Origin of the sequence: Micromonospora sp. RTP1Z1 (assembly GCF_033804685.1) — a bacterium.
GTDB lineage: Bacteria > Actinomycetota > Actinomycetes > Mycobacteriales > Micromonosporaceae > Micromonospora.
Genome location: NZ_JAPFQV010000038.1, coordinates 1 through 54,358 on the forward strand (window position 1 = coordinate 1; position 54,358 = coordinate 54,358).

Genomic DNA, 54,358 nt, shown 5'->3' on the forward strand with positions numbered 1-54,358 from the left:
CCCGCGCCCGCAGGCCCATCAATGTTGCGGAATGTTGACTACCCCGATTCGCTTGCGGAACACCCAGTACGTCCAGCCCTGGTAGGCCAGCACGATCGGGGTGAACACCACCGCCACCCAGGTCATGATCTTCAGGGTGTACGGGGTCGAGGAGGCGTTGCTCGCCGTCAGGGTTCCGGCGGCGTCCAGGGTCGACGGCAGCACGTTCGGGAACAACGCCGCGAACAGGGTCGCCACCGCCAGGGCGATGGCCACCGCGGTGCCGGTGAACGCCCAGCCCTCCCGGCGTACCCGGGCGGCGGCGAGACCACCGACCAGGGCGAGGGCCGCGCCGACGGCGAGCACGACGGCGGCCGTGCTGGAGCGGATGGTCAGCGTCCAGGCGAGGAACGCCACCGCGACCACGGCGGTGCCGACGCCGAGCTTCACGGCCAGGGCGCCGGCCCGCTCGCGGATCTCGCCGGTGGTCTTGAGGGCGATGAACACCGCGCCGTGGGTGAGGAACAGTGCCAGGGTGGTCAGGCCGCCGAGCAGGGCGTACGGGTTGAGCAGGTTTAGCAGGCCGCCGGCGTACTCGTGGTCGGCGGACAGCGGCACGCCGCGCAGGATGTTGGCGAAGACGACGCCCCACAGGATGGCCGGCAGCAGCGAGCCGAAGAAGATCGCCGCGTCCCAGCGGCGCTTCCAGGACGCCTCGGGGCGCTTGTGCCGGTACTCGAAGGCGACCCCGCGGGCGATCAGGGCGAGCAGGATCAGCAGCAGTGGCAGGTAGAAGCCGGAGAAGAGGGTGGCGTACCACTCGGGGAAGGCGGCGAACATCGCGCCGCCGGCGGTGATCAGCCAGACCTCGTTGCCGTCCCAGACCGGGCCGATGGTGTTGATCAGGACGCGGCGTTCCCGGTCGTCGCGGCCCAGCACGGGCAGCAGCATGCCGACGCCGAAGTCGAAGCCTTCGAGGATGAAGTAGCCGGTGAAGAGCACGGCGACGAGGAGAAACCAGATGGTGGTCAGTTCCACGATGGGCTCCGGGGATCAGTAGGCGAACGCCAGCGGGCGCTCGGCGTCGTCGGTGTCGTCGGACTCGGGCGCCGGGGTGACGTCGGCTACGCCGGCCTTGGCGTAGCCGACCAGCAGCTTGAACTCCACCACGGCGAGGGTGGCGTAGATCAGGGTGAAGGCGGTGAACGAGGTGAGCACCTCGGTCAGCGAGACGCTGCGGGACACGCCGTTGCGGGTGAGCATCTCGCCGAAGACGATCCACGGCTGCCGGCCCATCTCGGTGAAGATCCAGCCGAAGGAGTTGGCCAGCAGCGGCAGCACCGGCATGACCAGCCCGGCGCGCAGCAGCCACCTGCTGGTGGGGGTGCGGCCCTTGCGCTGGCTCCAGAGCACCAGCAGGGCGATCGCGGCGGCGGCCATCCCGAAGGCGATCATGAAGCGGAAGCTCCAGTAGGTGACCGGGATGATCGGGGTGTAGCTGCCGGCGCCGTACTGGCTGGCGTACTGGGCCTGCAGGTCGTTGATGCCCTGGACGGTGCCGTTGGGGTCGCCGGTGCCGAGGAACGACAGCAGGTACGGGATCTTGATGGCGAAGACCTCGCGGCTGCCGTCGAGGCTGCCGACGGTGAGCACGGAGAACGAGGCGGGGCTCTCGGTGGTGTAGAGGCCCTCGGCGGCGGCCATCTTCATCGGCTGCACGTCGGTCATGATCTTGCCCTGGATGTCGCCGGTGAACAGCACCAGCGCCGAGGAGATCAGCACGACCCAGGAGCCGAACCTGGTGGCGAACCGGTACGCGGCGGTATCGGCGCTGTCGCGGTTGCCGATGACGTGGAACAGGCCGACCGCGACGATCAGCGAGCCGGCGACCAGGAACGACCCGGACAGCGTGTGCGGGAAGGTGATCAGCGCGACCTTGTTGGTGAGCACGGCGACGAAGTCGGTGAGCTCGGCCCGGCCGGTGGTCGGGTTGATCCGGTAGCCGACCGGGTTCTGCATGAACGAGTTCGCGGCGAGGATGAAGTACGCGCTGAGGTTGGTGCCGATCGCGGCGGCCCAGATGCTGGCCAGGTGCGCCCGCTTGGGCAGCCGGTCCCAGCCGAAGATCCACAGTCCGATGAAGGTCGACTCGAGGAAGAACGCGACGAGGGCCTCGATGGCCAGGGGCGCGCCGAAGATGTCGCCGACGAAGCGGGAGTAGTCGCTCCAGTTCATGCCGAACTGGAACTCCTGCACGATGCCGGTCACCACGCCCATCGCGAAGTTGATCAGGAACAGCTTGCCGTAGAACTTGGTGAGCTTCAGGTACCGCTCGTTGCCGGTGCGGTGCCACATGGTCTGCAGGATGGCCACCAGGACGGAGAGCCCGATGGTCAGCGGCACGAACAGAAAGTGGTAGACGGTGGTGACACCGAACTGCCAGCGGGCGACGTCCAACGCGTCCACCTGAAACCCCCAGCTGTTGCGTACTACAAGACGTAGTAAATACTACCGGGCGTCGTAGAGAAGTCTCCAGGGCCGGGGGTCCCGAACCGGCCCGGGACCAATGACCCTGATCACCTCTGCCGCCCGACCCGGGATCGGGTCCCCCGCTCACCCCGACGCGTGCGACCATCCAGCACTGATGAACACCCCGACCGGCTGGCGAACGCCGTTGCTGTGGCGCGCCGCCCAACTGCTCGCCCGCGGCATCGTCGGCGCCTTCGGCCACCTCGCGGTCACCGGCGACGTGCCGGCCGAGCTGCGCCGCGGACCGCTGATCCTGGCCGTCAACCACATCGGCCCGTTCGACCCGGTGGTCCTCGCGGCCGCCTGCCGCGCCCAAGGCATCGCCCCGCGGTTCATGGCCACCGCGGGGTTGTTCCGCACCCCCGTGATCGGGCCGCTGATGCGCCGGGCCGGGCACATCCGCGTCGACCGGGGCACCACCTCGGTCCACCAGGCCCTCGACGCCGCCGCCGCGGCCGTCGCCGGCGGCTCGGTGATCCTGCTCTACCCCGAGGGCCGGATCGGGCTGGACCCCGGCATGTGGCCCGAACGCGGCAAGACCGGCGCCGCCCGGCTCGCCCTCGTCAGCAGCGCCCCCGTCATCCCCGTCGCCCAGTGGGGCTCCCACGAGGTGCTGCCGTACCGGGCGCCGAAGGGAGCGCTGCGCGGCCTCGCCCGGGCCCTGCTGCGCCGGCCGGCGATCCGGGTGCACTTCGGCGCCCCGGTGGCGCTGCGCGACCTGCACCCCGGCACCCCCGGGGCGGCCCGACGGGCCACCGCCCGGATCATCGACGCGATCACCGACGACCTGAGGCCGCTGCGCCCCGAAGAGCCGGACCGCCCCCGGCACGTCGACCCCGGCCGCCCCAGCGAGACCACCCGGTCGCACCGGCGGCGCCCGCCGGCCTGATTCGCCTTCGAGCGCACTCGAGGGGTGGGAGTCTCGGCCGGGACGCCCTCGTGTCCTGAAGAGGAGGGACCCCGACATGAGCGCACCGACCGTCCTGATCACCGGCACGTCCACCGGCATCGGCCTGGAGATCGCCGTCGGCGCGGCCCGCGCCGGCTGGCGGACCGTGGCCACCATGCGCGACGTGTCGCGCGCCGACGCGCTGCGCCGCGCCGCCGACGCCGCCGGGGTCGCCGACCTGGTCGAGGTACGCCGGCTCGACGTCGTCGACCCGGCCTCGGTGGACGCCTGCGTCGCCGAGGTGATCGCCGCCCACGGGCGACTCGACGCGGTGGTCAACAACGCCGGCGCCGGGCACGTGGGCACCCTGGAGCAGGAGACCGTCGACGACGTGCGGGCCGTCATGGAGGTCAACTTCTTCGGCGTCCTGCACGTCAGCCGGGCCGCGCTGCCCCACCTGCGGGCCAGTCAGGGCCGGCTGATCACCGTCACCAGCGTCGGCGGGGTGGTCGGGCAGCCGTTCAACGAGGCGTACTGCGCGGCGAAGTTCGCCGTCGAGGGCTTCATGGAGTCGCTCGCCCCGGTCGCCGCCACCGTCGGGGTCACCGTCACCGTGGTCGAGCCCGGCGCGGTGGCCAGCGAATTCGTCGCCAACGCCGGCGTCGATCGGGACGCCGCCATCGCGCAGGCCGGGGTGTACGCGCCGGCGCTGCGGGCGTACCTGCAGCGCAGCGCCGGCGCGTTCGCGGCCGCCCAGTCCCCGGTGGACGCGGCCGCGGCGGTCGTCGCGACCCTGACCGACCCGGAGCCGGCGCCGCGCGTGCAGACCTCGACCACCGCCCGGCAGTTCGTCGGGGCGAAACTCGCCGACCTCGACGGCCTCGCGGTCGCCACGATCACCGCCGGCTGGCTGGCCTGATCAGCGGCCGGCCCGGGTGGCCCGGCCGCCCAGTCGGGCGTCCAGCGCGTCGAGGTCGGCGACGAACCACACGTGGTCGGCGCGGTTCGACTCGTGGACCAGGGCGCGCAGGGCCGCGCTGGCCGCGAGGTGCCGGGAGATGTCGCCGACGACGGCCAGGCGCAGCCGGTAGTTGACGAACTTCTGCATGATCTCCCCGGCGAAGCGGGTGCCCAGCGAGAAGAAGTCGTCGCCCAGCCGGCTCGCGGGCACGGCCACCACCTCCGCGCCGAGGAAGGCCGCACCGATCAGGTCCAGCGCGTCCCGCACGGTCGCCACCGGCGGGCCGGCCGGGTCGCACACCAGCACCGGCACCCCCATCCGCTGCTGCACCACGTCAGGCATCGTCGGCCTCCCCGGCGAGCAGTCCGTTTCCGCCGTCGAGGACGGCGTCGAGCAGGTGCAGCACGTCGGCGGTGGCGGCGGCGCCACCCAGGATGACGATCTTCATACGCTGTCGTTCCTCGTCGTGGACGGTCTGGACGCGCAGCGGGTGCGCGGGGTCGCGGACGGTGTTCACCCCCGCCAGCACGAGGGTGCCCAGTCGGTCCGCGGCGGCCCGGTCCACGCCGTCGACCTGCACGATGCTCGACACCTCCACGGACGGGCCGGCGGCGGGCCGGGTCGGCGGGGTCCGCGGCCGGCCGGTCAGCGCGTCGAGGTCGCCACGGGCGATCCGGTACTGCTTGCCGATCCGCACCGCCCGGAGCCGGCCGGCCCGGATGTAGCCGCGCACGGTGCGCGGGTGCAGGCCGAGCCGGTCGGCCACCTGCTCCACGGAGAACATATCTTCACTCATCGGGTCCCATGTTAGACAGGATAGGGAGCGATAGGGAAGCTTGAACCGAGGGTGCTCCGGTGCGCGATGATCGCCGGCCCGTCACCCGTACGCCACCGGAGGCGGGCATACTGCCGGGCGTGCAGCCCCGCTCCGGCTATCTCGACTCCCCCGCGCCACTCGCGTTCGCCCACCGCGGCGGCGCGTCCGACGGCGACGAGAACACCGCCGCCGCGTTCGCCCGCGCCATCGCCCTGGGCTACCGGTACGTGGAGACCGACGTGCACGCCACCGCCGACGGCGTGCCGGTGATCTTCCACGACGCCACTCTGCGCCGGGTCACCGGCGAGCCGGGACGCATCGCCGACCTGCGCTGGGCCGACCTGGCCTCGGTACGCGTCGGCGGCGCCGCCGTGGTGCCCCGCCTCGACGAGGTCCTCGCCGCCTGGCCGGAGGTCCGCTTCAACATCGACGTCAAGGCCGACGGCGGCGTCGAACCGACCATCGCCACGGTCACCCGGGCCGGCGCCGGCGGCCGAGTGCTGCTCGCCTCGTTCAGCGACGCCCGGCTGACCCGGCTGCGCGCGCTGGCCGGCCCGAAGGTCGCCACCAGCCTCGGCATGCGCGGCGTGGCCCGGCTGCGGATGGCCTCCCTGCACGGGCGGTCGCTGCGGCTGCCGCCGTCCGTCGTCGCCGCCCAGGTCCCCGTCCGCTACGGGCGCATCCCCGTGGTGGACCGGCGGTTCCTCGCGTACTGCCACCGGATCGGGTTGCAGGTGCATGTCTGGACGATCGACGAACCTGCCGACATGCACGACTTACTTGATCTTGGTGTGGATGGCATCATGACCGATCACGTCGGCGTGCTGCGCGACGTCTACCGCAGCCGCGGCCACTGGGCCGCCTGAACCCCTGGCGGAGGAACCGATGGCCGAGACGGTCAGCCCGACCCTGCACGAGCCCCCGTCGAGCACCCGCCGCGAGCGGCGCGGCTGGTACCTCTACGACTGGGCCAACTCGGCCTTCCAGACCACCGTCATCACAGTCTTCCTCGGCCCGTTCCTCACCACCGTCACCGAACTGGCCGCCGGCTGCGAACTGGGCGCGGACAGCTGCGACGGGTACGTGCACCCGCTGGGCATCCGGGTCGCCGCCGGCTCCTACTACCCGTACCTGATCTCGCTGTCGGTCTTCCTCACCGTCTTCGTGCTGCCGGTGATGGGTGCGATCGCCGACCGGTCGGTGCACAAGAAGCGGCTGCTGGCCGCCGCCGCGTTCATCGGCGCCGGCGCGACCATCGCCTTCGCCTTCGTCACCGGCGAGCGCTACCTGCTCGGCGGGGCGCTGTTCCTGATTGCCAACATCTCCTTCGGCGCGGCCGTGGTGGTCTACAACTCGTTCCTGCCGCAGCTCGGCGGCCCCGACGAACGCGACGCCATCTCCAGCCGCGGCTGGGCCATCGGCTACCTCGGGGGCGGCCTGCTGCTCGCGCTCAACCTGGTCGCGATCACCGTGCTCAGCGAGGATGGCAACCCGCAGCGCACCCTCGACCTGGCCCGCTGGTCGATCGTGTCCGCGGGCGTGTGGTGGGCGGCGTTCACCCTGGTGCCGCTGCGCTGGCTGCGCGAGCATCCCGCCGCCGCCGCGGCGGCCCGGGTCGGCGGCGGCAACCTGCTCACCGACGGGTTCCGGCAGCTCGGCCGTACCCTGCGGAATATCAAGGCGTACCCGCTGACGCTGTTCTTCCTGCTCGCCTTCCTGGTCTACAACGACGGCATCCAGACCGTCATCACCCTGGCCAGCCAGTACGGCACCAAGGAGCTGCGGCTGGGGCAGAGCACGCTGATCGTGACGATCCTGCTGGTGCAGTTCCTCGCCTTCGGCGGCGCCCTCGCCCTCGGCGCGCTCGCCGGGCGCATCGGCGCGTGGAAGACCGTGCTGATCAGTCTGGTGCTCTGGACCGGTGTGATCATCGCCGCGTTCCGGCTGCCCGCCGAGGCGCCGCTGCCGTTCATGATTCTCGGCGGGGCGATCGGCCTGGTCCTCGGCGGCAGCCAGGCGCTGAGCCGGTCGCTGTTCAGCCAGCTCATCCCCGCCGGCAAGGAGGGCGAGTACTACGGCTTCTACGAGATCAGCGACAAGGGCACCAGCTGGCTCGGGCCGCTCGCCTTCGGCCTGGTGTTCCAGCTCACCGCCTCCTACCGGGTGGGCCTGGTCTCACTGCTGATCTTCTTCGTGGTCGGGTTCGCGCTGCTGGCCGCCGTGCCGATGCGGCGGGCCATCGTCGCCGCGGGCAACACCCCGCCCCGGGTGCTGTAGAGCCGCGCCACGCACCGTCCTGATCGGCGAGGGTCAATGGACTAGGCTGCCCCGACGTGACCGACGACGCCGCTGCCGCCCCGACCTGCCTGGCCCGGCCCCTCCCCGGCCCGGACCACACCCGCACCGGCTGCGCCGCGGCCCGCGGCCTCGACGGGCGGCCGCTGCACGCCGCCGCGCTGAAGTTCTTCTGGGGGCCGATGGACTGTGGCAAGTCCACGATGGCTCTGCAGATGAACTACAACCACGCCCGCCAGGGCCGCCGCGGCCTGGTCACCACCCGCATCGACCGGTCGCTGGGCCCGCAGGTCACCACCCGCATCGGCCTGGCCCACTCCGCCATCGAGGTCACCGACTCCCTCGACCTGCGCGACCTGGTCCGCGACGCCTGGGCCGAGGGGGTACGCGTCGACTACCTGATCTGCGACGAGGCCTCCTTCTACGACCTGGAGCACGTCGAGCAGATGGCCGATCTGGTCGACAACTACGACGTCGACGTCTACGCCTTCGGCCTTGCCACCGACTTCCGCTCCTGCCTGTTCCCGGCCGCGCAGCGGCTGTTCGAACTCGCCGACGAGGTGGCCCGCATCCAGATCGAAGTGCTCTGCTGGTGCGGCCGGGAGGGGCTGCTCAACGCCCGGGTGGTCGACGGGCGGGTGGTCCGCGAGGGCGCGCAGGTCGTCATCGGCGACACCATGGACACCGCCGATGTGCGCTACCAGGTGCTCTGCCGCCGCCACTACCGCTCGGGCGACCTCGGCCCGCGCGCCTGAGGGTCAGAACGGGTCCCCGCAGACCCGCCACTTCCCCTTCTCCTGGATCACCGGGAGTTTGCGTTCCTCGCTGGCCCCGCCGTCACGGGTGACCCGCACCGTCACCGTGCCGCGCGGCCGGCCGCTCAGGGTCGCCACCGACACGTCCGTGATCTCGTACCCGGTGACCTGCGGCGGGGTCCGCACCCAACTGCCGAAGCCGACCGCGCTCCACCGGCTGCGGGCGTCGGAGCACAGCCGCTTGTAGGCGGCGTCGGTGTCTCCGGCCGACACCTCGTGGAAGAACCCGTCGGCGGTGTCCCGCACCGGGCCGTTGGCCTGCATCACCACCTGAACGTTCCACACGGCGAGACCGGCCACCCCGATCAGGCACAGGCCCACCCCGAAGCCACCCAGCAGCAGGCCGGTACGCACCGGCCGGTGCCGCCGGGCCGGCCTGCTCCACGCCTGCTCACGGCCCATCACCGTCGACCGTATGCGTCCGGTACGTCCCCGCGCAGGCACATCACCCCTGTCGCGCCGCCCGCGGCGTCGTCTACGGTCGGCGCACACCCTCTAAGGAGCCGTGGATGACCCGTTACGTGCAGCCGGTGCCGACCCCCGACGACCCGTACAGCGGGGATCCGCTCCTGCGGTCCTGGCTGGAGCGGCAGCTCGGCCCCGCCGGGCACGCCGCCGCGAAGGGCCGGCTGGCCGACCTGGCCGCCGACGTCGCCGGGCCCCTGCGCGCCGCGCACGCCGACGCCGAGGCGCACCCGCCCACCCTGGTCCGCTACGACCCGTGGGGGGCCCGCGTCGACCGGGTCGACACCTCCGCCGGCTGGCAGGCCCAGCGGGCCGCCGCCGCCCGGCACGCGGTCGTCGCCCTGCCCTACCTGGAGGCCGCGTGCGGCACCTGGGGGGCCGCGGCCCGGGTCGTCCAGCACGCCCTGCTGCACCTGTACGGGCCGGAGTCGGCCACCTTCTCCTGCCCGGTGGCGATGGCCGACGGCGCCGCCGCGCTGCTCAGCCTCCCCGAGGTCGCCCCCGAGGTGCGCGACGCCTGGCTGCCCCGGCTGATCTCCACCGACCCGGGCACCGCGATCGTCAGCGGCCAGTGGATGACCGAGTCGCAGGGCGGCTCCGACCTGTCCCACTCCAGCACCATCGGCCGGCCCGCCGCGGACGGCTCGTGGCGGCTGACCGGGGAGAAGTGGTTCTGCTCCGCCGCCGACGCGCCGATGGCGGTGGCCCTGGCCCGCCCGGAGGGCGCCGGACGCGGCAGCCGGGTGCTGGCGCCGTTTCTGGTGCCCCGCTACGCCGCCGACTCGCCGCTGGCCGGGGCCACCGTCGCGCCGGACTCCCCCGCGCCCGGGGTGACCGTGCGCCGGCTCAAGGACAAGCTCGGCACCCGGGCGCTGCCCACCGCCGAGATCGGGCTGCACGACGCGTACGCGCTGCCGCTCGGCGACCCGGCCGTGCCCGGCCTGGTGCGGGCGATGACCCTGGTGGTGGTGACCCGGGTGCACAACGCGTCCGCCGCCGCCTCCGGCATGCGCCGCGGCCTGGCCTACGCCCGGGCGTACGCCGAGGCCCGGCAGGTCGCCGGCGGCCGGCTCGCCGAGTCACCCCTGCACCGCGGCACCCTCGGCACCCTGGCGGTCGACGCGGCCGGCGCGTTCGTCCTGGCCGGGCACGCCTTCGCCCTGCTGGGCCGGGTGGAGGTGGGCGCCGACCCGGAGGCCGCCGCCGAGCTGAGGGTGGTGGCGCCGCTGGCCAAGCTCGCCACCGGCCGGCTCGCCGTCTCCTCCGCCAGCGAGTACGTCGAGGCGTTCGGCGGCGCCGGGTACGTCGAGGACACCGGGGTGCCGCGGCTGCTGCGCGACGCGCAGGTGCTGCCCATCTGGGAGGGCACCACCAACGTGCTCGCCCTGGACGTGCTGCGCGCGGTGGCCCGCGAGGACGCGGCCGGGCCGCTGCTGGGCCGGCTGGCCGCCGCGGTCGACCTGGCCCGCCCGCTGTCTCCCGCCCTCGCCGACACCCTCGCCGCGGTCACCGACGAGCTGCGCGGCAGGCTCGCCGAGGTCACCGCCGACCCGACCGGCGTCGACGTGGTGGCGGGAGCACGCGGGCTGGCACTGCGGATGGCGTACGCGTTGACCACCGCGCTGCTGGTGGAGCACGCGACCTGGGGCGACGAGCAGGCCGAGGCGGCCGCCCGGCTGTGGGCGCGGCGCTGGCTGCGGCACGAGGACATCGCCGCCGATGCGCACCGGCACCTGGCGCTGCTCTGCTGAAATCCGTCCGCCGTACCTGCCACAGGGTGTCAGGTACGGCGGCGAGACTGGCGGCATGACAGTGAACGCCGACCTCGCCATGGTCAACCTCGACAGCTCCGACCCGGTCGCGCACGCCGGGTTCTACCACCGGGTCCTTGGCTGGGAGATCACCCACAGCCAGGCCGAGTACGCGATGATCAGCAAGGACGGGGTCTCGATCGGGTTCGGGCTGGTGCCCGGCTACACGCCGCCCGCCTGGCCCGACGAGACCGCCGGCAAGCGCTACCACCTCGACCTCTACGTCGACAACCTCACAATGGCGGAGAAGGAGTTCGTGGCGGCGGGCGCGGCGAAGCCGGAGTTCCAGCCCGGCGGCGAGCGCTGGGTGGTGCTGATCGACCCGATCGGCCAGCCGTTCTGCATCTGCCCGCGCCCGCAGGGCTGAGCCCACTGCGGCTCGCCGGGCGACTCCGCGCCGCCCGGCGAGCCGGTGGTCGGTCCGTCAGCAGAAGGCGTCGACGGTGCGCCGCGCCCAGTCGGCGAACGCGCGCGGCGGCCGGCCGAGGACCCGTGCGACGTCGGGGCTGACCCGCTGCTCGGCCGGCGAGGGTGCACCCAGGATGTCGAGGGTGGCCTCGACGACGGGCTCCGGCATGACGCGCAGCAGCCGCGCCCGGGCCTGGGCGGCGCTCTGCTCGACGAAGCGCACCGGCTCGCCCAGCGCCTGCCCGATCGCCGCCGCCTGCTGCCGCGGTGAGATGGGCTCCGGCCCGGTCAGCTCGTACGTCCGGCCGGCGTGGCCGGGATCGCGCAGCGCGACGGCGGCGACCTCGGCGATGTCGTCCGGGTCGACGGTCGGCAGCGCGACGTCGCCGAACGGCGCGCCGACCAGCCGCTGCTGCCGTACTGTTTCGGCCCACTGGAGCGCGTTGGAATGGAAGCCGCCGGGACGCAGCACCGTCCAGTCCAGCCCGGACGCCGCGACGACCTGCTCCAGCTGGGCGGGGTGCCGCCCGGTCGCGACACCCTGCGAGGACAGGAAGACCACCCGCCGCACGCCGGCGGTGCGGGCGGCGTCGAGGATGCCGCTCGGATCGGCGCCGCCGGCCAGCAGGTCGCCGGGCAGCAGCAGGAACAGCGCCGCCGCGCCGTCGAGCGCCACCTTCAGGCCGGCCGGCTCGGCCAGGTCGGCCGGTATCGGGCGGACGCCCGCGGGCACGTCCGCCGCCGACACCTGCCGCGACACGGCCGTCACCTGCTCGCCGGCCGCCGCCAGCGCCCGCACCAGCGGCCGCCCCACGTTTCCCGTCGCTCCGATCACCACGATCATGACAATTCCTCTCGGTTCCCCTGTGGACTGAGAGGACGCTACCGCCCTCGGTATAGTAGGTACCTAGAGGAAAGTATTGGCCCGAGGGAGTGATTGTGACCGGTGCCACCGCCCCCGCATCCCGGATGGACGCCGATCCGGAGCAGGCCTGCCCGATCGCCCCGGTGGTCGACATCGTGTTCAGCCGCTGGACCACACCGATCCTCTGGGCCCTGCACGAGTACGGGCGGCACCGCTTCGTCGAGCTCGAACGCCGCCTCCTCACCATCACCCCGAAGGTGCTCACCCAACGGCTGCGGCAACTGGAACGCGACGGCCTCGTCGTACGCACCTACCACCCGGAAGTCCCGCCCCGGGTGGAGTACGAGATCAGCGACCTGGGGCGCAGCCTCGCGCCGCTGTTCGCCACACTCGCCGACTGGTCCACCGCCAACCTGGACAAGGTCGACGAGGCCCGGCTGGCCTACGACGTCCGCGACCGGCCCCGCACCCGCCGGCCCTGACCCCCGACCGACGCCGTACGTCACGGTCAGCGCAGCGGGCCGCGGGCGACCGCCGCCCGCATCGTCTTCGGATCGCCGGCCTTGACGAACTCCAGCCACCAGGTGGCCCCGGCCGCCGCCAGCTCGCCCACGTACGCCCGCTCGGCGCGCTCGTCCGGCCGGCGCCGCCGGCCACCGATCGCCACGTCGAACGGCTCCCCGTCGGCGCGGGTCGCCGGCAGGGTTGCCACCAGGTCGTGCACCTCATCCGGGGTGAAGTCGGCCCAGCCGTCGGTGTCGGTCAGCTTGTACGGCACGATCCCGTCGGCGCGGCGCAGCACCGCCTTCGCCTGGGTGCTGCCGCCCACCCAGACCGGCACCCGCGGCGACTGCACCGGCGCCGGCCGCATCGTCACCCCGTCGGCCCGGTAGTGGTTGCCCTCGTGCGCGACCCGGTCGCCGAGCAGCCCGACCAGCAGGTCGAGCCCCTCGTCGAGCATCGCCGCCCGGGTCTTCAGGTCGGTCCGCTCGCCAAACGCGGCGCCGCCGCGGTCCTTCGAGTCAGCCGCGACGGCGGGCCCGGGCGGCCCAGATGACGTACGCCGGGTCGCGGTCCAGGTTGTGCCGGTCCCGGTCGTAGCGGCGGGTGGTGCGCGGGTCCGCGTGACCCATCGCGTCCTGCACGTCCTCCAGCGGCACCCCCTCCGCTCGGGCGGTGGTGGCGAACGCGTGCCGCAGCGAGTGCGGGGACAGCCTGGCCCACGCCGGGATCCCGGCCGCCCGGGCGAGCCGGCGCACCAGCCGGAACACCGAGTGCCGGTCCAGCCGGGCGCCGGTCGCGGTGACCAGCAGCGGACCGGTCAGCTCCGGCACGGTCACCCCCTGCGCGGCGGCGCGGGCGGCCAGGTAGGCGTCCACCGCGTACGCGGTGCCCGGGGTGAGCGCGCGCCGGCGGACCTTGCCGCCCTTGCCGACGAACCGGATGCTGCGGTGGCCCCGCTCCGCGCCGAGATCGGACAGGTCGAGCGAGATCAGCTCGCCGACCCGCAGCCCCAGGTCGGCCAGGAGCGCGATGGCGGCGCGGTTGCGGGCGGCGGTCGGCCCGGTGTCCGCGTCGACGGCGGCGAGCAGGGCGTCGACCTCCTCCGGGGTGAGGCCGACCGTGGCCGAATGGTCCCGGTCGATGCGCGGACGGTCGGCCCCGGAGACCGGGTTGGCGTCGATCGCGCGCAGCTTGATGAGGAAGTCGTACCAGCTGGACAGGGCGGACAGGCGGCGCGCGACGGTGGCCGGGGTGAGCGGCCGGCCACTGCGGACACCGAGCGTGGACTCCAGCTCGCGGCCGTAGGCGTTGACGTCGAGGAAGTTGGCCCGCAGCGGGTCGAGGGCGCGCCCCGCGCACCAGGTCAGCCAGCCGGCGACGTCCCGCCGGTACGCGTCGCGGGTGTGCTCCGACAGCCGCCGGTTGCGCAGCCACGCCTCGGTGAAGTCGGTCGGCCCGCCGGGCAGGGCGGGCCGGGCCGACGCGCGGGGCAGCATCGGGACGTCGGGACGCAACATGTGAGAAAGACTCTCAGCACCGGCGGTGAATGGCGACGAGGCGCGCCCGACGAGAATCCGACAGCGTCCCGGGACCCGGACGACAATCGCGGAATGGACGGATTCCGGCAGGTCATGCGTGGTGCGATCGGACTGTGACCGTCATTCCCGACGCACGATGCGCCCGTCGCGCTGCGTGGCCAGCTCCGGGCGAAGCGGCGGAGCAGTCGCGTGCCGGGCGAAGTTCCTTCCCGGTGTCGGCGCCCGTCGGGTCCGGCGTTACGGTCGCCCGGTGCGCGCCAGCCGGCTGGTCTCCCTGCTGCTGCTCCTGCAGACCCGGGGGAGGATGACCGCCCAGGAACTCGCCGACGCCCTGGAGGTGTCGGTCCGGACCGTCTACCGGGACGTCGAGTCGCTCGGCGCCGCCGGGGTGCCGGTGTACGCCGACCGCGGCCCGGCCGGCGGGTACCGGCTGCTGGAGGGGTACCGGACCCGGCTGACCGGGATGACCGCACCGGAGGCCGAGGCGCTCTTCCTGGCCGGCATGCCCGGCCCGGCCGCCGAGCTCGGGCTCGGCCCGGTGCTCGCGGCGGCGGAGTTGAAGCTGCTCGCCGCGCTCCCCGACGAGCTGGCCGACCGGGGCGGCCGGGCGCGGCAGCGGTTCCACCTGGATGCGCCGGGCTGGTTCCGGAATCCGGAGCCCACCCCGCACCTGGCCGCGCTGGCCCGCGCGGTGTGGGAGGACCGGCTGGTCGAGGTCCGCTACCGGCGGTGGAAGACCCCGCGGGAGGTTACCCGGGTGCTCGCCCCGCTGGCCGTGGTGCTCAAGGCTGGCCGCTGGTACCTGGTGGCCCGCTCCGGCGATCAGGTCCGCACCTACCGGGTCGGCGCGGTGCTCGACCTGGTGGTGCGGGACGAACGGTTCGACCGGCCGGCCGACTTCGACCTGGTCGGCTTCTGGCAGGAGTGGACCGACCGGTACGAGCGCGGCGTCTACCGTGACGAGGCCCGGGTGCGGATGACGGTGGCCGCCCTGGAGTTCATGCCGTACGTCTTCCCGCCGGCGATGAGCCGGGCGGCCCGGGCCGCCGCGGGTGAGCCCGACGAGTCCGGCTGGCTGGAGACCACCGTGCCGATCGAGTCGGTCAGGCACGGGCACGTGGAGCTGCTCAAGCTGGGCGCCGAGGTGGAGGTGCTCGCCCCGGCGGAGCTGCGGGAGCGCTTCACCGCCACCGCGCACGCGCTCGCCGGGCTGTATCCCCGGCCCGCCGAGGCGGCGGGGGCTGCATGACGGCCGGCGGGGCGTTGGTGTCTTTATTTGCCGCGCCGGTCCGGCGTCGTCAACTCCGCCGGCAGCGCCTTCTCGAACCAGTGCTCGGCGTACCTGCCGTCGTTGTAGGGGGCGATCTCGACGTAGCCGTGGCGCGCGTACAGGGCGCGGGCCTCGACCAGGTCGTCACGGGTGTCCAACCGGATCCGGTCGGCACCCGCCTCGCGGGCCCGTCGTTCGACCGCGGCGAGCAGGGCCGCCCCGCCGCCCTGGCCGCGGAAGGGCCGCCGGACGTACACCTGGGTCAGCTCGGCCCAGTCGGGCCGCCAGCGCAGGCCCGCGCAGCCGGCCAGTTCGCCGTCGCGGTGGGCCAGCAGGAGCAGTCCGGTGGGCGGCGTCAGGTCGTCGCCCGGGAACTCGGCCAGGGCCGCCTCCACCTCGCCGGGTCGCTCCGGGCGCCGGTGGTAGCGGGTGACCATCTCCGTCAGGTACTCCCGCAGCAGGATCGCCGCGTCGGGTTCGCCGGGGTGGGTGGGGCTCGTCGTCCAGGTAGTCACCGCCCGATTCTCGCCGGCCGGTCAACGGCTTTTGCGTCACGGCCGCAGCCGCTCACCGTCCACGTGCGGGCCCGGCCCGTCGTCGGGCAGCAGCCCGGCGGCTCAGCCGGCGGGTCCCTCGGCGACCAGGACGACGCGGCGCAGCAGGTCCGACAGCAGCCGCCGCTCGTCCGGTTCCAGCGCGCCGAGCAGGCGGTGTTCCTAGCCGCCGACGACGTCCATCGCGCGCAGCCAGGCGGCACGGCCGGCATCGGTCAGCTCCACGTCGACCCGGCGCCGGTCGACGGTGGAGGGGCTCCGGCGAACGAAGTCCCGTCGCAGCAGCCCGTCCACGCGGGCGGTGATCGAGGCGGGCGCCATGCCGAGGTCGGCGGCGATCTCCGACGGCGCGGCCCGACCGCCTCGCCCGGCCAGGGCGTGCAGCGTGCCGAACTCCTTCTCCTGCAGGTCGAGGTCGGCCAGCGCCCGGTCCTTGACCGCGCGGAGATGGCGGGTGAGGAACGACATCCGGGTGACCGCGCCCTCGACGTCCGGGTCCAGGTCGGGCAGGACGGGCAGCCAGCGCTGGATGTGCAGGTCTACGCGGTCGGTCACCGCATCATCGTACGTCGACGCCGAAATATTCGTTGACGAAATATTAGGCGTCGAATTACCTTTGGGTAGTGACCCACCCCCTCCGGCTGCGCTCCTTCCGGCTGCTCTTCCTCGGCCGTACCGTCTCCGCCGTCGGCGACGCGGTGGTGCCCACCGCGCTGGCCCTCGCCGTGCTCCGGGCCACCGGCTCCACCGCCGCCCTGGCCCTCGTCCTCGGCTGCGCGCTGCTCCCCCGACTGCTCCTGCTGCCCCTCGGCGGCGTGGTGGCCGACCGGTTCGACGCCCGCCGCGTCGCCATCGGCACCGACCTGGCGCGCTGCGCCGCCCAACTGGTCGTCGGCGCCGAACTGCTCGGCGGCACCCCGGCGCTCACCCACGTCGCGGTGGCCGCCGCGCTCGGCGGCGTGGCCTCCGCCTTCGCCATGCCCACCGCCTCGCCGCTGGTCGCCGGCACCGTCGAGGCCGCCGACCGGCAGCGCGCCAACGCGCTGATGGGCGTCACCGCCAACGCCAGCCGGCTGCTCGGCCCCGCCCTGGCCGGACTGCTGATCTGGACCGTCGGCCCCGGCTGGGCGTTCATCCTGGACGCGCTCTCGTTCGTCCTCAGCGCCCTGCTGCTGTCGGTCATCCGCGTCCGCCACGTCCCCGTGCCACGCCGGTCCATCCGGACCGACCTGGCACTCGGCTGGCGGGAGGTCCGCTCCCGCGACTGGTTCTGGAGCAGCCTGCTCGCCCACGGCGTCTGGAACGGCGCCGCCGCGGTGCTGCTCACCCTCGGGCCGGTGGTCGCGGTGGACCGCCTCGGCGGGGAGGGCGTCTGGGTGCTGCTGCAGCAGGGCGGCGCCGTCGGCATGCTCGCCGGGTCGCTGCTGGCCGCCCGGGCCCGACCCCGCCGTCCGGTGCTGGTGGCCAACCTCGGTCTCGCCACGTACGCGGCGCCGCTGCTCCTGCTGGCCATCTCCGCGCCCGCCGGCGTGGTCATCGCCGCCTACTGCGTCGCGCTGGCCGCCCTGGGCTTCCTCAACCCGGTCTGGGAGACCGTGGTGCAGGGCCACTTCCCGCCACAGGTGCTCGCCCGGGTCACCTCGTACGACTGGCTGGTATCGCTGGGCGCCATGCCACTCGGCTACGCCCTCGCCCCGCTCGCGGCCCGGGCGTGGGGCCCGCCGGTGCCACTCGCCGTCGCCGGGGCGCTGGTCGCGCTCGCCTGCGCCGGCACCGCCGCCGTCCCCGCGGTACGCCGGCTGGGCTGGCCGGTGACCGCCATGCCGGCCCCGGCGGAGCAGGTCCCGGCGGGGCGCTGACCGTCAGAGGGCGTGCCCGGTGGTGGCGTCCACGTGGTCGGGGACCGCCTCGTGCCGGTCCCCGACGCTGGACGTGCAGGACGGCTCGAACATCAGGATCGACGCGCCGTCCGGCGCGAAGGGTCGATGCTCGACCCCGCGCGGCACCACGAACACGGCGCCGCGCGGCAGCACCACCTCCCGTTCGCCCGCCCCGTCGCGCAGCGCGACGCGCAGCTCCCCGTCGAGCACCAGGAAGAACTCGTCGGTGTGGTCGTGGGTATGCCAGACGTGCTCCCCGGCAACCTTGGCGATCCGGACGTCGTAGTCGTTGACCGTCGTGACGATGCGCGGGCTCCACAGCTGGTCGAATCCCGCCAGGGCGGCGGCCAGCTCGATCGGCTCATCTCTCATGCGCTCATCGTCGCCCACCGGCGCCGTTCACAGGGGACGGTGCATCACGTGCAGGCCCACCCGCCCCAGGGTGGGATGCGCGAAGGCCTCCGGCACCGTGCCGATCACCGTGAAGCCGAGCTGCCGGTACAGCCGCACCGCCGCCTCGTTGGCCTCCACCACCGCGTTGAACTGCATCGCCGAGTACCCCTGCCGCCGCGCCCAGTCCAGGGCGTACTCGCACAGGGCCCCGCCGACGCCGCGGCCGCGGGCGGCGGACGCGACCATGAAGCTGGCGGTGGCGACGTGCGAACCGGGGCCCGGCTTGTTCGGTCCCATCTTGGCGGTGCCCAGGAACTTCCCGTCCTCCTCCGCCACCACCGTGTGGCCGGGCGGCCGTTCCACCCAGACGTCGCGGCAGATCTCCGAGGTCCAGCTCGGGTCGTACGGGAAAGTCTCCTGAGCGGTGACGACGTCCTCGACGATCGGCCAGAGCGGCTCCCAGTCGGCTGCGGTGAAATCCCGGATGCGCATTGGGCGCACGCTATCCGGACCGCCGGTTCGGCGGCGACCCCGGCCGGCGTGTGCCCGAACCGTGACCGCCAGCGGGGTCCGCGGGCACCCGCGCCGTGGCGCCGCCGGGCCATGATGGGCGGGTGGCCGAACCCGTCACCGACCTCGACCGCCCCGCCGGCTCGACACCGCCCCCGGCGGACGGGCCGCCGCCGCCCGGCCCCCGCACCGCCGGGCCGTGGCTGGTCGGCGGCGCCGTCACCACCCTCCTGCTGCTGGTCGCCGACCGGTACGGCTACCACCGTGACGAGCTGTACTTCCTGCTCTGTGGACGACACCTCGACTGGGGGTACGTCGACCAGGGGCCCCTCGTCCCGGCCCTGGCCCGGCTGATGGACACGATCGCGCCGGGCAACCTGGTCGTGCTGCGTACCCCGTCGGCGCTGATCGCCGGCGCGGCGGTCGTGCTGGTCGCGGCGACCGCACGGGAGTTCGGCGCGGGCCGGGGCGGGCAGGTGTTCGCGGCATTCCTGGCCGCCGTCGCGGGGATCGTGCTCGCCGCCGGTCACCTGCTCAGCACCACCACCGTCGACCTGCTGGTCTGGCTGGTCGCGGCGTGGTGCGCGGTGCGGATGCTGCGCACCGGCGACAGTCGGTGGGCGCTCGGCATCGGCCTGGTGCTCGGCATCGGGATGCTCAACAAGCTGCTGCCCGTCCTGCTGGCCGTCGGTCTGCTGGCCGGGGTGGCGATCGCCGGGCCGCGCCGCCTGCTGCGCGACCGGTGGGTGCTCGCCGCCGCCGGGGTCGCCGCGCTGCTCGCCGCGCCCAACCTGATCTGGCAGGCCGCGCACGGGTTCCCCCAGCTGTCGGTGGCCTCCTCGATCGCCGAGGGGGACAGCTCCTACAGCGGCCGGCTCGACGCCGTCGTGCTCCAGCTCCTCATCATCAGCCCGTACGCGGTGCCGATCTGGATCGCCGGGCTGGTCACGCTGCTGCGGCGACCGGCCTGGCGGGCGTACCGGGCGCTGGGCTGGGCGTGGCTCGTGGTGTTCGGCATCGTCCTGCTCGCCGGCGGGAAGGGCTACTACGACGCCCCGCTGTTGCTGGTACTCACCGCCGCCGGCGCGGTCGTGACCGCCGAGTGGGCCCGCCGCGGCGCCCGCCGGCCCCGGCGGGCCGTGCTCGCCGCCGGTGGCGGGGTGGCGGTGGCGGCCAGTGCGGTGCTGCTGCTGCCCACCCTGCCGGCGGACCGGCTGCCCGGCTTCGTCGTCGACGTCAACTACGACTCCGGCGAGACCATCGGCTGGCCGGCGTTCGCCGACTCGGTCGCCGCCGTCCACCGCGCACTGCCGCCGGAGCAGCGGCAGCGCGCGATCATCCTCACCGGCAACTACGGCGAGGCGGGCGCGCTGGCCCGGTACGGCCCGGCCCGCGATCTGCCGCGGGCGTACTCGGGGCACAACAGCATGGCCGGGTTCGGTCGCCCGCCCCAGGACGCCGACGTGGTGATCGCCGTCGGCTGGGAGCGCCCGGAACAGTTGCGGGACTGGTTCGTCGAGGTCACCGAGGCCGGCCGGGTGGACCAGCGGGTGGACGTGGACAACGACGAGAACGGTCTGCCGATCTTCGTCTGCCGGGGGCTGCGGCGCCCGTGGTCGCAGCTGTGGGCCACCGAGGTACCGCACGCGGGGTGAGCAGGGCTCACATCACACTGCCGTGATCCCCGGCCGGCGGCGATCCATACTTGTCGCCATGCTCTGGGGCGTCAGCGGTCCACTCTTCCTCCTCGACTACGTGGCGGCGGTCGCCGGGGCGCTGGCCGTCGCCCTGTCGATCAGGTCGCTGACCGGCTGGCGTACCCGGGGGGAGCTGACCACCGTCGAGCTGGCGTACCTCACCGACCGGGCCGGGCTGGCCTGCCAGGTCGGCATGGCGGCGCTGCGCCGGGCCGGCGCGGTACGCCGGGGCGAGCTGTCGACGCTGTCGGTCGACGGTCCACCCCCGGCCGGCTCGGCCCCCCTGGTTCGAGCGCTGCACGCCGCGCTGCGCCGGCCGCAGACCTGGGCGGCCGTGCTCGCCGACCCCGCGGTGGGCCGGGCCCTGCGGCGGCTGGTCGGCCGGCTGGTCCGCGACGGCTGGCTGCTGACCCCGGCGCAGCGCCGCCGCATCGCGGTCGGCACCCTGCCGCTGTTCGCCGTGGCCGCCGTCGGGGTGACCCGGCTGGTCGACAGCGCGGTAGAGGGACGTACCGCCGGCGGACCCGCGTCCGTGGCCGGCCTCCTGCTGTGCTGCCTGGCCACGGCGTTGGCCGGCTGGTGGCTGTGCGAGGTGCCCGAGACCGGGCGGCCGCCCGGCGGCTGCTGCGCCGGCGGCGCCGCGCCCACGCCGAGCTGGCCCCGGAGCGCCGCCCGGCGTGGAGCGAGCGCGGCACGGACGAACTGCTCACCGGGATGGCGCTGTTCGGACCCCGGCCGCTGCTCGCGGTCGATCCCCGGTTCGCGGAGCTGGTCGGCGTCGACGCTGACCGCACCCGGCCGGCCGCCCAGCCCGCGGCCAGGCGCCGCTGATCCGGTAGCCGTCCGCCCACGGTTCGGGCAGCGGACGATCGCGTCCGGGCAGGTCGAGGCGCGCACGGCTGGCACGACATGCACCTGCACGCCCGCCTGAGCACCGACGGTTGACCGCCCGCCGGGCGGACGGCTTCCCGCAGTCGCAGGCCGCCGAGCCACCCGAGCCGGTGTCACGTCCCGGGCAGGTCGCGGCCGCGTTGCCGCACGCCCGGACCGCCGTACGGGTAGTCCGCCACGGGCGGGGCGCTCGCCTCGTCCAGCAGTCGGGTCTCCTCGGCATCGAGGCTCAGGTCGGCGGCGGTGAGGTTGTCGTCGAGCTGCTCGGTGGTGCGGGCGCCGAGGACCACCGAGGTCACCGCCGGCCGGTCCGCCAGCCAGGCCAGGGCCACCGCCGACATCGATACGCCCCGCTGCTGCGCCACCTGGCGGACCGCGTCGAGCACCCGCCAGGTGCGCTCCTGGGCGTTGCGCCCCGCGTACGCCTCGACTCCCCGCTCCGGGTCCTCGCCGAGCCGGGTGGCGCCGGTGGGCGGGCTGTCCCGCCGGTACTTGCCCGTCAGCCAGCCGCCGCCCAGCGGTGACCAGGGCAGGATGCCGATGCTCTCGTTCTCGCAGACCGGCACCAGCTCGAACTCGATCTCCCGGACCAGCAGGTTGTACTGCGGTTGCAGGGTCACGATCGGGGTGAGGTGCAGGTGCTGGGCCAGCAGGGCGGCCTTCTGCAACTGCCAGCCGGTGAAGTTGCTGACCCCGGCATAGTGGATCTTGCCGGCCCGGACCGCGTCGTCGAAGAAGCGCAGCGTCTCCGGCAGCGGGGTCAGCGGATCCCACGCGTGCGCCTGGTACAGGTCGACGGCCTCGACGCCGAGCCGGCGCAGGCTGGCGTCGAGCGCCCGGGTCAGGTGCACCCGGGACAACCCGGCGTCGTTGCCGCCGGGACCCATCGGGAACCGGCCCTTGGTGGCGATCACCACCCGGTCCCGCATGTCCGGGCGGTCGCGCAGCCAGCGTCCGACGATCTCCTCGGACCCGCCGGTGGAGTAGACGTCGGCGGTGTCGATGAAGGTGCCGCCGGCCTCCACGAACCGGTCGAGCTGGGCGAAGCTGCCCGCCTCGTCGGTTTCCGCGCCGAAGGTCATCGTGCCCAGACAGAGGTTCGACACCACCGTTCCGGTGCCGCCGAGGGTGCGGTAACGCATGGTTTCCTTCCGGTCGTCGACGCCGACCCGCCGATCCTGCCACCACCGCCATGGAGCCGCAGCGGGACGTGACGCTGCACGTCACGACCGGATGCGGCAGAGTGGCACCGGCGTCCGCGTACGGGCGCGAAGACGAGGAGGGCAGTGGCCGTGGACCGTACGACCGGGGTGGTGTTCCCCGCCGCAGACGGCACGCGCAGCACGACCGCGCTCGGCCGCGCGGTCGTCGCCGACGCCCTGCGCACCGTCGACCCGGTCGGCGCGCGCTCGGCCGAACACGAGACCAACTGGCGGCACGGCTACCTCGGACACTTCCGTCGCCTGGTCGAGGCCGGGTTGCTCTCCCGCGAGGCGGCGGTGACCGTCGCCCGCGACGGGCTCGCCTCCCTGCACGCCCGGATGCGGGTGGTCCCGGACGGCGGCCCGGAGATCGCGCTGGACGAGGTCTTCACCGCCCCCACCGGGCCGCCGTTGCATACGGTCACCGTCACCGGCACCGGCGCGGCCGAGCGGGAACTGTCCCTGCCGTACCGGGGGCAGCGGCTGCGCGGCGACGACCTGCGTCGCCGGCTCGACGCCTGGGTCGCCGCCGGCGTCATCGAACCGACCTGCGCCGAGGCGGTACGCGCCGTCATCGCCAACCCGGACTGGCTCGACCTGCGCGACCAGCGCATCGTGGTGCTCGGGGCGGGCGCGGAGATGGGTCCGTTGCCGTCGGTGCTGCGCTGGGGTGGTGACGTCGTCGCGGTCGACCTGCCGCGTCCGGAGATCTGGCGGCGGGTGCTGCGCACCGCCCACCGGTACGCCGGACGGCTGCACCTGCCGGTGCGACCCGGCACCGCCGACGACGACCAGGCGCTCGCCGCCGGCGCCGGCGCGGACCTGCTGCACCGCCTCCCGCAGGCGGCCGAGTGGCTGCTCGGCCTCGACGGCCGACTCGTGCTGGGCAACTACGTCTACGCCGACGGGGCGACCAACGTGCGGGTCGCCATGGCCGTCGACGCGCTCACCCGGCACCTCCAGCAGGATCGCGTCGACGTGGCACTGGCGTTCCTCGCCACCCCCACCGACGTGTTCGCCGTGCCCGCCGAGGCGGTCCGCCACGCCGAACGGGGCTACGCCGCCCGCGGCGTCGGCCACCGGTCCCTGCGGGTGCTCTCCGGCGGTCGGCTGCTGCACCGCAACTACCCGCCCGACGCCGACCCGGGGATCAACGACAGCCTGGTGCCGCAGCAGGGCCCGAACTACGCCCTCGCGAAGCGGTTGCAGCGGTGGCGGGCGACGGTGGCGCGGGAGGCCGGGACGACCGTGTCGTTCACGGTGGCGCCGCCGACGCGTACCCGGTCGGTGCTGCGCAACCGGGCGCTCGCCGCCGCGTACGCCGGCGCGCACCGGTTCGGCATCGAGGTGTTCGAACCCGCCACCAGCAACACCTTGATGGCGGCGCTGCTGGTGCACGACCTGCGCACCGGCGGCGGTCCGGCGCACGCGCACCCGTGGCAGGACGAGGCGTACGCCGCGGCGCACGGCGGACTGTGGCGGCTGCCGTACGCCCCGCGCAGCGCCCTCGGCCTCGCCGTCCTGCTCGGCCTCGGGGCTACGCGCGGCTGACCGGCCGACCGGGCGGCGCTGTCCTCGGCGAGCGCGCAGAGCCGGCGCGACAGGGTCAGGCCGCCGCTGCGCTGCACCTTCGCGATGGCGACGTCCACCGCGTCCAACTTGACGAAGGTGGCCAGGTCGCTGGGGTGGCGCAGGCTCTCGTCGAGTGCGACCGGTACGGGCGACGCCTCCCGCAGCCGCCGCAGCCCGGCGATGTCGTTGGCGGGCAACGGCTGCTCGAACGTGGTGACGTCGAGGTCGGCCAGGCGGCGGGCCACCCGCAGGGCGGCGTCGACGATGTACCCCTGGTTGGCGTCCACCCACAGCGCGGCATCCGGCGTCGCCTCCCGGACCGCTCGCACCACGGCCACGTCCTCGGCCGTGTCCGTGGCCGCCGACCTCGCGCGGGCTCGACGCACCCCCGCAGTCGTCCCACCGGCGACACCCTGGTCGTACGCGACTCGACCGGCCCCGCTCCGCAACTCCCCGCCAGCGGCTGAACCCGCCGGCGGACGTCAGGCCGCATACAGTGACGCGATGCTGTCGAGGGTGCAGGGCCTGTCCCGACATTTCACCGAGGAGAGCCTGCGCTCCCACCTGCTCGACCGCTCGGAGCGCCGCGACGACGGCTGCCTGATCGTGCGCGGGTACGGCTCCCGCCGCGGCGTCCACCAGAAGGTCTCCGGACGGGCCTGGGCGCACATCGCCGCGTACGCGGCCTTCGTCGGCGGCTACGACCCCGCCCTGGACGTCGACCAGCGCTGCGGCGTCAAGGACTGCATCGAGCCCACCCACCTGCGTCAGGTGAGCCGGGCGGAGAACTGCCGTGACCGGCGGCGCAACGACGAGTGCCGCAACGGACACGACCGGGAGATCGACGAGGCGACCGGGCGGTACCGACGGGTGTGCCGCGCCTGTAACCGCGAGGCGCAGCGGCGGTGGCGCGACCGGCAGTCCGCCGAGGTGGCCCGGGCGCGGGCCACGTTCGGCCGCTAGCGATCAAATATCCTGCATCGCGAGCCAAGTGAGCGCCAGGCCGTTGAAGGCCGTTGTCCGAGCCTTCGCTAGGCGGCAACTGATAGTTCGTTGTAGCCGTCGGCTGGATCTTGGCCGAAGAGGTGCTGGATTGCGGCCATGATTTCGTCGGTGACGGCGCGTCGGATCTGGCCGCTACTGCCGGATGGCTGCACGCAGCCGTTCACCACGGTGGCGCCGAGCCCGAGCGCGCCGAGGTCCCAACCGTCCACCCCGGCCGCCGGCTGCGCCAGCGACGAACTGCTGCCTGACAACAAGCAGCGAACGCGACCGGGGCATCGTGTCTTGATGCAATCACACCCGAGCCGGGGTCATCGGCACGGCACGGTGACGGGGGCGGCGTCCTCATGCGACGCCGCCCCCGGCAGAACGATCAATCGTTGACAGCCCCCGGCCGGGCCCCGGGTGCTACGAGACCGGCAATTCGGGCAGGGTCGGAGCGGCCGGCGGAGGCGCCGTCAGCTCCGGCACGGCGGGAGCGGCGGGCGGAGGCGCCGTCTGCTCCGGCACGGCGGGAGCGGCGGGCGGAGGCGCCGTCTGCTCCGGCACGGCGGGAGCGGGCACACCCGTCTCCGGCGCCGTCGTACCAGGCGCCGTCGTACCAGGCGCCGTCGTACCAGGCGTGACCGGTGCTGGCGTCGTCGGGCGCGGCGTCGTCGCGGTCGGCCCTGGCGTCGTCGGGCTCACTGTCTGCGACGGGGTCGGGGTCGTGGGGCTTGCCGGCGCCGTCGGCGGCCGAGTCGGTGCACCCGCTGCCGCACATTCGGATCGGCTGACCGCGTTGGTGTCCAGGGTGACGGAACCGTCACGGCTGAGGGCGCCGCCCTGCTCGATCTTCGCAGCGGATTGGAGCGTGATCCCGTTGACGGCCATGATTCGGCCGACGAAGGACGTGTTGGTGCCCAGGGTGGCGGAGTCGCCGACCGTCCAGAAGACGCCGCAGGCGGGTCTCGGCGAATTGACCACCCGTACGTTGCTGTTCTGCGCGGTGGTCAGCCCGGAGCCCAGCTGGAAGATGAAGACGGCGCTGGGGTTGCCCTTGGCGTCCAGGGTGAGCGTCCCGGCCAGGCTGGCGTTCTCCGCGGCCTTGTACACGCCGGGGGTGAGCGTTTGTCCCTCGAGATGAGGCCCGATGGTCCGGCTCGAGGTTCGTCCGGCGGCATCGTTGTAGGCGACCGTCAGGTCGGACTGTGCCCGCTCCGCCACGGCGTCACCGGCGTGTCGCTGGCCGTTGATGACTCCCGGTGGAAATCCCGAGATCTCCGTGCCCGGGTGCACCCCCACGTCCCCGGTGATGACCGAGTTTCCGTTGTTGGTGATGGCACCGTCGGCGAGCACGGCATAGGAGGTCGCCGTCGCCAGGTCGACCGGGGGCTCCACCTTGGCCGCGGAGAGTGCGGGTGCCAACCCGGCGAGGACCAGGCTTGACCCGAAGAAGGCCGACCGGGCAAGGCGAAGACCCTCGCCGGCGCTATGTGCGAAGTGGATAGGCATGGCTGGTATCCGTTCACGGTGACGATGGTGGCAACGCGAAACGTGGTTTCGCGGCGGCCGGTCCGCGCCTACCGCCTCCCCGCCGGCCGCGGGCGCAAACCTGCCGTTGCCGGCAAACCAGGCCCTTCGGGAGCTGGGCAGCGTCGCGGGGTCGCCCTGGTGGGGCGCCGATGCCACTGGCCGGCCCGATGCACCATCCTGATTCCTTACGCCAAAGAACTGTCATTATGATGCACCGGCTTTATGACCGCTTTTGTCCGATCAGCTTGATGGATTGTTATTACTGGTAATCCGTTAATCGGAGAAATGGGTGGCCCGGGGGCGGTCGGTGGCTTCGTCGTACGGCACGCGCCTTGTGTACGGGTCAAGGCCCGCCGCGATGCCGGGGGTCGGCTACCGGATCGCGGCGGTTGGCGGCCAGGGCGGCGACGATCCGGGGCAGGATCGCGCCGATCGGCTCCCGCAGCACCTCGTCGGCGAGGTGGTCGTAGGGCGTCTCGTCCCGGTTGACGATCACCAGGCGGGCGCCGGCCGCGACCGCCACCGCACAGAGCGACGCGGCAGGCTCCACCAGCAGCGAGCTGCCCACGGCGAGCAGGAGCTGTGACGCGGCGGCGATCTGCCGCGCCTGGGACAGCACCCGGTCATCCAGGTACTCGCCGAAGAGCACCACGGCCAGCTTCAGGACCGCGCCACAGTCGTCACACCTCGGATCGGTCTCCCCCGCGCGGACCCGGGTCAGGGTCCGCGCGGTCGGCGTCCGCGCGCCGCACCCCGTGCAGACCACCTCATGCATGGTGCCGTGCAGCTCGAGCACCTTGCGGACCGCCGAGCCGGCCCGCTGGTGCAGACCGTCGACGTTCTGGGTGAGTATCCGGACCGCCACACTCGACCGCTCCAGCTCGACCGTGGCACGGTGGGCGGCGTTCGGCTCGGCGAGCCAGGCGGGGTGATCGGCGTAGGTGCGCCAGAACCGCGCCCGGGCCGCCGGATCGGCCATGAACCGGTCGTACGTGAAGGCTTCCGCCGCGGCGGGGTCGCGGGTCCACACCCCGTTCGGGCCGCGGTAGTCCGGCACGCCCGAGTCGGTGGAGATCCGGGGCGGGAGTAGTCGCTCAGGCGAGATGTCGCGGACAGCCAAGCGGAGGTCTTTGAAGCACGGGATTCGCACGCAGGCATGTCCGTGCGGGCGAAGGCCGGCACATTCAAGTGAGCCGCCGCACGCTGGGCCGGCCCGCCGACCGCGACGGCCGGCGGGCCGGATGGTACGGGCCGCCCCACGGCGCAGGTCATCGCGCCGTGGGGTGGCACCTCATGCCCGCTCGGGTGACAGCGGTGGGGCGGTGACGACCAGGAAGGTGAAGTCCTCGCGGGCCTTGGCGTCGATGGGCAGGGGCAGGCGGATGCGCCCGGAGTCGACCATGCCTCGCACGGCGGGACGGCTCAGGCCGAACCCGGCGGTGAGCAGCTTCTCGACCCGGATGGGTGCCGGGAGCTCGAACCTGATGATGACCTCGAGTGGCGCGGCATCCTCGCGCTGGAGGTCGTAGAACGGTATGTCGGTGTCCAGCTGCCAGGTGCCGGTCCAGTCGAGCTGGTAGGCGGCCTTGTGGGCGAGCGTCGCGTCCATGGTCAGCTGTCGCACCATGGCCGGATCGTTGTTCTCGAACATCAGTAGCCGCTCGTTGTCCAGCGCCCGCACGTTGATGCGCTCGTGGACGGGGATTTTCGACGTGCGGCCGCACAGGTCGCAGCAGATCAGCAGCCACACGTCGAGCAGCTTGTGGTTCGCGTTGACCCGGATCTTGCCGGTGGGACGGTGCCGCGTGGACCTGCATGACACGCAGGTTTTGACGATGGTGGGCAGTCCGAGCTCGCTGACCACCCACAGCGCTTTGCGGTCGATGCCGGGTCCGCGACCGTGGGCCGGCACGCGGATATGGCGGGAACTATTCATGGCTTCGGCGATTCCAAGGTCTAGGCAGGAGGCGCCCGGCAGCGCGATGGCGCGCCGGGGGGTGCCTCCCGGATCCAGTGGCGGGCAGCCGGCGTCTCGGCGGGGAGCACGCCGGCTGGCGCGACGTCGCAGATCACGTCGCGTGAAGGAAGCCCGCACCGGTCACGCGGTGCGGGCTTCGAGTGGCACGGCGGACGGAGACGGGGAGGTGACTCGAACCCGTCTTCATTGCGCACGTGCGCCACTGGTCACTGATCCATGCGCGTCAGCATGGTCAACCCGTGGGCCGCCGGGCAACGGATTTTCCGCGTGGCCCCGCCGCCGGGGGTGGGGAAATCCGCTGTCGGTTGTCGGAGGGGGGTGGTACAAAGCCGCGGTGGAAAAGACTCTGGAGTTCGCTGACCTGTTGCGGCTGATGGACGAACGATCGACCGCTTTCCGGGCGGCGGTCGCCGCGGCACCCAGCCTCGACGTGCGGGTGCCGACCTGCCCCGAGTGGACGTTGTTCGACCTGGTGCAGCACCTGGGCGAGGGGCGCCGCAAGTGGGCCGCCATCGTGGCCGCGGGGCCCGCCGACGCTCCGCCGGCGATGTCCGCCCCGGTGGCGCCCCGGGAGCGCGAGGCCCTGCTGGCCTGGTTCGCCGCGTCGACGGGGGAGCTGCTGGACGCGCTGCGGGAGGCCGGCCCGGATCGTGATTGCTGGACGTGGTGGGGTGATTCGCAGTCGCCGCAGACGACTGGTGCCGTCGCCCGGCACCAGCTCCAGCAGGTCGCCGTGCACACCTACGACGCCCAGGTCGCCGTGGGCGCCCCGCAGCCGCTGCCGGACGAGGTGGCCCTCGACGGTGTCGACGAGTTCCTGACCACCTGCGTCGCGACGACGGCCGCGTGGCCGCACAAGCCCGCGGTCATCGACTACCACGCCACCGAGGGCCGTTCCTGGCGGCTCTGGTTCTCCGCCGACGGCGCCCGGACCGCCCGCCTCCCCACGCCGGTCGCCGGCGAGGGCCCGGAGGTAGCCTATGTCTCCGCCTGGGGCACGGCCAATGAGCTGGTCATGTTCTGCTACGGCCGCATTCCGATGGACTCGCTGCGGCTCGACGGCGACCGGCGCGTCTTCGAGCAGCTGATCGCCTGGGAGCCGGAGGAATAGGACGCGACGACGGATCCACCGCCCTGCGCCGACCTCGGCCTCAGCGCACGGCGGTGGTCCGCGGCCCGTCACTCGTAGCGGTATTTCAGCGAGTCCGCCTCCACCTGTTCGATGTCGGCGATCGTCAGCGCCGGCATCCGCAGCTGGGCCAGCGTCACCTCGGCCGAGGTCGGCTGGGCGTCCGCCGGCAGCCACTGCTCCGGCTTCCAGGCCCCGCCGCGCAGCAGCGCCTTGGGGCAGTGCGGGTAGACCTCCTCGATGCCCAGCACCAGCGCACTGGCCGGTGGCTTGCCCACGGCGGTCAGCTGCGACAGCAGCTCGGGGCGAGTGGAGACGCAGGCCCGGCCATTCACCCTGAGTGTCGTGGTGCGCCCGGGATGACGAACAGCAGCCCGGCCCGCCCGGTGGCGATGACGTTCTGCAGGCTGTCCGGGCGCTTGTTGCCCGTCGCGTCCGGTATCGCCAGCGTCCGCGCGTCCAGGACGGCGACGAACCCGGCGGGGCCGCCGCGCGGGGAGACGTCGCAGTTGCCCTCGGCGTCCACGCTGGCGACCAGGACCAGCGACGAACAGCTGATCAACCGCCGGGTCTGCTCGGTGAGTTCGGTCATCTGCTTACGCACGGCGGCGCGGCATGCGGCTGTGGTGACGGCGGCCGCCGAGCGGCACGGCAGCTACGGGTACGGCAACCCGGTGATGCTGGTGCACGCCGTCACCGCACCGAACGCGGTCATGCGCGTCCTGCCGGTTCTTCCCGAGGCGATGTGGCCGGCAAGTCTCGCCGCGGCCTGGGCGGCAACGGCTGCGGTCACTGCCGCATACGCACCGGCCGAACCGCGCCTGCTACCGCAGCCTCGCCCCGACCTCACCATCGCGGAGCTGGCCGACCGGGCGGTGGCGATCGGCGATCCGCACGCGATCAAATACGCCGACGCGGTCGCCGACGTACTCGCCGCCGCGCCCGACCCGGCGTTGCTCTCGGCGGCAGTACGCAGCGTTGATGAGCTGGCCGATTGACCGTGTCACCCGAGTCCCGCGTGAGGTCTCGTAGCCGAATCTTCATGGTGATGACGTCCACGGCGGCCCGGTACATGTAATCACGTTCGTCGTACCGGGAGCTGCGGCCGCGGGCGGGCTGCTGCGCTACGCGGGGGCGGGAGACGTTGAGGATGCCGTCGACGTCGAGTAGCCAGCCCGGCCGGTTCACCGGGGCCCGCCTCTCGGTGCGGCGGTAGACGCGGTCGCCGTGGTGGGCTGCTCCGCGGTGTCAGTGCGGATGTTGCGGTAGATGGTCATGGGGGTGACGCCGCAGGAAGCGGCGATCTCGGCCATCGTGAACTGCTTCGAGTCGTACATGCGCTGCGCCTTGTTGATCAGGGCGGGGGTCATCTTAGGTTTGCGACCGCCAGTGCGGCCGCGGGCACGGGCAGCGGCCAGGCCAGCGAGTGTGCGTTCCTTGATGAGCGCGGCTTCGTACTCCGCCATCAAGGCGAACATGCCGAAGACGAGCTTGCCATGCGCGGTGGTGGTGTCGACGATCCCGTTGGTCAGCGACTTGACCCCGACGCCGCGGGCGTCGAGGAGGGCGACGATGTCCACCAGGTCACGCAGGCTACGGCCGAGCCGGTCGATCTTCCAGATGATCAGAGTGTCGCCGGGGCGCAGATCGTCCAGGCAGGCCTGCCACTCCGGGCGGTCGGCCTTGGTTCCGGTGGCCACGTCTTTGTAGATCTTGAGGCAGTCCTCGGCGGCGAGAGCATCAAGCTGCAGTTGCGGATCTTGGTCGGCAGTACTGACTCGCGCGTACCCGATCTTGTGTCCCACCGGCGCACTCTATCGGAACTCATTTTCAGTGGGGTGTTGTGATGGCTTGTTTCCGAGATGAGTTTTGGTGGGGTGCGATGCTGGGCCGACATTCGGCGGCGGCCGTCCTGGAGAGGGTCTATCGGAAACGAACCTATATGTGAGATCCCCAGAGCAAGATCATTCTCAGCGCTAACCGCTGTACCGCTCTCAACCCCGGAGATCCCCGCCCCGGTCAGCATCGCCACCCTGGTGACGCCGCGCGCCCACTCCGCCGTCGCATCCATGCGCGTGATGGTAGGAAGCCGGACGTGCGTACCAGCAACGCTTTTCACCGCTCGTGTCCTCAGGTGGCGGACGGCGCCCACTGCCGGCAGAGTCGACGGCATGACGGCACTGACCGGGGCGGACATCCGCGCGGCGGCGGAGGCGATGACCGGGATTCTGGCACCGCTGACCGGGCGGGACTGGTCCGGTCCGGCGGGCGATCTGGAGTGGTCCTGCTGGACCACCGTCGCGCACGTGGCGCACGACCTGCTCGCCTACGCCGGCCAGGTCGCCGGGCGGCCCACCGACGGCTACCTCCCGTATGACCTGCGGGTGCGTTCCGATGCGGCACCGGCTGAGGTGTTGCGGGTCGTCGACGCGTGCGCGCAGCTGCTGGCCGGCGCCGTCGACGGCGCCGAGCCGGACGTCCGGGCCTGGCACTGGGGGCCGACCGACCCGGGCGGCTTCGCCGCGATGGGCGTCGCCGAGATCCTGCTGCACACCCACGACGCCACCCGAGGCCTGGGCGCCGACTGGCAGATGCCCGCCGACCTCAGCGCCGCGGTGGTGCGCCGGCTGTTCCCCGACGCGCCGGCCGGGCGGCCGGCGGAGGTGCTGCTCTGGCTGACCGGTCGCGCGGCTCTCGGCGACCGTCCCCGTCGCACGTCGTGGAGCTGGCGGGCGGCGGTGTCCTGAGCGGTCCGGCGCGCATCGCCGTCCGCATGCCGGCTGACGGGCGCCCTCGGCCGGAGCCGTGCCGACGGCTCAGCTGCGCCGCCAGGGCAGGCGCCAGCGCCGGCGCGGCGGCCTGCGGCTCCACCCCCGTTGCGGCGACCCGCTCGGCCGCCGTCCGTGCCCGGTCGGCCCGCCACCGGCGTACGGTGTCGTCGGCGTTGACCGGGCGCACCGCCACCCGCGGGCCGGTGGGCGTACGCAGCCACGCCACGATCTGCGCGTTCAGGTCGGCGACGAAGGCGCGTACCGACTCCTCGGTGGGCAGGTCCCGCACCTCGTTCGGGAGCTGCTCGACGCGGCGGCGCAGCTGCAGCGGGGTCGGCAGCAGCAGATCGGAGGGCAGCGCCTCGCGCTCCAGGAAGCTCTTGATCCACCACGACTCGTCGTACGGCAGGCCCCGGCCGGGGATCGGCTTGCCCGCCCCGGGCAGGTTGTCGAACTCGCCGCGCTCCTGGGCCGTGCGGATCTGCGCCTCGACCGCCGCCTCCCAGCCAATCGTCACCGCCGTCACCTCCCGCACCCACCGTATCCGCTGTCCGCGCCGGGTTTCAGCGCGCGCGGTCGGTCGGGTATTCCCCGCCGTACCGCGTGCCGGGCGGGCGCGGGTGGCCCCGCGTACATTCCTCCGTGGGCCGGCGGTGGCCCGTACCCCGGCGAAAGGACCACCCGCGTGCGCGACTGGCTGATCGGGCTCGGCGTGGCGCTTGTCTGTCTGATCGCGAGCTGGGGCGTGATGGTGCTGCTCGCCCGGCGGCTCCCGCCGGGCATCCTGCGCGACCTGGCCGCGTTCATCCCCGACTGCCTGACCACGGTGCGCCGGCTGCGCAAGGATCCGCGGGTACCCCGCCGCGCCCGGATCGCCATCGTCGTCGCGGGCCTCTGGCTGGCCAGCCCGATCGACCTGATCCCCGAGTTCCTGCCGGTCATCGGCCCGCTCGACGACATCGTCGTGGTCGCCCTGGCCCTGCGGTACGCCGGCCGGCAGGTGCCCCGACAGGTGCTGCTCGACGCCTGGCCGGGTGAGCCGCGCCTGCTGCTGCGCCTGCTCGGCCCGGCGCCCGCCGAACCGACCGCCGACCCGGCCGCCGGACCAGCCGACGAGTCGGGCCGGGGGTCGGCCGGCGCCGTGCCGGTCGACCGCTGAGTCGCCGGTGGGCACGCTGCTGGCCGCCTCGGCGGCGGCGTTCCTGCTGGCCCTGCTGTCGGCGGTGACCGGTTTCGGCGGCGGTGTGCTGCTGCTGCCGGTCTTCACCGCGCTGTTCGGCCTGCGGGTCGCGGTGCCCGTGCTCACCCTCACCCAGCTTTCCAGCAATGCGGCCCGGGTCTGGCTGAACCGCCGGGAGCTGCGCTGGCGCCTCGCCGGCCGGTTCGCGGTCGGGGCGGTGCCCCTCGCGGTGACCGGCGCGCTGCTGCTGGCACACGCCCCGCTGGCCGCGCTCAAACGGCTGCTCGGGGTGTTCCTGCTCGCCGTGGTCGCCTGGCGGCACCTCGGCCGGGGGCCGGCCCACCCGACCGAGCGCACCTTCGTTGCGGTCGGTGCGGCGTCCGGGCTGGGGTCGGCGATGCTCGGTTCCGTCGGCCCGCTGACCGCCCCGTTCTTCCTGGCCTACGGCCTGAGCCGAGCCGCGTACGTGGGCACCGAGGCGGCAGCCGCGCTCACCCTGCACCTGTCGAAGACCGCCGGATACGCCGCCGCCGGCCTGCTCGGTCGGGACGTCCTGCTGCTCGGGGCTGCGCTGACCCCGGCGACCCTCGCCGGCGCCTGGGTGGGGCGGCGGATCGTCGGCCGGATCAGCGACCGGGTCTTCGTCGCCCTCGTCGAGATCGGGCTGATCGCCGCGGCGGCGCTCTTCCTCGCCGGGCGGTGACCGGCTCGCGGAACACCTGCCGGAGTCTTCTGACCAGCCTAGGGTGGGTGGCGAGGGAGCAGGCAGGACGATTCACGGTAGGTGCGGCATCCGGGAGGGGCGGACGTGACATCGCCAGAAGAAAATCAGGAGAAGAGCCCGAAGACCGACGACGTGCTCTTCTCACGCGACGGGGATCCCCACCACGACATCGACCAGGCACCGCAGCCGGACGAACACCTGTCCGTCCAGTTCACGCACGACGGGGAGACGGAGGCCGTCGGCGAGGAGTGACGGCGGGCGCGGTCAGCCGTGCCAGCGCACATGCCGGTGCCCGTCGCGGGGGAACGGCGGCCGGGCGGGCAGCACCTCCTGGAAGACGTACCCGGACTTTTCCGCGACCCGGCAGGAGGCCGGGTTGTCCACCTGGTGCAGCAGCTCCAGCCGGGTCAGCCCACTGGCGGCGAAGCGGGCGAACGCCCACTCGGTCACGGCGGCCACGGCGCGCGGCGCCACCCCGCGACCGCGGGCGGACGCCGCAGTCCAGTAGCCCACCTCCGCGTACGGGCGCCCGGGGGTGACCTCCTTGAGCACCACGTTCGCCACCAGCCGCTCCCCGTCCGACCACGGCTCCAGCACCGCGAAGCTGAACCGGCGGTCGGCCGCCCAGCCCTGCCGGCTACGCCGCAGGAAAGCACGGGCGTCGGCCACGCTGGTGACCGGGTAGCGGGTCCAGCTGCGCAGCACCGGATCCCGGTACGCCGCCAGCAGGGCCTCGGCGTCGTCGTCGCGCCACGGACGCAGCAGCAGACCGGGTGCGGAGGGCGTGGGCGCGGCGCGCAGCACGATCGACATCCCGGTAGTGTCGCCCGCCCCGCCGCTCCTGGCGAGACCCGGCCGGGGTGTCGGACCCCGCTGGTACACCTCGCCGGGCGGTCGGGAGATCAGCGCAGTTTCGGGTCGAGGGCTTCGCGGACCGCTTCGCCGAGCATCACGAAGCTGAGCACGGCGGCGACGAGGAACGCGGCGGGGAAGAAGAGCAGGAAGGGCGAGACCCGCAGGTAGTTCTGTGCCTCACTGATCATGATGCCCCAGCTGACGACCGGGGTCTTCAGCCCGATGCCCAGGAAGGACAGGGTGGCCTCGGCGCCGATGAACGAACCGACCATGATCGTCCCGTACACCAGCAGCGGCGCGAGGCAGTTCGGCAGCAGGTGCTTGAGGATGATCCGACTCGTGCTGGCGCCCAGCGCGCGGGCGGCGAGGATGTAGTCGGCCTCCTTGGTGGCCAGCACGGACGAGCGCATCAGCCGCATCACCACCGGCCACATGAGGACCACCAGCGAGAGGATGACCAGCCCCATGATCTGCCACTCGTTGTTGTCGCTGCCGGAGCCGTTGAAGGTGGTCAGGATGACGATCGCGCCGAGCACGAAGGGCAGGCCGAAGAAGATGTCCGCGATCCGGGAGAGCAGACCGTCGATCCAGCCGCCCTGGTAGCCGGCGACGATGCCCATCGCGCCGCCGATCAGCAGGGTGCCCATGGTGGAGAGCAGCGCCACGAGGATCGAGGCGCGGGCGCCGTAGATCGTCCGGGCGTACACGTCGCGGCCCTGCACGTCGTAGCCGAACCAGGCGGCCGCCGACGGCTCCACCCGGCTGCGCGCGAGGGAGCCGTTCACCGGGTCGCCGGAGGTGAACAGCCACGGGAACGCGGCCATCAGCACGAAGGCCAGGATGAACGCGGCCGAGATCCAGAACAGCGGCTTGCGGCGCAGGTCACGCCACGCGTCGCCGAGCAGGCCACGGGGCTTGTGCTGCGCCCGCGCGGACTCCGGCAGGCCTGCGGTCGGCGCCCCGATCTCGCTCGGCTGCTCGGGACGGGGAGTGCTGACCAGCGACGCGGCACTCGGGTCACTCATAACGGATCCTCCGGTCCGGGCGGGTGGCGGACAGCTGCACCAGCAGGTTCGTCGGGAGAGCCGAGCATCAGGGGACGGCCACGATGGACACACGGTAACCTCCGGGCGCACGCTGCGTGTACCCGCCTACCGAAGGCCGGACGAATCCGCCGAAACCAGCGGGTCAGGCTCGCCACCACACGTGCCGGTGCCCGTCCGCGGAGAACGGGGGGTCGGACGGGCAGCACCTCCTGGAAGACGTACCCGCTCTGCTCCGCGACCGGGCAGGAGGCCGCGTTGCTCAGCGGACGGCCCTTGGCGTGCGTGCCGTACTGCCCTGGACGAGTGCGGTCCGACCGGTCCCGGGTCCAGTGGGGCGTAGGGTGCGGAAAAGGACCGGTGGGAGGGCAAAGTGGTCACGGTCGGCGGGCTGGTAGGGATCGCTCTGGTGGCGCTGGGTCTGGTGCTCACGCCCGGTCCCAACATGGTCTACCTGGTGTCCCGGTCGGTGACGCAGGGGCGGCGGGCAGGCCTGACCTCGCTGCTCGGTGTCGCCGTCGGTTTCCTGGTCTACCTCGCCGCCGCGGTGGCCGGGATCGCCACGGTCTTCGTGCTGGTGCCCCCGCTGTACGCGGCGGTGAAGCTGGCCGGTGCCGCGTACCTGCTCTGGCTGGCGTGGCGGACGGTGCGCCCGGGCGGCCGGTCGGCGTTCACCCCGGCGCCGCTGCCCCCGGACCGACCGCGGCGACTGTTCACCATGGGCCTGGTCACGAACCTGCTCAACCCGAAGATCGCCATCCTGTACGTGTCGCTGCTGCCGCAGTTCATCGACCCGGCGCGCGGCCACGTCGCCACGCAGAGCCTGCTGCTCGGACTCACCCAGATCGTGATCGCGCTGACCGTCAACGCGCTGATCGTGCTCACCGCCGGCAGCATCGCGGCGTCCTTCGCCCGACGGCCGTCGTGGCTGCGGGTGCAGCGCTGGGTGATGGGCACCGTGCTGGCCGGGCTGGCCGTCCGGATCGCCGCCGACCGGTCCCGCGCGGCGCTGGTCACCCCGTGACCGCAGGCCACCCCGCCCACCCGTGGGGGTGGACCGGGTTCGCTCAGCCCGGGACGCGGGCTCGGTCGCTCAGCCCGTGCTGGCGAACGGTCCGGACCGGAGCGAGCCGGTCACAGCGCGTCGGGTTGGCCCAGCGCCGGGTGCCGCTCGCCGGGCCGGGCGTGCCAGGTGGGGGCGTCCTCGCGCAGGGTCGTGTCGATCCGCAGCCGTGACCAGTCGTCCAGCTCGGGCAGGTCATGGGGGTCGAACCAGCCGACCTCGGTGGACTCGTCGCCGTCCGCGATCGGCGTCCCGCCGACGGGGCGGCAGCGGAACCACACGTTGAGGTATTCGCAGGCGTCACCGTTGGGGTAGACGACCGGGTGGGTGGCGACCCCGCCGACCCGCTCGATCTCCACCTGTACGCCGGTCTCCTCGAGGACCTCCCGCAGCACCGCGTCCGCCGGCTGCTCGCCCGGGTCGATGACGCCGGCGGGCAGTGACCAGCGGCCGTTGTCGCCGCGGCGGGCCAGCAGCACCTGCCCGGCGTCGTTGCGCACCACGGCGCTGACCCCCGGCAGCAGGAGCAGGTCCTTGCCGATGTGCTTGCGCATCCGGGTGATGTACGGGGAGACGGCCATTCCGGCACCCTACCGTCGAGCGTCGCGGTGCTGCGGCGACGCCGCCACACCCTTGACGGCCCGGCCCGGCCCGGCCCGCGCCCAGGGCCGACCCGAGCCGCACCACTAGACTTCGCCCTCGATGGACGCCCAGCCCACCCCCACCGCCGACACCCGTCCCTGCGCCCACTGTGGACGGGAGGTGCCGCAGCGGGCCGGCGCGGGCCGGCCGTTCCGATACTGCCGGGACAACGACGGCGCCTGCCAGCGGGCCTCCCGGAACTCGCGGATGCGCCACCGCAACGCCCCTGGCCTGCCCGGGCAGGTCGCCCGCACCTGGGAGGCGGTGGACCGGCTCGACCAGATCGTGGAGGCGCTCACCGAGGCGCTGCACGCCGAGCTCTCCCCCGCCGGCGTGGAACGGCAGCTCGCGCAGCTGCGCGCCGAGGCGGCCGCCCAGGTGGCGGCGGCGCACGCCGAGCGGGACGAGGCCCGCCGTGACGCCGAGGACGCGACCGCAACGGCGGTCCGGGCCCGTCAGGAGGCCCGCGCGGCGGTCGCCGACCGGGACGCGGCCCTCGAGCGGGCGGAGCGGGCCGTCGAGGAGGCCACCCGCGCCGCCGGCCGGGCGGAGCAGGCCGAGTCCGGCCGGGACGAGGCGCGGCGGGAGGCGAGCGCGGCGCAGGCGCTGCGGGTGCAGGCCGAACGGGACCGCGACGCCGCCCGCGCCGAGCTGCGTACCCTCCGGTCGGAGCGGGAGGGCGAGCGGCGGCGACTGACGGACCTGACCACCGAGCGGGACGCCGCGCGGGGTGATGCCGAGCGGGCCACCCGCTCGGCCGGCGAGGCCCTGGAGCGCGCCGAGCGGCTGCGCGCCGAGGCCAGGCAGGCCCGCGCGGAGGCCGAGGCCGCACGGGCCGAGGCGACCCGGGCGCGGGCGGACGCCGCCGAGGTCGACCGCGCCCGCCAGCAGGCGGACGACGCCCGGGGCCGGGCCGAGGCCGCGCGGCAGGAGGCCGTCGCGGCGGCCGCCGCCGTCCGCGCGGAGCTGGCGGGCCGGACGGGCGAGCGGGACGGCCTGACGGCCGACCTGGCCGTCGCGCGCGACGCCGCCGCGTCCGTGGCGGCCCGGCTGGCCGAGCTGACGGTACGGCTCCAGTCCGCCGAGGCCGACCGGGACGTGGCCCAGCGGCGGGCCGCGCAGCTCGCCGACCAGGTCAGTGACCTCGCCGGCGCCCTGGCCCGGCTGGGCTCCCGCCAGCCCGAGGGCACCTGAGGTCCCCGCACCACTCCTGGAGATGCCGGCTCCACCTTTCCGCCATACTTTCGTTGAGCCGATAACTATCTGAGAGGGGCGCGGCATGCCCATGGTGATCTTCGGCGCGCGGCGGGCCCGGCGGTGACCGGCGCGGGGACGTTTCCGCCGGCGGTCGTGGCCACCGCGGGCAGCGCCGACCCGGCCGCGCCGCTGGTGGTGCTGCTGCACGGCCGCGGCTCGCACGAGCGGGAGATCATCGCCCTCGCCGACCACCTGCCGGCCGGCCCCGCGTACGCGGCGGTGCGCGCGCCCATCGCCGAGGGCGGCGGGTACGCCTGGTTCGCCAACCGTGGCATCGGCCGCCCGGTGGCCGAATCGCTGCGCGCGACGATGGACTGGTTCCGCGGCTGGCTCGACCCCGTGGCCCCCGCCGGCCGCCCGGTGGTGCTGATCGGGTTCAGCGGCGGCGCCGCGTTCGCCGGCGGGCTGCTGGTCGACGACCCGGACCGGTACGCCGGGGCCGCGATCCTGTACGGAACCCTGCCGTTCGACGCGGGCGTCCCGACCACGCCCGGCCGGCTGACCGGCGCGTCCGTCGTCGTGGCGCAGGGCGAGGACGACACCGTCATCCCCCGTGAACTGCTGGACCGCACCTGGACCTATCTGGTCGAGGAGTCGGGCGCGCGGACCGTCGCCCGCCGCGACCTGGTCGGGCACGGCATCGCCGCCCCGGCGCTGGCGACCGTGGCCGACTGGCTGCGCGACCGGCTCGCGCTGCCCGCCTGACAGCCGGGGTGACCGCCGGCACGTCACCGGAGGCTGGGACGGCGGGACACCCCCGTCGGCGGCGATGATGTCGAGGTGGGAAAGACGTACGAACGCATCGACGGCCGGCTGCGCACCTTCATCGAGGCGCAGCCGCTGTTCTTCACCGCCACCGCGCCGCTGTCCGGTGACGGCACGGTCAACCTCTCCCCCAAGGGTCTGCGCGGCTCCTTCGCCGTCGTCGACGACCGGACGGTCGCCTACCTGGACTTCGCCGGCTCCAACGCCGAGACGATCGCCCACCTGCGGGAGAACGGCCGGATCACGCTGATGTGGTGCGCCTTCTCCGGCCCGCCGAACATCGTGCGGGTGCACGGCCGCGGCGAGCCGGTGTTCCGCGACGACCCCCGCTGGGCCGACCTGGTCCGGCTCTTCCCCGACATCGACGCCGGCGAGCACGGCCTGCGCGCGATCATCCTGGTGCGGGCCGAGCTGATCCGCGACACGTGCGGCTTCGCGGTGCCGCTGATGACCTACGACGCCGACCGGGACCTGCACGGCAAGCGCTTCGCCCGGGAGGACGACGCCTCGCTGAGCGCGTACTTCGCCGGCAAGGAGCACGTCGCGACCAGCATCGACGGGCTGCCCGGCCTGCCGCTGCCGCTGCCGCCGACCCCGGCGTGAGCGCCGGGCCGGTCAGTGGATACCGGCCATCAGCTGCCGGATGTGCCGGGCGAACATCACCGCACCGAGCCCCAGCACCACCGACGCCAGCCCGAAGGTGAGGAAGTAGGTCGGCTCCGGCCACGTGTCGGCCAGCCGGGCCACCTGGCCACCGATCGCGTCGCCGACGGCGGTGGCGAGGAACCACAGGCCCATCATCTGGCTGGCGTACTTGACCGGGGCGAGCTTGGTGGTGGCCGACAGGCCCACCGGGCTCAGCGCCAGCTCACCGGCGACCTGGATGGCGTACACGGCCACCAGCCACCACGGGGAGACCAGGTCGCCGCCGACGGCGGCCTGGGCGGCCGCGGCCATCAGCACGAACGACAGGCCGTTGAGGACCAGACCGACGGCGAACTTCATCGGGGTGGAGGCCCGGTGCCCGAGGCGTAGCCACAGCCAGGCGGCCAGCGGCGCGCCGATGATGATCAGGATCGGGTTGACCGACTGGAGCCAGGACGCCGGGAAGGTGAACCCGAGCACATCCCGGTCGGTCTTGTCCTCGGCGAAGATGTTCAGCACCGACCCGGCCTGGTCGTAGATCAGCCAGAACGCCGCGGCGAAGACGAACAGCCACAGGTACGCCTTCATCCGGCTGCGTTCGGTGCCGCTGATCTCCCGGTCGGTGAGGATCCGGGTGAAGTAGCCGATGGTCACCAGGACGGTGACGATGGTGAGCAGGTTCACCACGGTGTTGACGGTGAAGAGCCCGACCAGGGCGAGGACGGCGAGCACCAGCAGCACCGCCAAGGTGACGACGCCGATGCGGGTCAGCGCCCGGCGGCGGTCCGCGCCCAGCAGCGGGTCGGCGGGCCGGGCGCCGGCCTCGCCGAGGTTGCGCCGGCCCAGGACGTACTGCAGCACGCCGAAGGTCATGCCGATCGCGGCGGCGCCGAAGCCCAGGTGCCAGTTGATTCTCTCGCCGAGGAAGCCGGTGATCAGCGGTGCGATGAACGCGCCCAGGTTGATGCCCATGTAGAAGAGGGAGAACCCGGCGTCGCGGCGCGGCGAGTCCCGGTCGTACAGGTCACCGACCATGGTCGAGATGTTGGGCTTGAGCAGGCCGGTGCCGAGCACGATCAGCGCCATCCCGGCGAACACGCTCCACCGGGTCGGGATCGCCATCACGTAGTGGCCGGCCGCGATGACCACGCCGCCCCACAGCACGCTGCGCCGGGCCCCGATGAGGCGGTCGGCGACCCAGCCGCCGGGCAGCGCCATCAGGTAGACCATCGCGTTGTAGGTGCCGTACACGGCGTTCGCGGTGGATTCCCGGATGCCCAGCCCGTCGTCGGCGACCGCGGCGGTCAGGTAGAGCACCAGGATCGCCCGCATGCCGTAGAAGCTGAACCGTTCCCACATCTCGGTGAGGAACAGGGTCGACAGCGCCCGCGGGTGACCGAAGAAGGTCTTCCCGCCGGGCGGTTGGGCTTCGACCGGCGCGTCACTGGTCATCGTCACCTCCCGCACACCTGGGGGCGCTAACATCCCCCGTGACGGCGAAAACACTCCACCGTTTCGACCCGGCCGGGGACGACCCCGCCGGGCTCGGTTCATGGCCGGTTACCCTTGCAGGGGTCGCGGGGCCGGATCACCCAGCCGGGCGGGAATGCCCCGGTGGCGACGGACCGTTACACCGAGAAGACCAGCACCACGAACGAGGGGAAGTCGATCATGGGCGACCGTATGCTGCGCGGAAGCCGCCTGGGCGCGGTGAGTTACGAATCCGACCGCAACACCGAGCTCGCGCCGCGGCAGACCCGCGAGTACCTGTGCGCCAAGGGCCACCAGTTCGAGGTGCCGTTCGCCGTCGACGCCGAGGTCCCCGCGACCTGGGAGTGCAAGTTCGACGGCAGCGTCGCCCGGCTGGTCGACGGCAACGAGCCCGAGCAGAAGAAGGCCAAGCCGCCGCGTACCCACTGGGACATGCTGCTGGAGCGACGCTCGATCGCCGAGCTGGAGGACATCCTGGCTGAGCGGCTCCAGGAGGTCCGCACTCGGCGCGGCCGCGCCTGAGCCGCACCACGAACGGGCGAAGCGCCCCCGGGAAGGTTCTTCCCGGGGGCGCTTCGTCGTGTGTCGCTCAGGGCCGGCCGGGCTCGATGATCTCGCCCTCGATGGCCCGCCCCGGGTCCGTGACCGGCTGCGGCGAGGCCGCCGCCGGCGTCGGCGCGGGCTGCGGTTCGCCCCGGCGCACCCGCACCCGCACCCGGCGGGGGCCGAACAGGTCACCGGCGGCCATCGACGACACCCGGCGCTCCGCGGCACGCTGCACGCCGACCCGGGCGATCCGGCGCACCGGCGGTACCAGCAGCAGCAGCCCGACCACGCCACTGATCAGGCCGGGGGTCGTCAGCAACAAGGCCCCCAGCAGTCCCACCAGCCCGTCGGTCACCTGCGGTCCCGGAGGCTGACGGGACTCTACGGCGGCCCGGAAGCCCCGCCACGCGCGCATCCCCTCGCGGCGCAGCAGCACCAGACCGAGCAGGGACGCGGCGAACACCAGCAGCACCGCGGCACCGAACCCGATCTCCCGGCCCACCAGGACGAACACCGTCAGCTCCAGCACCGCGAGCAGCAGCAGGGCCGGCGGTACGAATCTCAGTCCTCGGCGCATGTCACCTCATCTGCCTGGGGCGGCCGGAATCCGCCCTCTCCAGCATGACACGGCGCCGCTCAGGGCCACCGGACCTGACCGTCGGGGGTGCCGTGCAGGCCCCGCCGCACCGCCGTACGCCGGTCCTGCAGCGCCCACCCGGTGACCCGCCACAGCGCCTCGGCCACGATCAGCGGGCTCATCTTGCTGTCGCCGTGCTCCCGCTCGGCGAAGGTGATCGGGACCTCCACGATGCGCACCCCGGCGCGGTGCGCCAGTCGGGACAGCTCCACCTGGAACGCGTAGCCCTGGGAGCAGACCGACTCCAGGTCGATCGCCGCCAACGCCGTCGACCGGTACACCCGGTAGCCGCCGGTGGCGTCGGAGACCGGCATGCCCAGCGCCAGCCGGGCGTACAGGTTGCCGCAGCGCGACAGCAGCAGCCGGCGCAGCGGCCAGTTGACCACCTGCGCCCCGCGTGTCCACCGGGAGCCGATCACCACGTCGGCGTCGCGGGCGGCGTCCAGCAGCGCCGGCAGGTCCTCCGGGGCGTGCGAGCCGTCGGCGTCCATCTCCACCACCGCGTCGTACCCGCGCTCCCGGGCCCAGGCGAAACCGGCCAGGTAGGCCGCGCCGAGCCCTTCCTTGCCCTTCCGGTGCAGCACGTGCACCTGCGGGTCGGTGCGGGCGAGGGCGTCGGCGATCGCGCCGGTGCCGTCGGGGCTGTTGTCGTCGGCGACGAGGATCTCCACCCCGGGCGCGGCCGCGCGGACCCGCGCGACGATCCGGGTGACGTTGTCGGCCTCGTCGTAGGTCGGGATGACCACGAGGACCCGCCCCACCCCGGGATGGCCGACCGTCCGCCTGTCGGCTGCCTCGCCCACCGCGTTACCGCCCTCCGCCGGCGTACCGGCACCAGTCGTCCTATTCGGGGGCGACCTCCCGGCGGCGGCGCAGCACCGCCGCACCGGCCAGCGCCACGACGGCGAGCGCCGCGAGGGCCGCCTCGGGCCACACCCCCACCTGGGTGGCCGGCGTACGACCGTCCCCGACCTGCATCTGCCGGACCACCACCGCCGCGGTGTTGAACCCGGTGGCGCCGGTTACCCGCCCGTCCGGGGTAACGAACCCGGACACTCCGACCGTGGAGGCCATCAACCCGGCACGGCCGTGCTCGACCGCCCGCAGCCGCACCATCGCCAGCTGCTGGCGGGCCTCGGCCACGTCGAAGGTGGCGTTGTTGGTCTGCACCACCAACAGCTGCGCTCCGCCGGTGACGGTGTCCCGGACGATGCCGTCGTAGGCGACCTCGAAGCAGATCACGTCGCCGAGCACCGCCGGCCCGGCGTCGAGCACGCCGGGGCTGGTGCCGGCGACGAAGTCGGAGCGGACCCGGTCGACCTCGGAGCTGACCTTGCGGGCGATGCTGCGCAGCGGCACGTACTCGGCGAACGGCACCGGGTGCCGCTTGGTGTAGAGCTGCCCGAGGTCGGCTCCGCTGCCGGGGCGCCACAGCAGGCCGGCGTTGCGGACCTGCCCGACGCCCGGGCCGAGCAGCACCGCGCCGACCAGGATGGGCGCGCCGATCGCGTCGGCGGCCTGGGAGATCCGGTCCCCGGCTCCAGGGTCGCGCAGCGGGTCGATGTCGCTGGAGTTCTCCGGCCATACCACCAGGTCGGGACGGCGCTGCGCGCCGGCGGCGACCTGCCCGGCGAGGGTCAGCGTGGCGTCGACGTGGTTGTTGAGCACGGCCTGGCGTTGGGCGTTGAAGTCCAACCCGAGGCGGGGCACGTTGCCCTGCACGATGGCCACGGTGAGGCTCTCGCCCCCGCCGCGTACGCCGACCGGCACGGCCGACCCGGCGCCGAGGACGACAGCCAGCGCGGCGAGCAGCCCGGCCACCGGCCGCCACTGCCCGGCCTGGTGGTGCCACGGCCGCCAGGCGACGGCGACCAGCAGCCCGCCGGCCAGCGCCACCGCGAAGGTGACCAGCGGCGCTCCGCCGAGCGCGGCCAGCGGCAGCAGCGGGGAGGAGTCCTGGCTGAACGCCAGCCGCCCCCACGGGAACCCGCCGAAGGGGGTGCGGTCCCGCAGCGCCTCCTGCCCCACCCACAGCAGCGCGGTCACCGCCGGCCACGCCCACCGGTACCGATCGACCAGCGGGGTCACCCAGGCGGTGGCCGCGCCGAGCAGCGCCAGGTAGCCGGCCTGCAGCAGGGACAGCAGCACCCAGGGCAGGTGGCCGGTGTACAGGTTGGTCCATTCCAGCAGCGGCAGGAACAGGGCCACCCCGGCGAGGAAGCCCAGCCCGGCGCCGGCGCGCAGCCGCCGCCGGTGGGCCGCCGCGGTCAGCAGCGCCACGCCGACCGGCGTCAGCGGCCACACCCCGTACGGGGGGAACGCGGCCAGCAGCGCCAGCCCGGCCACGACCGCCAGCGGTACGGCCACCTTCAGCGGCAGCGGCTGACCGCTCCCGCCCTCGCGTGCCCCGTCGGTGGCACGCGTCTCTTCCCGGTCGAGCGTCGTCACCGGCACCTCACCACGATCACGCGCCGAAGGCTACCCGGACGGCGCCGCCGTGCACCGGTCCGGTGGCCCGCCTAGTCGGGCAGTGGGATCACCGGCAGTTCTCCGTCGCCGTACCGTGACTCGCCGGTCAGGATCGGGGCGTCGTGCTCCAGGCAGGCGAGCACCGTCGTCGCCAGGTCGACCCGGCCGGTGAAGCCTCGCCAGTAGGCCAGTTCCTGCCACGATCCGGCGGGAGTCGGCAGCACGGCGCACGCGTCCAGAGCGAGCAGCCGACGCAGCGCCGCCCGGTCCTTCGGGTCGTCCACGACGGCGAGGGTCTCGGCGGCGGCCACGGCAGTCACGCCGAACCGCACCCCGTCGGCGATCACCTCGTGCAGCGGCTCTCCCACGTGCACCGATCCGGCCAGGTAGGCCAGCAGCGCGGACCGGTCCAGCACCAGCCGTACCGGCGGCGCGTCGTCCGCCGTCACGCGGCCGGCACCTGCGAGGAGCCGGTGACCTCGGTGTCGACCGCGTGGCGCACCCGCTCGCGCACCGCCTGGTAGCGCTCCGGCGGCCAGGCCGCGTCCACCGCCGCGCGGGCCGCCCGCGCCCGGGCCACGCCGTCCTCGGTGACCTGGATGCCCTTGTGCGCCAGTTCGGCGGTCAGCGCCTCCCGGCGCATGAGCGCACGAGCGGCCTCCACCAGGTAGGCGCTGGCGTTGGGTTCACGCTCGAGGCGCTCGGCGACGTCCGGCGGAACGGAGATCGACAGTTTCCTCACCGGTCTGGTCATACCAGGGAGGATAACCTGGTAGCACCGGATTTCGCGGCAGACGGCGCCCAGCGGGCGTCCGCGGGCAACCCGGTGGCGTTCAGCCGTGGCAGCGCGCCACCAGAACCGCGTCGTGGATCGTGATGGCCCGCCCGTCGTGGTCCACCGCGGCACGCGGCCGGGCCTCGGCCACGCACACCTGCCAGACCCGGGGGTCGAGGGCGGACGCGACCTCTTCCGCGGTGTACATCATCTCGGGGAAGTGCATCCGGTGTGCGGTGGTGCGCAGGTCGGACGGGTGGTGCCCGACGATCAGCAGGGTGCCGCCCGGGGCGACCGCGGCGGCGAGCCGCGCGAACAACTGCCGTCGCGCGTCGCCCGGCAGGTGCATGAACTGCGCCGTCACGAGGTCGTACCGGCCGGCGGCGGGCGGCTGTTCACGCAGGTCCGCCTGCGTCCAGGTGATCCTCGCGGCAGTCGGCTCGCCGGCCGCCGCGGCGTGCGTCGCGGCCCGCCGCAGGGCGGTGTCGGCGATGTCGACGGCGGTGACCTGCCAGCCCCGCTGCGCGAGCCAGACGGCGTCGGCGCCCTCGCCGCAGCCGACGTCCAGCGCCCGGCCGGGGGGCAGGGCGGTGGCCTCGGCCACCAGCTGCGGGTTGGGCCGCCCGCTCCACACCGCCGGCCGGGCCCGGTAGCGCTCCTCCCAGGCAGCCTGCTCGAACATCGTGCTCAGGTCACGTCGGTAGCCGTCGACGGCGTCGTCGGTCTCCTCGGCGATCAGGTCGGCGTTGATCGCCGCGGCGGCGTTCAACCCGGCCGCCGCGGCCGTGATCACCTGCGCGCGTACGTCGGCGACGTTGCCGGCCACCCACACGCCGGGCACGGCGGTGGCGCCGGTCGGGTCGGCGGCGATCTGCGCGCCGACGACGTGACCGGCCATCTCCACGTCGACCGGGGCCAGCCCGAGCGACTCCAGCACGCCGGCCCGCGCGGTGGCCCGGGCGGCCACCACCACGGCGTCGAGCGCGACGACCTCGCCGGAGGCCAGCCGTACCCCGGTGAGCGCGTCGCCGGTCACCTCCAGCGCGGCGACCGGGCCGTCGACGACGGTGATCCCCCGCGCCGCGAGCCGTTCGGCCTCCTCCGCCCCGGGCGCCGGGACGCCGTGCAGCAGCAGCGTCACGTGGGGGCTCCACTGCCGCCACAGCTGCGCCTGGTGCGCCGCGAGGGGCCCGGTGGCCAGCACCCCGATCCGCCGGTCGCGGACCTCCCAGCCGTGGCAGTACGGGCAGTGCAGCACGTCGCGTCCCCACCGCCCGGCCAGCCCGGGCACGTCGGGCAGCTCGTCGACCAGCCCGGTGGTGACCAGCAGCCGACGGGCCCGCACTTCCTGCCCGTCGTGCAGGCTCACCAGGAAGTCGTCGCCGTCCCTCGTCGCGTCCTCGGCCGTCCCGGCGACGATCTCGCCCCCGTACCGGGTGACCTCGTCGCGTCCGGCGGCGAGCAGCTCGGCCGGCGGTGTGCCGTCGCGCCCGAGGAAGTTGTGCACCTGTCCGGCCGGCGCGTTGCGGGGCTGGCCCGCGTCGATCACGAGTACGGATCGTCGCGCCCGGGCCAGGGCCAGCGCCCCGGCGAGCCCGGCGGCCCCACCGCCGATCACCACCACGTCGTATCTGTCGTTCATCGTCGCCTCCGTCGCTGTTGTCGGTGCCCACCGTGCGCCCGACCCGACTCAGCGGCAAGTAATGTTGCCGTTATGGCAAACGAGGAGTCGACCGTGCTGGCGGCGGTGGGTGCCCGGCTGCGGGCCCTGCGCACCCGACGCGGCGTCACGCTCGCCCAGCTCGCGGAGACCACCGGCATCTCGGTCAGCACCCTGTCCCGGTTGGAGTCCGGTGGCCGCCGGCCCACCCTTGAGCTGCTGCTGCCGCTCGCCCGGGCCCACCAGGTGCCGCTGGACGAGCTGGTCGGCGCGCCCGCCACCGGCGACCCGAGGGTGCACCCGCGCCCGATCGTGCGCCACGGCATCACGTTCCTGCCGCTGACCCGCCGCCCGGGCGGCCTGCAGGCCTTCAAACAGATCCTCCCCCCGCACACCCCCGCCGAGCCCGAACAGCAGACCCACGAGGGCTACGAGTGGCTGTACGTGCTGTCCGGTCGGGTCCGCCTGCTGCTGGCCGAGCACGACCTGCTGCTGAACCCCGGGGAGGTCGCCGAGTTCGACACCCGACTGCCGCACGCGGTGGCCAACCCCGACCCGCAGCCCGCGGAACTGCTCACCCTGTTCGGCCCGCAGGGCGAGCGACTGCATGTGCGGGCCCGCCCCACCGTCCCCTGACCGACCGGAGGCGGCGCGGATCCGCCGCAGTGTCGTACCCGGCTGGCACGGTGGCGGCATGTGGGCAGACGGGCCGCCGACAGCGGCGACAAGGTACGTACTGGTTCCGGGCGCCGGTGGCAGCGCCGACTACTGGCAGCTGCTCGTCGGTGAGCTGCGGCGGCGGGGTCGGGAGGCGGTGGCGGTGGACCTGCCGGCCGCGGACGAGCACGCCGCCCTGCCCGAGTACGCCGACACGGTCCGCGCCGCGGTCGACGGCCACCGCGACGTGACGCTGGTGGCGCAGTCGCTGGGAGCGTTCACGGCGCCGCTGGTGGCCGACCATCCGGCGGTGCGGCTGCTGGTGCTGGTCAACCCGATGATCCCCGCGCCTGGGGAGACCGCGGGCGAGTGGTGGGCGGCCACCGGCCACGCCCCGGCCCGCGCGGCGTACGCGGTCGCGCAGGGCCGCGCCCCGGACGCCGATGTGGACCTGCTGGTGGATTTCTTCCACGACGTGCCGGAGGAGGTGACCGCGCGCCTCATGGCCGCCGGCGGGCAGCCGGAGTCGGCGGCGGTGTTCACCCGGCCGAACCCGCTGCGCCGCTGGCCGGACGTGCCGACCCGGGTGGTGTCCGGCCGCGACGACCGGTTCTTCCCGCTGGAGTTCCAGCGGCGGCTGGCGCGTGAGCGGCTGGGCGTGGAGCCCGACGAGCTGCCCGGCGGGCACCTGCTCGCGCTGAGCCAACCGGTGCTGCTCGCCGACCGTCTCGAGGCGTACCGGCGGGAGGTCTGAGGCGGGAACTAAATCGGGGCGCGGCTTGCGCCGCGCCCCGATGCTCCCAGGCCCTTCCCGGCCGGTGGGGCGAGGGTGAACGGCGCCGACCTTCGGACCGACCGGACGTGGACTGGCTGCCCCCGCCTGGCCGTTGTCTACTGGCCGTGCCCTTCACCCTGCCCGTACACCGGTAACCGCGGCCGGTTCGCGCCGCCCCGCCGACCCCCGCCCGCTGGACCTGGCCGCCGCGACTGTGAAGGTCGCTCGGCCAGCGGGCGAAGGGACGAAGCGAACAACAGCCGCTTCCCGTGGTAGGACTCAAAGACGGTACGTGTTGCACCCCGCCCGCTGTCAACCCACCCGGGCCTGTCGTGTGTTGCGACACGGCGTGTCGCGTCGGCGCGTCTCGATGCGGCGGCCGTCGGTGCGGTCAGCGGTCCAGGTGGTGGCGCAGCAGCGCCCGCGCCGCCGCCGGATGGTCGGCGGCGAGCAGCCCACCGGCGGCCAGCACGTTGTCGTCGTGGACGACGGGCCGGGCCGGGCGCGGCAGCGGCCACCCGCCGGCGTGGTCGGCCAGCACCGCCCCCAGCACACCGGCGGCGTCGGCGGGCGCCGCGTGGCGCAGCACCCCGCCGGAGCCGACCAGCAGCCGCACGTCCCGCAGGTCCCGGCCGGCCCGTTCCCCGGTCGCCGCGCCGCGGGCGTGCCGGCGCAACGCCACGGTCGCCGCGAGGGCGGCGATCCGGGCGTCGACTGCCCGGTCGGTGTCGTCGGCGGGCAGGAAACCGGGGTCGGCGGCCCGCGCCGCCGCGGCCGCGGCCAAGTTGTCCTGCTCGGCCGGGGCGAGGAGGCGTTCCTCGGCGGCGGCGCGCACCACACCGGGGGCGCTCCACCGCATGCCCAGGTCCCCTTCCACTGTGCGGGCCCGCCACAGGGTGCCGGTGACCTCCCGGCCGGGACCGCTGTCCCGCTCGTCGGGGGTGAGCACCGAGTACACGTCGGTGGTGGCCCCGCCGACGTCGACGACGGCGAGGTCCCCGCCGAGGGCGTCGGCGAGGACCTCCACCCCGGTGAGCACCGCGTCGGGGGTGGCCGCCCGCACCAGCCGGGCGAACCGGGGACCCCGGGAGAGTCGTTTGCCGCCGATGACGTGGCGCAGGAACACCTCCCGGATCGCCGCCCGCGCCGACCCGGGGGCCAGCACGCCGATGCGGGGCAGCACGTTGTCGGCGACCGTCACCGGCACCTTCGCGGCGGCGAGCAGGGCATGCAGGTCGTCGCGGACGTCGGCGTTGCCGGCGAGCACGACGGGCACCCGCCAGCGGGCCCTGGCCAGCCGGGTGGCGTTGTGGGTCAGCGTCTCGGCGTCCCCGCCGTCGGTGCCGCCGACCAGCAGCACCACGTCGGGGCGCGCGGCGCGCAGTGCAGCCAACTCGGCCGCGCCGAGCCGCCCGGCGGCCACGTGCACCACGTTCGCCCCGGCGGACAGGCCGACCCGCCGGCCGGCCTGCGCGGTCACCAGAGGCTCGTAGCCGACGACCGCGAGGCGCAGGCCACCGCCCGCCGACGAGCAGACGTACCAGGGCACGTCCGCCACGCCGAGCGCGGCGGTGGCGGCCGTGACCGCGGCGTCCAGACCGTGCAGCACGTCGGTGCCGACGGTGGTGGGCGCCGACGCGGCCGCCAGCAGCGCCCCGCCGTCGAGATCGACCACCGCCGCCTTGGTGTACGTCGACCCGACGTCGGCGCAGACGGCGACGTTCACGCCGCCGGGGGTACGACCACGGTGCCGGTCGCGGTGACCGCCACGATCGACGTCTCCAGCACCTCGGCCGCCGACTCGGACCTGTCGGGGCGGCCCCGGCACACCACGCGGGCCTCGAAGTCGATGGTGCGGCTGCGGGTGCCGACCCGGGTCACCGTCGCGGTCACCTCGAGGACGTCGCCGGCCTTCATCGGCGCCCGGAACTGCACGTCGGAGTAGGAGGCGAACAGTCCCTCGTCGCCGTCGGTGCGGATGCACACCTCGGTGGCGACGTCCCCGAACAGCCCCAGCGCGTACGCCCCGTCGACCAGGTTCCCCGCGTAGTGGGCGTGCGAGTACGGCACGTACCGGCGGTGCGTCACCGTCAAACCCAGCCGTCGGTCAGTCATGCTCTCGCCTTCTTGTTCGTGATCAGCGCGTGGACCAGGTAGCTCGCGACCTCACCCGGGGTGGTGCCCCGCCCGAAGATCCGGTCCACCCCCAGCTCGTCGGTCATCGACTCGTCGAACCGCGGCCCGCCGACGATCAACAGCGGCCGCTTCCCGGCCGGCATCGCCTCCCGGAACGCCGCGGACATCTCCCGGGTGTTGTGCAGGTGCGCGTCGCGCTGGGTGACGACCTGCGACACCAGCACCGCGTCGGCCCTCTCCTGCCGGGCGGCCTCCACCAGCTCGGGAACGCTGACCTGCGCGCCCAGGTTGGTGACCTTCAACTCCCGGTAGTACTCCAGGCCCTTCTCCCCGGCGATGCCCTTGACGTTGAGGATCGCGTCGATGCCGACGGTGTGCGCGTCGGTGCCGATGCACGCCCCCACCACGGACAGCTTGCGCCGCAACTGCTCCTTCACCACCCCGTTGACCTCCTTGGCCGACAGCAGCGGGAAGTCCCGCTCCACCACCTGCACCGCCGCCAGGTCCACCAGATGGTTCACCCGCCCGTACACCACGAAGAAGGTGAACCCTTCGCTCATCGGCTTGGCGTGCACCAGCATCGCCGGGTCGATGCCCATCCTGTTCGCGAGCTGGATCGCCGCGCCCTCAGCCCGCTTGTCGTGCGGCACCGGCAGGGTGAACGACACCTGCACCATGCCGTCGCCGGTGGTGTCCCCGTACGGTCGGACGATCGTCTTGTCGGTCATGCCGGCTGCTCCAGGATCTCCGTGGCCGGGTTGTAGTAGTCGCCCTCGTGCTTCGCGACCCCGTCCAGGCCCTTGCCCCGGTCCGCCGGCCGCTTCATGATCCCGAAGGTGCCTTCGGCGATCGCCGTCAGCAGCGACTGGTCGCCGATGCGCTCCAGCAGGTCCACCGCCTCGGAGAGCACCCGGTGGGCGCGCTGCTGGATGAACCCGCCCGGCGCCGGCACGAAGTCCTCGCGCAGCCCGCCGGCGGCGTTGAGCACGTACCGGACGTTCTGCAGGGCGATGTCCCGGTCCGACAGCCACGGCGTCACCACCGCCTCGGTCATCATGCCGACGAGCAGGATGCCCTGCCCGGTCATGGCGCCGACCAGGTTGAAGAACCCGTCGAGCAGGTTGCCGCGGAACACGTCGCCGGTCATGTGCTTCGTCGGCGGCATCCACTTCAGCGGCGCGTCGGGGAACAGCTCCCGGGCCAGCAGCGCGTGCGCCAGCTCCAGCCGGAACGACTCCGGCAGGTCCGGGTTGATCTCGAACGCGTGGCCCAGCCCCAACTGCCAGTCGGCCAGCCCCGCCTCGTGCGCGAAGTACTCGTTGAGCAGCTGCGACACCGTCACCGTGTGCGCCTCGTCGACGGCGTCGGCGGTGGTGAGGTAGTTGTCCTCACCGGTGTTGATGATGATGCCCGCCCGGGCGTGCACCTGCCGGGAGAACCGCTGGTCGACGAACGTGCGGATCGGGTTGATGTCGCGGAACAGGATCCCGTACATGGAGTCGTTGAGCATCATGTCCAGCCGCTCCATGCCCGCCAGGGCCGCCATCTCCGGCATGCACAGACCCGACGCGTAGTTCGTCAGCCGCACGTACCGGCCCAGCTCCTTCGACGACTCGTCCAGCGCCGCCCGCATCAGCCGGAAGTTCTCCTGCGTGGCATACGTGCCGGCGAACCCCTCCCGGGTCGCGCCCTCCGGCACGTAGTCCAGCAGCGACTGCCCGGTGGAGCGGATCACGGCGATCACGTCCGCGCCGGCCCGGGCGGCGGCCTGCGCCTGCGGGATGTCCTCGTAGATGTCCCCGGTGGCCACGATCAGGTAGATCCACGGCCGCTGCTTCGGATCTCCGTACCGCTTGACCAGGCGATCCCGCTCGGCCCGGCGCCGGTCGATCTGCCGGACGCCCGCGGCGACCGCCTTCCGGGCGGCCTTCCGCGCCGCCGTCGCGGCCTTCCCGGTCGGCTGGTCGAACCGCACCGACCCGGCGGCGGCCTTCTGCGCCAGCAGCGTCACGTCGCTGATCTGCTCCCGCGCCAGGGCGTCGAACACCGACGCCGCCACCCCGTGCCCCAGCCCTGTGTCGGCGACCACCGCGTCGACCAGCCGGTTCACCCACGGGATGCCGTCCGGGTCCGCGCCGCTCACCCCGGCCAGCCGCAGCACCGCCCGTTCCACCGACACGGTGGTGTGGCTGCGCGCCAGATCCACCACCGGCTGCCCGGCACGGCGCGCCAACTCCCGCGCCCGCGCCACCAGCACCGGATCCAGCTCAAGCTTGCCCGTCACAAAGACCCTTCCTCATAGATCAGCTCACCGCGCAGCACCGTGGCCCGGCACACCGGCAGCGGCGTCGGATCGTCCGCGCCCCGCAACTCCGGGTCCTCGGCCAACAGCACCGGCAGTCCCCGGTCCACCCCGGCCGGGGTGGACCACACCGCGAACGTCGCCGGCGCACCCAACGCGAGCACACCCTCGTTGTCCAGGTGCACCGCCCGCCACCCGCCGCGGGTGTGCGCGGCGAACGCCGCCCGCACACTCATCCGCTGCGCCGGGTTGTGGTGCGCGGCCGCCGCCCGCACCGAGCCCCACGGGTCCAGCGGCGTCACCGGCGAATCCGACCCGAACGCCAACGCCACCCCGACCGAGTGCATCGCCCCCATCGGGTTCGACTGCAACGACCGGGACAGACCCAGCCGCGACTCGTACATCCGGCCCGCGCCACCCCACAGCCGGTCGAACGCCGGCTGCATGCTCGCCACGATCCCGTACTCCACGAACCCGGCGATCAACCGCTTGCTCA

The 54,358-nt window shown here is 73.7% G+C and carries 61 protein-coding genes and 3 pseudogenes (1 of these 64 cut by a window edge); 27 read left to right on the forward strand and 37 right to left on the reverse strand.

Annotated elements, in window-relative coordinates; all coding sequences use genetic code 11:
* Positions 1-18 precede the first annotated feature (18 nt).
* Positions 19-1,017, reverse strand: coding sequence for a cytochrome d ubiquinol oxidase subunit II (gene cydB / locus SLP03_RS19315; protein ID WP_319462009.1), 999 nt, complete (start codon positions 1,015-1,017; stop codon positions 19-21).
* A gap of 15 nt (positions 1,018-1,032) precedes the next feature.
* Positions 1,033-2,445, reverse strand: coding sequence for a cytochrome ubiquinol oxidase subunit I (locus SLP03_RS19320; protein ID WP_319462010.1), 1,413 nt, complete (start codon positions 2,443-2,445; stop codon positions 1,033-1,035).
* 178 nt (positions 2,446-2,623) lie between these two features.
* Here SLP03_RS19320 and SLP03_RS19325 point away from each other — a divergent pair, with 178 nt between their 5' ends.
* Together SLP03_RS19325 and SLP03_RS19330 are read left to right on the forward strand one after the other, a co-directional pair.
* A complete protein-coding gene (locus SLP03_RS19325; protein ID WP_319462011.1) occupies positions 2,624-3,397 on the forward strand; it encodes a lysophospholipid acyltransferase family protein in 774 nt (257 codons plus the stop codon).
* Between the two features lie 76 nt (positions 3,398-3,473).
* Complete coding sequence (locus SLP03_RS19330) at positions 3,474-4,316, forward strand: SDR family NAD(P)-dependent oxidoreductase (RefSeq protein ID WP_319462012.1); 843 nt, start codon at positions 3,474-3,476, stop codon at positions 4,314-4,316.
* On the opposite strand, the gene SLP03_RS19335 is transcribed toward SLP03_RS19330, so the two are convergent.
* Both SLP03_RS19335 and SLP03_RS19340 read right to left on the reverse strand, forming a co-directional pair.
* The gene (locus SLP03_RS19335; RefSeq protein WP_319462013.1) at positions 4,317-4,700 is read right to left on the reverse strand and encodes a DUF4180 domain-containing protein; all 384 of its coding nucleotides are present in this window, start codon (positions 4,698-4,700) and stop codon (positions 4,317-4,319) included.
* Positions 4,693-5,154 (reverse strand): helix-turn-helix domain-containing protein, encoded by a 462-nt coding sequence (locus SLP03_RS19340; RefSeq protein ID WP_319462014.1) that lies wholly within the window; start codon positions 5,152-5,154, stop codon positions 4,693-4,695. The genes SLP03_RS19335 and SLP03_RS19340 overlap by 8 nt, the downstream gene beginning before the upstream one ends.
* 119 nt (positions 5,155-5,273) lie before the next feature.
* Between SLP03_RS19340 and SLP03_RS19345 the strand changes: the two genes are divergently transcribed.
* The 3 genes from SLP03_RS19345 to SLP03_RS19355 are packed head-to-tail and all read left to right on the forward strand — an operon-like array spanning position 5,274 to position 8,225.
* Positions 5,274-6,041, forward strand: a complete 768-nt coding sequence (locus tag SLP03_RS19345; protein ID WP_319462074.1) for a glycerophosphodiester phosphodiesterase — start codon at positions 5,274-5,276, stop codon at positions 6,039-6,041.
* Between the two features lie 19 nt (positions 6,042-6,060).
* Positions 6,061-7,452, forward strand: coding sequence for an MFS transporter (locus SLP03_RS19350; RefSeq protein ID WP_319462015.1), 1,392 nt, complete (start codon positions 6,061-6,063; stop codon positions 7,450-7,452).
* A 56-nt stretch (positions 7,453-7,508) separates the two neighbouring features.
* Positions 7,509-8,225: a thymidine kinase gene (locus tag SLP03_RS19355; RefSeq protein WP_413644555.1), complete on the forward strand. Its 717-nt coding sequence runs from the start codon at positions 7,509-7,511 to the stop codon at positions 8,223-8,225.
* Between the two features lie 3 nt (positions 8,226-8,228).
* Here SLP03_RS19355 and SLP03_RS19360 read toward each other — a convergent pair whose 3' ends face one another.
* Positions 8,229-8,687: a DUF4878 domain-containing protein gene (locus SLP03_RS19360; RefSeq protein ID WP_319462016.1), complete on the reverse strand. Its 459-nt coding sequence runs from the start codon at positions 8,685-8,687 to the stop codon at positions 8,229-8,231.
* Between the two features lie 107 nt (positions 8,688-8,794).
* On the opposite strand from SLP03_RS19360, the gene SLP03_RS19365 reads away from it, so the two are divergent.
* Positions 8,795-10,501 carry an acyl-CoA dehydrogenase family protein gene (locus tag SLP03_RS19365; RefSeq protein WP_319462017.1) on the forward strand — a complete coding sequence of 569 codons (1,707 nt, stop codon included), beginning with the start codon at positions 8,795-8,797 and terminating at the stop codon, positions 10,499-10,501.
* 55 nt (positions 10,502-10,556) lie between these two features.
* On the forward strand, positions 10,557-10,928 hold the full coding sequence (locus SLP03_RS19370) for a VOC family protein (protein ID WP_319462018.1): 372 nt from the start codon (positions 10,557-10,559) through the stop codon (positions 10,926-10,928).
* A gap of 57 nt (positions 10,929-10,985) precedes the next feature.
* On the opposite strand, the gene SLP03_RS19375 is transcribed toward SLP03_RS19370, so the two are convergent.
* Positions 10,986-11,813: an NAD(P)H-binding protein gene (locus SLP03_RS19375; protein ID WP_319462019.1), complete on the reverse strand. Its 828-nt coding sequence runs from the start codon at positions 11,811-11,813 to the stop codon at positions 10,986-10,988.
* 95 nt (positions 11,814-11,908) lie between these two features.
* On the opposite strand from SLP03_RS19375, the gene SLP03_RS19380 reads away from it, so the two are divergent.
* Positions 11,909-12,316 (forward strand): helix-turn-helix domain-containing protein, encoded by a 408-nt coding sequence (locus SLP03_RS19380; RefSeq protein ID WP_319462020.1) that lies wholly within the window; start codon positions 11,909-11,911, stop codon positions 12,314-12,316.
* Between the two features lie 26 nt (positions 12,317-12,342).
* Here the strand turns inward: SLP03_RS19380 and SLP03_RS19385 are convergent.
* Positions 12,343-12,822 (reverse strand): annotated as a pseudogene (locus SLP03_RS19385) (LLM class flavin-dependent oxidoreductase); the annotation flags it as partial.
* Positions 12,823-12,856: 34 nt separating this feature from the next.
* Positions 12,857-13,855: a tyrosine-type recombinase/integrase gene (locus SLP03_RS19390; RefSeq protein ID WP_319462021.1), complete on the reverse strand. Its 999-nt coding sequence runs from the start codon at positions 13,853-13,855 to the stop codon at positions 12,857-12,859.
* Between the two features lie 271 nt (positions 13,856-14,126).
* On the opposite strand from SLP03_RS19390, the gene SLP03_RS19395 reads away from it, so the two are divergent.
* Positions 14,127-15,125 carry a helix-turn-helix transcriptional regulator gene (locus tag SLP03_RS19395; protein ID WP_319462022.1) on the forward strand — a complete coding sequence of 333 codons (999 nt, stop codon included), beginning with the start codon at positions 14,127-14,129 and terminating at the stop codon, positions 15,123-15,125.
* Between the two features lie 23 nt (positions 15,126-15,148).
* On the opposite strand, the gene SLP03_RS19400 is transcribed toward SLP03_RS19395, so the two are convergent.
* Positions 15,149-15,661 carry a GNAT family N-acetyltransferase gene (locus tag SLP03_RS19400; RefSeq protein ID WP_319462023.1) on the reverse strand — a complete coding sequence of 171 codons (513 nt, stop codon included), beginning with the start codon at positions 15,659-15,661 and terminating at the stop codon, positions 15,149-15,151.
* Between the two features lie 201 nt (positions 15,662-15,862).
* A complete protein-coding gene (locus SLP03_RS19405) occupies positions 15,863-16,255 on the reverse strand; it encodes a MarR family winged helix-turn-helix transcriptional regulator (protein ID WP_319462024.1) in 393 nt (130 codons plus the stop codon).
* A gap of 68 nt (positions 16,256-16,323) precedes the next feature.
* On the opposite strand from SLP03_RS19405, the gene SLP03_RS19410 reads away from it, so the two are divergent.
* Complete coding sequence (locus tag SLP03_RS19410; protein ID WP_319462025.1) at positions 16,324-17,559, forward strand: MFS transporter; 1,236 nt, start codon at positions 16,324-16,326, stop codon at positions 17,557-17,559.
* 3 nt (positions 17,560-17,562) lie between these two features.
* On the opposite strand, the gene SLP03_RS19415 is transcribed toward SLP03_RS19410, so the two are convergent.
* Together SLP03_RS19415 and SLP03_RS19420 are read right to left on the reverse strand one after the other, a co-directional pair.
* Positions 17,563-17,952 carry a cupin domain-containing protein gene (locus SLP03_RS19415; protein ID WP_319462026.1) on the reverse strand — a complete coding sequence of 130 codons (390 nt, stop codon included), beginning with the start codon at positions 17,950-17,952 and terminating at the stop codon, positions 17,563-17,565.
* 27 nt (positions 17,953-17,979) lie between these two features.
* Positions 17,980-18,465 (reverse strand): GNAT family N-acetyltransferase, encoded by a 486-nt coding sequence (locus SLP03_RS19420; protein WP_319462027.1) that lies wholly within the window; start codon positions 18,463-18,465, stop codon positions 17,980-17,982.
* A 122-nt stretch (positions 18,466-18,587) separates the two neighbouring features.
* On the opposite strand from SLP03_RS19420, the gene SLP03_RS19425 reads away from it, so the two are divergent.
* Positions 18,588-20,138, forward strand: a complete 1,551-nt coding sequence (locus SLP03_RS19425) for a glycosyltransferase family 39 protein (protein WP_319462028.1) — start codon at positions 18,588-18,590, stop codon at positions 20,136-20,138.
* 58 nt (positions 20,139-20,196) lie between these two features.
* Positions 20,197-21,111: a TIGR04222 domain-containing membrane protein gene (locus SLP03_RS19430; RefSeq protein ID WP_319462029.1), complete on the forward strand. Its 915-nt coding sequence runs from the start codon at positions 20,197-20,199 to the stop codon at positions 21,109-21,111.
* A 73-nt stretch (positions 21,112-21,184) separates the two neighbouring features.
* On the opposite strand, the gene SLP03_RS19435 is transcribed toward SLP03_RS19430, so the two are convergent.
* A complete protein-coding gene (locus SLP03_RS19435; protein WP_319462030.1) occupies positions 21,185-22,213 on the reverse strand; it encodes an aldo/keto reductase in 1,029 nt (342 codons plus the stop codon).
* A 150-nt stretch (positions 22,214-22,363) separates the two neighbouring features.
* Here SLP03_RS19435 and SLP03_RS19440 point away from each other — a divergent pair, with 150 nt between their 5' ends.
* The gene (locus SLP03_RS19440) at positions 22,364-23,824 is read left to right on the forward strand and encodes a hypothetical protein (protein ID WP_319462031.1); all 1,461 of its coding nucleotides are present in this window, start codon (positions 22,364-22,366) and stop codon (positions 23,822-23,824) included.
* 80 nt (positions 23,825-23,904) lie between these two features.
* Here SLP03_RS19440 and SLP03_RS31690 read toward each other — a convergent pair.
* Positions 23,905-24,231 (reverse strand): annotated as a pseudogene (locus SLP03_RS31690) (enolase C-terminal domain-like protein); the annotation flags it as partial.
* A 118-nt stretch (positions 24,232-24,349) separates the two neighbouring features.
* Between SLP03_RS31690 and SLP03_RS19450 the strand changes: the two are divergent.
* Entirely contained in the window at positions 24,350-24,808 is a 459-nt protein-coding gene (locus tag SLP03_RS19450; RefSeq protein ID WP_319462033.1) for an HNH endonuclease, read from the forward strand.
* A 68-nt stretch (positions 24,809-24,876) separates the two neighbouring features.
* Here the strand turns inward: SLP03_RS19450 and SLP03_RS19455 are convergent, their stop codons facing one another.
* The 4 genes from SLP03_RS19455 to SLP03_RS19470 all read right to left on the reverse strand — a co-directional run bounded on the left by SLP03_RS19455 (position 24,877) and on the right by SLP03_RS19470 (position 28,457).
* Positions 24,877-25,104, reverse strand: a complete 228-nt coding sequence (locus tag SLP03_RS19455; RefSeq protein ID WP_319462034.1) for a hypothetical protein — start codon at positions 25,102-25,104, stop codon at positions 24,877-24,879.
* A gap of 151 nt (positions 25,105-25,255) precedes the next feature.
* Positions 25,256-26,341, reverse strand: a complete 1,086-nt coding sequence (locus SLP03_RS19460) for an ice-binding family protein (protein ID WP_319462035.1) — start codon at positions 26,339-26,341, stop codon at positions 25,256-25,258.
* A 364-nt stretch (positions 26,342-26,705) separates the two neighbouring features.
* Positions 26,706-27,482, reverse strand: a complete 777-nt coding sequence (locus tag SLP03_RS19465; RefSeq protein ID WP_319462036.1) for a Sir2 family NAD-dependent protein deacetylase — start codon at positions 27,480-27,482, stop codon at positions 26,706-26,708.
* Between the two features lie 171 nt (positions 27,483-27,653).
* A complete protein-coding gene (locus SLP03_RS19470) occupies positions 27,654-28,457 on the reverse strand; it encodes a DUF1062 domain-containing protein (protein ID WP_319462037.1) in 804 nt (267 codons plus the stop codon).
* A gap of 217 nt (positions 28,458-28,674) precedes the next feature.
* On the opposite strand from SLP03_RS19470, the gene SLP03_RS19475 reads away from it, so the two are divergent.
* A complete protein-coding gene (locus tag SLP03_RS19475; protein WP_319462038.1) occupies positions 28,675-29,451 on the forward strand; it encodes a maleylpyruvate isomerase family mycothiol-dependent enzyme in 777 nt (258 codons plus the stop codon).
* A 68-nt stretch (positions 29,452-29,519) separates the two neighbouring features.
* Here SLP03_RS19475 and SLP03_RS19480 read toward each other — a convergent pair whose 3' ends face one another.
* Positions 29,520-29,804 (reverse strand): hypothetical protein, encoded by a 285-nt coding sequence (locus SLP03_RS19480; RefSeq protein WP_319462039.1) that lies wholly within the window; start codon positions 29,802-29,804, stop codon positions 29,520-29,522.
* Complete coding sequence (locus tag SLP03_RS19485) at positions 29,801-30,073, reverse strand: pyridoxamine 5'-phosphate oxidase family protein (protein WP_319462040.1); 273 nt, start codon at positions 30,071-30,073, stop codon at positions 29,801-29,803. The genes SLP03_RS19480 and SLP03_RS19485 overlap by 4 nt, the downstream gene beginning before the upstream one ends.
* A gap of 73 nt (positions 30,074-30,146) precedes the next feature.
* Between SLP03_RS19485 and SLP03_RS19490 the strand changes: the two genes are divergently transcribed.
* A complete protein-coding gene (locus SLP03_RS19490; protein ID WP_161557820.1) occupies positions 30,147-30,467 on the forward strand; it encodes a hypothetical protein in 321 nt (106 codons plus the stop codon).
* Positions 30,468-30,653: 186 nt separating this feature from the next.
* Here SLP03_RS19490 and SLP03_RS19495 read toward each other — a convergent pair whose 3' ends face one another.
* Entirely contained in the window at positions 30,654-31,274 is a 621-nt protein-coding gene (locus tag SLP03_RS19495; protein ID WP_319462041.1) for a recombinase family protein, read from the reverse strand.
* Between the two features lie 375 nt (positions 31,275-31,649).
* Here SLP03_RS19495 and SLP03_RS19500 point away from each other — a divergent pair, with 375 nt between their 5' ends.
* Complete coding sequence (locus tag SLP03_RS19500) at positions 31,650-32,216, forward strand: maleylpyruvate isomerase N-terminal domain-containing protein (protein WP_413644556.1); 567 nt, start codon at positions 31,650-31,652, stop codon at positions 32,214-32,216.
* 367 nt (positions 32,217-32,583) lie between these two features.
* Here the strand turns inward: SLP03_RS19500 and SLP03_RS19505 are convergent.
* Positions 32,584-32,775: pseudogene (locus SLP03_RS19505) on the reverse strand (DUF1992 domain-containing protein); the annotation flags it as partial.
* 150 nt (positions 32,776-32,925) lie between these two features.
* Between SLP03_RS19505 and SLP03_RS19510 the strand changes: the two are divergent.
* The 3 genes from SLP03_RS19510 (at position 32,926) to SLP03_RS19520 (ending at position 34,396) form a co-directional block, all read left to right on the forward strand.
* Positions 32,926-33,399 (forward strand): YkvA family protein, encoded by a 474-nt coding sequence (locus tag SLP03_RS19510; protein WP_319462043.1) that lies wholly within the window; start codon positions 32,926-32,928, stop codon positions 33,397-33,399.
* Positions 33,400-33,406: 7 nt separating this feature from the next.
* Positions 33,407-34,123, forward strand: coding sequence for a sulfite exporter TauE/SafE family protein (locus tag SLP03_RS19515; protein WP_319462044.1), 717 nt, complete (start codon positions 33,407-33,409; stop codon positions 34,121-34,123).
* Positions 34,124-34,228: 105 nt separating this feature from the next.
* Positions 34,229-34,396, forward strand: coding sequence for a hypothetical protein (locus SLP03_RS19520; RefSeq protein WP_319462045.1), 168 nt, complete (start codon positions 34,229-34,231; stop codon positions 34,394-34,396).
* A gap of 12 nt (positions 34,397-34,408) precedes the next feature.
* On the opposite strand, the gene SLP03_RS19525 is transcribed toward SLP03_RS19520, so the two are convergent.
* A complete protein-coding gene (locus SLP03_RS19525) occupies positions 34,409-34,957 on the reverse strand; it encodes a GNAT family N-acetyltransferase (RefSeq protein ID WP_319462046.1) in 549 nt (182 codons plus the stop codon).
* An 89-nt stretch (positions 34,958-35,046) separates the two neighbouring features.
* The gene (locus tag SLP03_RS19530) at positions 35,047-36,024 is read right to left on the reverse strand and encodes an ABC transporter permease (protein ID WP_319462047.1); all 978 of its coding nucleotides are present in this window, start codon (positions 36,022-36,024) and stop codon (positions 35,047-35,049) included.
* A gap of 391 nt (positions 36,025-36,415) precedes the next feature.
* On the opposite strand from SLP03_RS19530, the gene SLP03_RS19535 reads away from it, so the two are divergent.
* A complete protein-coding gene (locus SLP03_RS19535; RefSeq protein ID WP_319462048.1) occupies positions 36,416-37,066 on the forward strand; it encodes a LysE family translocator in 651 nt (216 codons plus the stop codon).
* Between the two features lie 110 nt (positions 37,067-37,176).
* Here the strand turns inward: SLP03_RS19535 and SLP03_RS19540 are convergent, their stop codons facing one another.
* Positions 37,177-37,686, reverse strand: coding sequence for an NUDIX domain-containing protein (locus tag SLP03_RS19540; protein WP_319462049.1), 510 nt, complete (start codon positions 37,684-37,686; stop codon positions 37,177-37,179).
* A gap of 121 nt (positions 37,687-37,807) precedes the next feature.
* On the opposite strand from SLP03_RS19540, the gene SLP03_RS19545 reads away from it, so the two are divergent.
* The 3 genes from SLP03_RS19545 to SLP03_RS19555 all read left to right on the forward strand — a co-directional run bounded on the left by SLP03_RS19545 (position 37,808) and on the right by SLP03_RS19555 (position 40,372).
* Positions 37,808-38,941, forward strand: a complete 1,134-nt coding sequence (locus tag SLP03_RS19545) for a hypothetical protein (protein WP_319462050.1) — start codon at positions 37,808-37,810, stop codon at positions 38,939-38,941.
* Between the two features lie 156 nt (positions 38,942-39,097).
* A complete protein-coding gene (locus SLP03_RS19550) occupies positions 39,098-39,709 on the forward strand; it encodes a hypothetical protein (RefSeq protein ID WP_319462051.1) in 612 nt (203 codons plus the stop codon).
* Between the two features lie 75 nt (positions 39,710-39,784).
* Entirely contained in the window at positions 39,785-40,372 is a 588-nt protein-coding gene (locus tag SLP03_RS19555) for a pyridoxamine 5'-phosphate oxidase family protein (RefSeq protein WP_319462052.1), read from the forward strand.
* Between the two features lie 12 nt (positions 40,373-40,384).
* Here the strand turns inward: SLP03_RS19555 and SLP03_RS19560 are convergent, their stop codons facing one another.
* Positions 40,385-41,866: a peptide MFS transporter gene (locus SLP03_RS19560; protein ID WP_319462053.1), complete on the reverse strand. Its 1,482-nt coding sequence runs from the start codon at positions 41,864-41,866 to the stop codon at positions 40,385-40,387.
* Between the two features lie 219 nt (positions 41,867-42,085).
* Between SLP03_RS19560 and SLP03_RS19565 the strand changes: the two genes are divergently transcribed.
* Positions 42,086-42,427: an RNA polymerase-binding protein RbpA gene (locus SLP03_RS19565; protein ID WP_319462076.1), complete on the forward strand. Its 342-nt coding sequence runs from the start codon at positions 42,086-42,088 to the stop codon at positions 42,425-42,427.
* 67 nt (positions 42,428-42,494) lie between these two features.
* Here the strand turns inward: SLP03_RS19565 and SLP03_RS19570 are convergent, their stop codons facing one another.
* The 6 genes from SLP03_RS19570 to SLP03_RS19595 form a co-directional block, all read right to left on the reverse strand.
* Complete coding sequence (locus SLP03_RS19570; RefSeq protein ID WP_319462054.1) at positions 42,495-43,028, reverse strand: FxsA family protein; 534 nt, start codon at positions 43,026-43,028, stop codon at positions 42,495-42,497.
* 59 nt (positions 43,029-43,087) lie between these two features.
* Positions 43,088-43,891 carry a polyprenol monophosphomannose synthase gene (locus tag SLP03_RS19575; protein WP_319462055.1) on the reverse strand — a complete coding sequence of 268 codons (804 nt, stop codon included), beginning with the start codon at positions 43,889-43,891 and terminating at the stop codon, positions 43,088-43,090.
* Between the two features lie 40 nt (positions 43,892-43,931).
* Positions 43,932-45,536: an apolipoprotein N-acyltransferase gene (gene lnt, locus SLP03_RS19580; protein ID WP_319462077.1), complete on the reverse strand. Its 1,605-nt coding sequence runs from the start codon at positions 45,534-45,536 to the stop codon at positions 43,932-43,934.
* Between the two features lie 71 nt (positions 45,537-45,607).
* The gene (locus tag SLP03_RS19585; protein ID WP_319462056.1) at positions 45,608-46,006 is read right to left on the reverse strand and encodes a hypothetical protein; all 399 of its coding nucleotides are present in this window, start codon (positions 46,004-46,006) and stop codon (positions 45,608-45,610) included.
* Positions 46,003-46,311, reverse strand: a complete 309-nt coding sequence (locus SLP03_RS19590; protein WP_319462057.1) for a hypothetical protein — start codon at positions 46,309-46,311, stop codon at positions 46,003-46,005. The genes SLP03_RS19585 and SLP03_RS19590 overlap by 4 nt, the downstream gene beginning before the upstream one ends.
* A 79-nt stretch (positions 46,312-46,390) precedes the next feature.
* Positions 46,391-47,974 carry a methyltransferase domain-containing protein gene (locus tag SLP03_RS19595; protein WP_319462058.1) on the reverse strand — a complete coding sequence of 528 codons (1,584 nt, stop codon included), beginning with the start codon at positions 47,972-47,974 and terminating at the stop codon, positions 46,391-46,393.
* Positions 47,975-48,046: 72 nt separating this feature from the next.
* Here SLP03_RS19595 and SLP03_RS19600 point away from each other — a divergent pair, with 72 nt between their 5' ends.
* The gene (locus SLP03_RS19600; RefSeq protein ID WP_319462059.1) at positions 48,047-48,628 is read left to right on the forward strand and encodes an XRE family transcriptional regulator; all 582 of its coding nucleotides are present in this window, start codon (positions 48,047-48,049) and stop codon (positions 48,626-48,628) included.
* A gap of 58 nt (positions 48,629-48,686) precedes the next feature.
* Positions 48,687-49,403, forward strand: a complete 717-nt coding sequence (locus SLP03_RS19605; protein ID WP_319462060.1) for an alpha/beta fold hydrolase — start codon at positions 48,687-48,689, stop codon at positions 49,401-49,403.
* A gap of 412 nt (positions 49,404-49,815) precedes the next feature.
* Here SLP03_RS19605 and SLP03_RS19610 read toward each other — a convergent pair whose 3' ends face one another.
* The 5 genes in view from SLP03_RS19610 to SLP03_RS19630 are tightly spaced (each overlapping or abutting the next) and all read right to left on the reverse strand, a layout consistent with a single transcriptional unit that may run on beyond the window.
* Positions 49,816-51,150, reverse strand: a complete 1,335-nt coding sequence (locus tag SLP03_RS19610) for a glutamate mutase L (protein WP_319462061.1) — start codon at positions 51,148-51,150, stop codon at positions 49,816-49,818.
* The gene (locus tag SLP03_RS19615; protein WP_319462062.1) at positions 51,147-51,539 is read right to left on the reverse strand and encodes a hotdog domain-containing protein; all 393 of its coding nucleotides are present in this window, start codon (positions 51,537-51,539) and stop codon (positions 51,147-51,149) included. Before SLP03_RS19615 ends, SLP03_RS19610 begins: the two co-directional genes overlap by 4 nt.
* On the reverse strand, positions 51,536-52,288 hold the full coding sequence (locus SLP03_RS19620; RefSeq protein ID WP_319462063.1) for an OAM dimerization domain-containing protein: 753 nt from the start codon (positions 52,286-52,288) through the stop codon (positions 51,536-51,538). The genes SLP03_RS19615 and SLP03_RS19620 overlap by 4 nt, the downstream gene beginning before the upstream one ends.
* Positions 52,285-53,844: a lysine 5,6-aminomutase subunit alpha gene (locus tag SLP03_RS19625; protein ID WP_319462064.1), complete on the reverse strand. Its 1,560-nt coding sequence runs from the start codon at positions 53,842-53,844 to the stop codon at positions 52,285-52,287. Before SLP03_RS19625 ends, SLP03_RS19620 begins: the two co-directional genes overlap by 4 nt.
* Positions 53,841-54,358: the end of an amidohydrolase gene (locus tag SLP03_RS19630; RefSeq protein ID WP_319462065.1), read on the reverse strand. 1,054 nt of this gene lie beyond the right edge of the window; only the last 518 of its 1,572 coding nucleotides appear in the window; its start codon lies beyond the right edge, outside the window; it ends in the stop codon at positions 53,841-53,843. The genes SLP03_RS19625 and SLP03_RS19630 overlap by 4 nt, the downstream gene beginning before the upstream one ends.

What these genes read in the sequence shown, in the direction of transcription:
- SLP03_RS19325 (WP_319462011.1), top strand. Translation starts at nt 2,624, where the DNA reads ATGAACACCCCGACCGGCTGGCGAACGCCGTTGCTGTGGCGCGCCGCC.
- SLP03_RS19330 (WP_319462012.1), top strand. Translation starts at nt 3,474, where the DNA reads ATGAGCGCACCGACCGTCCTGATCACCGGCACGTCCACCGGCATCGGC.
- SLP03_RS19335 (WP_319462013.1), bottom strand. Translation starts at nt 4,700, where the DNA reads ATGCCTGACGTGGTGCAGCAGCGGATGGGGGTGCCGGTGCTGGTGTGC.
- SLP03_RS19340 (WP_319462014.1), bottom strand. Translation starts at nt 5,154, where the DNA reads ATGAGTGAAGATATGTTCTCCGTGGAGCAGGTGGCCGACCGGCTCGGC.
- SLP03_RS19350 (WP_319462015.1), top strand. Translation starts at nt 6,061, where the DNA reads ATGGCCGAGACGGTCAGCCCGACCCTGCACGAGCCCCCGTCGAGCACC.
- SLP03_RS19360 (WP_319462016.1), bottom strand. Translation starts at nt 8,687, where the DNA reads ATGGGCCGTGAGCAGGCGTGGAGCAGGCCGGCCCGGCGGCACCGGCCG.
- SLP03_RS19365 (WP_319462017.1), top strand. Translation starts at nt 8,795, where the DNA reads ATGACCCGTTACGTGCAGCCGGTGCCGACCCCCGACGACCCGTACAGC.
- SLP03_RS19370 (WP_319462018.1), top strand. Translation starts at nt 10,557, where the DNA reads ATGACAGTGAACGCCGACCTCGCCATGGTCAACCTCGACAGCTCCGAC.
- SLP03_RS19375 (WP_319462019.1), bottom strand. Translation starts at nt 11,813, where the DNA reads ATGATCGTGGTGATCGGAGCGACGGGAAACGTGGGGCGGCCGCTGGTG.
- SLP03_RS19390 (WP_319462021.1), bottom strand. Translation starts at nt 13,855, where the DNA reads ATGTTGCGTCCCGACGTCCCGATGCTGCCCCGCGCGTCGGCCCGGCCC.
- SLP03_RS19415 (WP_319462026.1), bottom strand. Translation starts at nt 17,952, where the DNA reads ATGAGAGATGAGCCGATCGAGCTGGCCGCCGCCCTGGCGGGATTCGAC.
- SLP03_RS19420 (WP_319462027.1), bottom strand. Translation starts at nt 18,465, where the DNA reads ATGCGCATCCGGGATTTCACCGCAGCCGACTGGGAGCCGCTCTGGCCG.
- SLP03_RS19430 (WP_319462029.1), top strand. Translation starts at nt 20,197, where the DNA reads ATGCTCTGGGGCGTCAGCGGTCCACTCTTCCTCCTCGACTACGTGGCG.
- SLP03_RS19435 (WP_319462030.1), bottom strand. Translation starts at nt 22,213, where the DNA reads ATGCGTTACCGCACCCTCGGCGGCACCGGAACGGTGGTGTCGAACCTC.
- SLP03_RS19450 (WP_319462033.1), top strand. Translation starts at nt 24,350, where the DNA reads ATGCTGTCGAGGGTGCAGGGCCTGTCCCGACATTTCACCGAGGAGAGC.
- SLP03_RS19460 (WP_319462035.1), bottom strand. Translation starts at nt 26,341, where the DNA reads ATGCCTATCCACTTCGCACATAGCGCCGGCGAGGGTCTTCGCCTTGCC.
- SLP03_RS19490 (WP_161557820.1), top strand. Translation starts at nt 30,147, where the DNA reads ATGCTGGTGCACGCCGTCACCGCACCGAACGCGGTCATGCGCGTCCTG.
- SLP03_RS19525 (WP_319462046.1), bottom strand. Translation starts at nt 34,957, where the DNA reads ATGTCGATCGTGCTGCGCGCCGCGCCCACGCCCTCCGCACCCGGTCTG.
- SLP03_RS19530 (WP_319462047.1), bottom strand. Translation starts at nt 36,024, where the DNA reads ATGAGTGACCCGAGTGCCGCGTCGCTGGTCAGCACTCCCCGTCCCGAG.
- SLP03_RS19540 (WP_319462049.1), bottom strand. Translation starts at nt 37,686, where the DNA reads ATGGCCGTCTCCCCGTACATCACCCGGATGCGCAAGCACATCGGCAAG.
- SLP03_RS19545 (WP_319462050.1), top strand. Translation starts at nt 37,808, where the DNA reads ATGGACGCCCAGCCCACCCCCACCGCCGACACCCGTCCCTGCGCCCAC.
- SLP03_RS19560 (WP_319462053.1), bottom strand. Translation starts at nt 41,866, where the DNA reads ATGACCAGTGACGCGCCGGTCGAAGCCCAACCGCCCGGCGGGAAGACC.
- SLP03_RS19565 (WP_319462076.1), top strand. Translation starts at nt 42,086, where the DNA reads ATGGGCGACCGTATGCTGCGCGGAAGCCGCCTGGGCGCGGTGAGTTAC.
- SLP03_RS19570 (WP_319462054.1), bottom strand. Translation starts at nt 43,028, where the DNA reads ATGCGCCGAGGACTGAGATTCGTACCGCCGGCCCTGCTGCTGCTCGCG.
- SLP03_RS19590 (WP_319462057.1), bottom strand. Translation starts at nt 46,311, where the DNA reads ATGACCAGACCGGTGAGGAAACTGTCGATCTCCGTTCCGCCGGACGTC.
- SLP03_RS19595 (WP_319462058.1), bottom strand. Translation starts at nt 47,974, where the DNA reads ATGAACGACAGATACGACGTGGTGGTGATCGGCGGTGGGGCCGCCGGG.
- SLP03_RS19600 (WP_319462059.1), top strand. Translation starts at nt 48,047, where the DNA reads ATGGCAAACGAGGAGTCGACCGTGCTGGCGGCGGTGGGTGCCCGGCTG.
- SLP03_RS19605 (WP_319462060.1), top strand. Translation starts at nt 48,687, where the DNA reads ATGTGGGCAGACGGGCCGCCGACAGCGGCGACAAGGTACGTACTGGTT.
- SLP03_RS19615 (WP_319462062.1), bottom strand. Translation starts at nt 51,539, where the DNA reads ATGACTGACCGACGGCTGGGTTTGACGGTGACGCACCGCCGGTACGTG.
- SLP03_RS19620 (WP_319462063.1), bottom strand. Translation starts at nt 52,288, where the DNA reads ATGACCGACAAGACGATCGTCCGACCGTACGGGGACACCACCGGCGAC.